This window comes from Methylobacterium sp. C25 (genome assembly GCF_021352225.1).
Lineage (GTDB): Bacteria > Pseudomonadota > Alphaproteobacteria > Rhizobiales > Beijerinckiaceae > Methylobacterium.
Genome location: NZ_JAAUVI010000013.1, coordinates 57,672 through 111,617, shown reverse-complemented (window position 1 = coordinate 111,617; position 53,946 = coordinate 57,672). Strand labels below are relative to the sequence as shown.

The following is a 53,946-nucleotide window of genomic DNA, read 5'->3' as shown; positions in this document are numbered from 1 at the left end:
ACAGTGTGACCATGGACGTCGCACTCATCGTGCCGATCGCCATGGAAGAGAAGCTGCGCTTCGCCATCCGCGAAGGTGGCCGCACCGTCGGTGCAGGCGTCGTCGCAAGCATCCAGGAATAAGATGATCCCGGCTGCGATGCCGGGCCATCATCGAAGATAGTCGACCATCGAGATCGCCGGCACCCACCACCATGGGTGCCGGCTTTTTTGTTGATCATCCATCCGGCAGCGGGGACGTCTCGAATGGCAGGCATGCTGAGCGATGGCCGTGACCGGCCCGATCGGCGACTGGTGCTCGCCATGGGCAGTGCGGTTCTACTGAGCGCCTGCTCGAAGGGCGACGAGTTGAAAACCGGCCGGTTTCGCGACGAGGTCGTCGCGATCGTTCGCGACGAGTATCCAGACTGGCCCGTCATCCTCGATCCGGCAGACCCCGCCACCTTCAAGGTGGATGCGTTTCGGATCTATGTCGGCAATCTCCATACGGTCGTCGACGGCATGGAGCCCGGGCGCCGCAGGGCCGAGATCACAAAATTCCTCGGCGTGGTGGATGCGCAGCGCCGGAAGAAGGCTGCGCCCAACGGCGCACAAGACCACACCTTCGAGCAGGCCCGATCGCGCCTGCGCATCCAGATCGTTCCGACGGACTATCTCGCCAAGGGCCTCGACGTCGTCCACCGCAAGCTCTCGGACGAGCTGGTGATCGTCTATGCACTCGACGAGCCGGATTCCTACGGCACGCTGACGACCAAGGAATTCGATCGCTGGAGCGTTACGGCGTCGACCGTCGAGAGCACGGCGATCAGCAATCTCGAAGAGGCCTCCCGTACGATCGAGCCAAAAGTCCGAACCGGGCGCGGTGGCGGCTTCGTCACCGTCTCGAGCGGGGATTCCTATGACGGCGCGCGCCTCCTGCTTCCGGATTTCCTCGGCCGCATCCGCAAGGATCTCGGACCGAGCCTCGTCATGATGGTTCCGCGCCGCGATTTCCTGATCGGCTGGACACCGGACTACGGCGGCAGGCGCGACCTCTACGCCGAGGCGAAGAGCGAGTTTGGACGTGGCCCATATCCGCGCAGCCGCGAGCTTTTCCTCGCTTCGCCCGAAGGCGTCCGGCCGCTGTCGTCCGAAGAGCGGTCCGCCTACGAGTGAAACCGTGCCACAGTGGCAGGAACCCCGCCGGCTGCCTCTTGCATCCGGATCGCCCTTGCGGCATTGACGTCGCCGCGCCGAGGCGCCGTAGGAGTGTAGCTCAACTGGTCAGAGCGCCGGTCTCCAAAACCGGAGGTTGCGGGTTCGAGTCCCTCCACTCCTGCCAGTTCGGCGCATTTTCACCTCTTTCGTTCATGGTCGACAAGCCGGGGTACTTGCGCTAGAGCGAGCGCACTCCGAGATCGTCGTCTGCGCTATCGCGGTTAGGGCTTGGGCCTCACCCCTCGCTCCGCCGTCTCTCGGAATTTCCGGTTTACGTGGTCATGGCATCGAACGAAGCGACGAAGAAAGCGGACCCCGCACGGGGCGCCGCCCGTGGCCCGGCAGCCCCGACGACGGCGCGTTCCGCGCCGGCGCCGCGTCCGGCCGCCAAGCGCGTCGGACCGCTGGAATTCTTCGGCCAAGTCCGTGACGAGGGCCGCAAGGTCACGTGGCCGACCCGCAAGGAGACCACGGTGACCACCATCATGGTGTTCGTGATGGTGGTCATCGCGAGCATCTTCTTCACGGTCGTCGACCAGGTCCTCCGCTGGGCCGTCGGACTGATCCTCGGGATTGCCGGCTGAGATTTTTCGGGCGCGTCATCCGCGCCGACGATTGTTTGAGGAGTTGAACGCGACCGTGTCGAAGCGCTGGTACATCGTCCACGCCTACTCGAACTTCGAGAACAAGGTCGCCCAGTCCATCAAGGATCAGGCGGCCCAGCGCGGACTCACGGACCTGTTCGACGAGGTCATGGTGCCGACCGAGAAGGTCACCGAGGTGCGCCGCGGCCGCAAAGTCGACGCCGAGCGCAAGTTCTTCCCGGGCTACGTGCTCGTGAAGTGCGACCTGACCGACGAGGTCTACCACCTCATCAAGAACACCCCGAAGGTCACCGGCTTCCTCGGTGCCGACAAGTCGAAGCCCGTTCCGATTCCGGACGCGGAGGCCGAGCGCATCAAGGGCCAGGTGCAGGAGGGCGTCGACCGTCCTAAGCACTCGGTGTCCTTCGAGATCGGCGAGACCGTGCGCGTGGCCGACGGCCCCTTCGCCAGCTTCAACGGCACCGTCGAGGAAATCGACGATGCCCGCTCCCGCCTCAAGGTGGCCGTGTCGATCTTCGGACGCGCTACCCCGGTGGAACTCGAATACGGACAGGTCGAGAAGGCCTGATCGTAGGGCCGGCGCCCCGCGCCAGCCCATCATCCGCGGGAGATCCGCCCGGTTCGCCGCCGGGAGCTTCGGATCGCACCGCGACCTGCAACCGTCCGCTCCGTCGGTGCCCTAGGCAGCCCGGCGGCGGGCTACATTTGGGAGCAGTCCCATGGCGAAGAAGATCACGGGCTACGTGAAGCTTCAGGTCCCGGCCGGCGCCGCCAATCCGTCGCCGCCGATCGGTCCCGCGCTTGGTCAGCGCGGCCTCAACATCATGGAATTCTGCAAGGCCTTCAACGCGAAGACCCAGCAGATGGAGAAGGGCACCCCGATCCCGGTGATCATCACCGCGTATCAGGATCGCTCCTTCACCTTCGAGATGAAGCAGCCCCCGGTCACCTTCTTCCTGAAGAAGGCCGTCGGCCTGAAGCTCGGCAAGAAGCCGGCCTCCGGCTCGAAGACCCCCGGCAAGGGTGCTACCGTCGGCAAGATCACCGAGGCTCAGCTTCGTGAGATCGCCGAGAAGAAGATGCCCGACCTCAACTGCGACTCCGTCGAGTCCGCCGTTGCCATGATCCGTGGCTCTGCCCGGGCCATGGGCCTCGAAGTCGTCGCGTAAGGGAGGGCGATATGGCTGAAGGAAAGCGCATCCGCGCCGCCCGCGAGGGCATCGAGCCGACCAAGCTCTACACGATCGACGAGGCCATCAAGCTCGTGAAGTCGAAGGCGAACGCCAAGTTCGACGAGACGGTCGAGATCTCGATGAATCTCGGCGTCGATCCGCGCCACGCCGACCAGATGGTCCGTGGCGTCTGCAACCTGCCGAACGGCTCCGGCCGTACGGTTCGCGTGGCGGTGTTCGCTCGCGGCGCCAAGGCCGATGACGCCAAGGCCGCCGGTGCCGACATCGTTGGCGCCGAGGACCTCTTGGAGATCGTCCAGGGCGGCAAGATCGAGTTCGATCGCTGCATCGCGACCCCGGACCTGATGCCGCTCGTCGGCCGTCTCGGTAAGGTGCTCGGCCCGCGCGGCCTGATGCCAAACCCGAAGGTCGGCACCGTCACCATGGACGTGAAGGGCGCCGTCGCCGCCGCCAAGGGCGGCGCGGTGGAGTTCCGCGTCGAAAAGGCCGGTATCGTCCATGCCGGTATCGGCAAGGTGTCCTTCGACGCGCAGAAGCTCGTCGAGAACATCAAGGCCTTCGCCGATGCCGTGTCCAAGGCCAAGCCCTCGGGCTCCAAGGGCACCTACATCCAGCGCGTCGCCGTCACCTCGACGATGGGCCCGGGTGTGAAGGTCGAGCCGTCGAGCGTGCTCACCGCCTGATCGTTCGATCACCGAAGCATCGATCACGCCCGGCCTTTCGCGAGGCCGGGCGTTTTCGTTTGAGCACGAAGCGCCCATTTCTCGGCCGAACGGCGACCTTGCGCCGCAAGAGCGCAAAATCCCTTCGGCGAGGGGCAGCCAACACCCAAGGCTGTGCTAAATATGGGTGCATGAAATGCACCCTGACCGTTTCATCGAAGCGACGCATCCTCTGCGTCTTCCCGGCCTACACGCCGTCCTTCGGCACCTTCTCACACGCCTATCCCCTGATGGGCGGGGTAAAGGCGTTCATGCCGCCCCAGGGACTCCTCGTCATCTCGGCCTACATGCCCGAGGCCTGGGAGTATCGTTTCATCGACGAGAACATCAGGGCTGCCACGCCTGAGGAATTCGGCTGGGCGGACGCCGTCTTCGTCTCGGGCATGCACATTCAGGAAGGCCAGATCCACGACATCTGCCGCCGAGCCCACGCCGCCGGCAAGGTGGCCGTGCTGGGCGGCCCCTCGGTCTCCGGCGCTCCGGAAAAGTATCCAGACTTCGATTACCTGCATTGCGGCGAGATCGGCGATGCCACAGACCGCCTGATCGAGATCCTCGACGAAAGCTGCGCGCGCCCGACCGCGCAGGTTGTGCTCGAGACCAAGGATCGCCTTGGCCTGTCGGACTTCCCGGCGCCCGCCTACGATGCGGTGCCGTTGAAGCGCTACCTGATCGGCTCGCTCCAGTTCTCGTCAGGTTGCCCCTACCGCTGCGAGTTCTGCGACATCCCGCAGCTCTATGGACGACAGCCTCGCCTGAAGACGCCGGAGCAGCTTTGCGCCGAGCTCGACGCCATCGTCGCGCAGCCGGGCCACCCGGCCGTGGTCTACTTCGTCGACGACAACTTCATCGGCAACCGCAAGGCGACGCGGGACATGCTGCCGGTGCTCGTCGAGTGGCAGAAGAAGAACAACTACCCGCTCCAGTTCGCCTGCGAGGCGACGCTGAACATGGCCAAGCAGCCCGAGATCCTCGAGCTGATGCGCCAGGCCAACTTCATGACGGTGTTCGTCGGCATCGAGACGCCGGAGGCCGAAGCACTCAAGGGCATCGACAAGACCCACAACGCCGCCGTGCCGATGTACGAGGCGATCGAGACCCTGAACTCCTATGGGCTCGAAGTGACCTCGGGCATCATCCTCGGCCTGGACTCGGACACCGACAAGTCAGAACAGAACCTGATCGACTTCATCGACCGCTCGGCGATCCCGGTGCTGACGATCAACCTGCTCCAGGCGCTGCCCAAGACCCCGCTGTGGGATCGGCTCGAGCGGGAAGGGCGCCTCGTCCACGACGCGAGCCTCGAATCCAACGTGCTGTTCAAACGGCCGCACGACACGGTCGTCGCGAGCTGGCGCCGGGCCATCGCCCACGCCTACGAACCCGACAAGATTTTCGAGCGCTTCAAGCACCAGTGCGAGACCACCTATCCGCACCGGATCAAGACGCCGGCCGCCGGTAAGGTCACCTTTACGAACCTGAGGCGCGGTCTGATCCTCGGTTTCAACATCATCACGCGGGTCGGGTTGTTCTCCGATTACCGCAAGCCGTTCTGGAACGCGGCCGGCTACGCCCTGAAGCGCGGACAGATCGAGGCGGTGTTCAACATGGGCTTCGTTGCCCATCACCTAATCCGCTTCACCCGCGAGGCCCTGCGCGGCGAGCACAACGCCTCGTTCTATGCGGCCAAGGCCGCCGAGACCGAAGCCGCCCGCGAGCGTGGCTTCTGGGCCAATGCTCGGCGTCGCTTCGTGCCAGAACGCGAAGCGGCCTAGCCTGCAGAGTGAGATGAGCGATCCGAGGCTGCACCGACTCTTGTTGGTGCAGCCTTCTCGGCGCGTGCTCAGGCCTTCTCGAACGGATAGAGCCAGCGGCTCACGAACACAGACGAGCCGAACCGTTCGCGCGAGGGAACCACACGCGGCGAATACTTGGCTCGACCCATGTGCAAACCACACTTGGGCTGCTCGATTCCGGGCGACTCGACTGACTGGCTAGCATCTGTCCCATATCGATCCTCGGTACCGCCGCCGGCCGCTCGGCTATTCGTAAGATGCGCTCAGGGCGCGGCTGTTCGTCGGCAAAAAGTGCCGAGTGATTCGGCCCGTTTCCGCAACGAACGGTCGAAACACCCTCGATGGTGCACCCGATTACAGGGCCGCGCATCCGAACACACTCGTCTTGATTGTATCAGCGGCCGCGCGGATCCCCTTCGCAGTGTCTCTCATGCAACGAGTTTGTTGCAACCCAGAGACAGTCAATCATCGAGCTTGAGCAAATCACAGCGGCGATGGACGGGAATATTCTCGGTTAACGTCGATTAACCATACTTTTTTTCAGAAAATCCAGTTCTCGCCCCCCGGTCGAACATCTCTTATCGGGCCGCACATCGGGCTCCGAGTGCAGAGTTTCCTGCGTAGAGCGACGCCGCCCGTCTAGCGTTGGCGCTCCGAACATTCGTCACAACGAGATCACTTCAATCAAGCTTAAGTCGCACAGGTGACTGGGCTCGGGGGATTACTTTGCCATGTCCACGCACGTCATCAACCTGCCGAAGAGCGCAGACGTCGTCCCGGCACGGGGGGCCTTACCCAGCGTGGACGCAGCCGACATCAGTCATGCCTCGATCCGCCACCGCCTCTTCGGTGTGACGATCAAGCTCGGCGACCATTTCGTACAGCAGATCACCAAGCTCGTCCGTATCCGCCACCGCGACCTGACTGATGGCACCGTCGGCCGTACCAACCGTGCAGCGCGCCGCAGGCAACTGCGCCAGGTTCGCCGCGATACCGGTGCCGACACCTCGTTCAAGCTTCCGTCATGGCGTTCGCTGGCCCGCAAGCTAACCGTTCCTGCCGGGACGGCCGGCGTCATGATCGCTGCTGGGCTTTCCGGAGCAACCAACGCGCAGGCCCAAACCATCCCGAAGCTTGCCAACTTCGCTGACATCTGCACCGGCCTGAGCGTCACTCTTCCGTCGCTGACACCCACGACTGGCCTTCTTTCGGGACTTCTTTCTCCCGTCACCGGCGTCATCGACAGCAATATCATCAACGTGCTGAGCGGCCGCAACATTGGCTTGGGGCTCCTCAATGCCAATGGTACCGCCCTGACTACTCCGAGCAGCTGCGGTGTTTCGTCCTCCAGCGGGTTCGCGTTGAACAACAACGTCGGCATCAGCTTCGGCGGCGGTGTCATCACCGGCCTCGGCGGCATCAACAACCTCGCCGCAACGGCGAATGACGTGACCTCCATCGCCATCGGCAACAACGCGTCGACCTCGGTCGGCGCCGCGAACGCCATCGCGATGGGCGTCGCCGCCAAAGCGACCTCGACCGGCGCCGTGGCGCTCGGAGCCAGCGCGCTGGCCACCGGCGGCAAGGCCGTCTCGATCGGCGTCGGCAACACAGCGAATGGCGACGGCGCGGTCGCCATCGGCGATCCGAACACCGCCACCGGCACCGGCGCCCTTGCGATGGGTGCGGACAACACGGCGACCGGAACCGGCGCCGTCGGTCTCGGCAACACCAACACCGCGACCGGCACCGGTGCCGTCGCGATCGGCAACAACTCGAAGGCCACGCTCGACGGTACGATTGCCCTCGGCAACGGCGCCAGCAGCACCTTCGCCAACGCGGTCGCGATCGGAACCGGAACCAAGGCCGTCGGGTCTGCAACGGCTCAGGGCGTGATCGACTTCCGCACCGCGGGAAACCCGAACCAGCAAATCGTCAACGCGGCGGCCGGCACGCTGACCATGACACCGTCTTCGGTGGCCATTGGCGAGAACTCAGTGATCAACACCGGCGGTGGCGTCGCACTCGGCTACAACAACAATGCCGGCAGCACGAACGGCTTCTTCTCCACGGCGATCGGTGCCGACAACTTGGCCAGCGGCGGATATGCCTCGGCCATCGGCGTCAACAACACGGCTTCGGGCGGCAGCGCCGTGGCACTCGGCGTCAACAACACGGCCGGCGGAACCCGCGCGATCGCAATCGGCCGTCAGTCGCTTGCCAATGCCGACTACAGCATCGCCCAGGGCTTCGTTGCCAGCGCCTATGGCGTGGACTCCATCGCAATCGGCAAGAATAGCGTCGCAGGCGTCTCCGGCGGCGCGGTGACCGACGACGTTGCAATCGGCCCGAACGCCTCGGCAACGGCGGGCAACTCGGTCGCGCTCGGGTCGAACTCGACGGCCACCCGCGCTGGCCTCGGCGGCCTCACCAACGAGGTGTTCTCGCAGTCCATCGTCACGTCGACGAACGGCGCGGTCTCGGTCGGCGCGGCAGGCGGCGAGCGTCAGATCACCAACGTCGCGGGCGGTACGCAAGCCACCGACGCGGTCAACCTGCGTCAGCTGAGCTCAGTCGCCAACAATGTGGCCACCACACTCGGCTCGACGTTCGATCCCACGACAGGCGCCTATACGGCTCCGAGCTACACCGTCCGCGGCACCACCTATAACAAGGTCGGCGACGCGATCGCAGCGCTCGATACCAGCATCGGCACCGCTACCGGTGCCTTTGTATCGAACAACGCCGCCGGCAAAGCCGCAGCTTCTGCGACGGGTCTGAATGCCTCTGCGGGCGGCTTCGGCTCCACTGCAACCGGCGCAGCCTCCACCGTGGTCGGCAACTCGGCCGTCGACAACGGCATCGCCAACTCCACCGTCATCGGCAATGGCGCCACCGTTGCTGCTGGATCGACCGGCTCCAACGTCGCGCTCGGCCAGGGTTCTAAGGTTGCGGGCACCGCTCTTGGCACGGCCAACGCCACCATCGGCGGCACGACCTACGCCTTCGCCGGAACGGCTCCGGCCGGCACGGTCTCCGTGGGCTCGGCCGGTGCCGAGCGGACCATCACTAATGTCGCCGCGGGTCGCCTCTCGACCACCTCGACCGACGCGGTGAACGGCTCGCAGCTCAACGCCACCAACCAGCAGGTCACCACCAACGCCACGAACATCGCCACCAACACCACCAACATCACCAACATCACCAACGGCACGGTCGGAACGGTGCAGCGCACCGGCACGGCGGACCAGCTCGCGCTGGTCGCGGTGGGTGGCACCAGCGCGGCCCCGGGCGCTGCCCAGGTCCTCACCAACGTCGCCAACGGAGCGGTCACCGCCGCTTCGAAGGATGCGGTGAACGGCTCCCAGCTCAACACCACCAACGCCAACGTCACGGCCGTGGTCGCCCAGACGACGGCTCTCGGCAATGCCGTCGCTACCGATCTCGGCGGCGGCTCGACCTACACTGCTGGAGGTGGGCTGACCGCGCCGGCCTACAACACCTTCGGCACCACCGCGACCAATGTCGGCGCGGCCATTACCAATCTGCAGACGCTGTCGCCGGTACAGTACTCAAACGCCGCCGGCACACCCGCGCCGCAGACCCGCAGCAACGACATCGTCCTGGTCGGCGCGGCTGCCGGCCCGGTCACGATGCACAACCTGGCGGCCGGCACGGCCAATACCGACGCCGTCAATGTCGGCCAGTTGAACACCGCGATCGGCAACGGTCCGTTCGCCTCGAACCGCCCGGTCGGCGCAGCAAACCCCGTCGCCTCCGGCGCCGGTGCCACGGCTGGCGGCTACGGTTCGTCGGCCACGGCAGCTGCCTCCACGGCCATCGGCAACAACGCCACCGACAACGGCACTGCCAACTCCACCGTCCTCGGCAACGGCGCCAGCGTCGCGGCCGGATCCACCGGCTCCAACGTCGCCCTCGGACAGGGCTCCACCGTTGCCGGTGCTGCCGTCGCGACGCCGAACGCCACCATCGGCGGCACGACCTACGCCTTCGCCGGAACGGTTCCGGCAGGAACGGTCTCCGTGGGCTCGGCCGGTGCCGAGCGGACCATCACCAACGTCGCCGCGGGTCGCCTCTCGACCACCTCGACCGACGCCGTGAACGGCTCGCAGCTCAACGCCACCAACCAGCAGGTCACCACCAACACCAACAACATCACCAACATCACCAACGGCGCGGCCGGAACGGTGCAGCGCACCGGCACGGCAAACCAGCTCGCGCTAGTCGCGGTGGGTGGCACTGGCGCAGCCCCGGGCGCCGCCCAGGTCCTCACCAACGTCGCCAACGGAGCGGTTACCGCCGCTTCGAAGCAGGGGGTCAACGGAAGCCAGCTCTTCGGCACCGCCAACTCGGTCGCCACGGCGCTCGGCGGCACTTCGACGGTGAATCCCGATGGCAGCGTCGCCGCCCCGACCTATAATGTCGCCGGAGGCTCCTTCAACAATGTCGGGTCGGCCCTCACCGCCCTCGACAATGGTATCGCCAACGGCAAGATCGGCGCCTTCGTCGCTGACAACACCGGCGGCAAGGCAGCGGCCGCAGCGTCCGGTCAAAATGCCTCGGCCGGTGGCTTCGGTGCCATCGCCGCGGGCAATGCCTCGACCGTGATCGGCAACTCGGCTGTCGACAACGGCGTCGCCAACTCCACCGTCCTCGGCAGCGGCGCCACCGTCACCGCGGGTCTGACCGGCTCCAACGTGGCGCTGGGTCAGGGATCGGTAGTCACCACCGGCGCCCAGGCCAACTACACCGCCTTCGGCCTGACCCCGGCTCAGAACGCGGTGGGCACCGTCTCGGTCGGATCGGTCGGCAACGAGCGCATCGTCGCCAACGTCGCGGCGGGCAAGGCCGGCACCGACGCCGTCAACGTCGCCCAGCTCACGGGCGCCGCGTCCAACCTCGGCGGATCGGTGGCGTCCACCATCGGCGGCGGCTCCACCTACGACGCCACCACCGGCAAGCTGACGGGCGGCTTCACTGTCGGCACCACGACCTATGCCAATGTGGCGAGCGCCATCAGCGACACGGCAGCGAATGGCGGCGTCATCCAGCGCACCGGAGCTGCCAACCAGGTTGCGATCACTGCGCCGAATGCGACCGGCGCGGCGCCGGGCGCGGCCCAGAACCTCATCAACGTCGCCAATGGGGCGGTCAACGCCGCCTCGACCGACGCGGTGAACGGCTCGCAGCTCTTCGGGACCGCTCAGTCCGTGGCGACCAATCTCGGCGGCGGCTCCAAGGTGAATGCCGACGGGACCGTCTCCGCACCGAGCTACACCGTGGCCGGCAACACTTATGGCAATGTCGGCGACGCACTGGCTGCTGGCAACAAGGCAGCGGTGCAATACACCACGGACGGCCTCGGCAACCCCACTAACGCTATCGACCTGACCAAGGGCGGCACGCTCGCTCCTGTCTCGATGACCGGGCTCGCCAACGCCACCACCGCCACGGGCGCCGTCACCCTCGGCCAGCTGCCGGTGCAGTACACCAACGCAGCGGGCACCCCGACCCCGGCCACACCGTCCAACACCGTCGGCCTCGTCGGCGCCGTGGCCGGAACGCCGGTGACGCTCGGCAATGTCGCCGCGGGCGTGGTGAACGGTGCCTCCACGCAGGCCGTCAACGGCAGCCAGCTCTTCGGAACGGCGCAGTCGGTCTCCACGGCCCTCGGCGGTGGCTCGACGGTCAACGCCGACGGCACCATCGCGGCACCGAGCTATAACCTCGCCAACGGCACCTACAATGATGTCGGAGCGGCCCTCGCGGCCATCGACAACGGCAAGGTCGGCGCCTTCGTCGCCGACAACACCGGCGGCAAGGCTGCCGCCGCAGCGTCCGGTCAGAACGCCTCGGCCGGTGGCTTCGGAGCCGTCGCCGCGGGCAACGGCTCGACGGCCATCGGCAACTCGGCCGTCGACAACGGCGTCGCCAACTCCACCGCCCTCGGCTCCGGCGCCAGCATCACCGCGGGCCTGACCGGCTCCAACGTGGCGCTGGGTCAGGGCTCGGTCGCCTCGACCGGTGCCCAGGCCAACTACGTGGCCTTCGGCCTCGCCCCGCTGCAGAACGCGGTGGGAACGGTCTCGGTCGGCTCGGCGGGCGCGGAGCGCACCCTCTCCAACCTCGCTGCCGGCAAGGCCGACACCGATGCCGTCAACGTCGCCCAGCTCTCCGGCGCCGCATCGAACCTCGGCGGATCGGTGGCGACCACCCTCGGCGGCGGCTCGACCTACGATGCGACCACGGGCAAGGTCACCGGCGGCTTCACCGTCAACGGCACGACCTACACCGATGTCGCCAGCGCGGTCAGCGCAACGGCGGCCAGCGGAGGCATCGTCCAGCGCACGGCCTCGCCGAACCAGGTCGCTCTCATCGCGGCCGGCGGCTCCGGAACCACGCCGGGCGCTGCCCAGAACCTGACGAACCTCGCCGCCGGCGCAGTGGGAGCGGCCTCCACCGATGCGGTGAATGGCTCGCAGCTCTACGGAACGGCACAGTCGGTCTCGACGGCCCTCGGCGGCGGCTCCAAGGTCAATGCGGACGGTTCGATCTCCGCACCGACCTACAAGCTCGCTACGGGCTCCTACAACGATGTCGGATCGGCGCTGACCGCGCTCGACAACGGCATCTCCAGCGGCAAGCTCGGCGCCTTCGTGGCCGACAACACCGGCGGCAAGGCTCAGGCCTCCGCCAGCGGTGCCAACGCCTCGGCAGGTGGCTTCGGGGCGGTTGCCTCGGGTGCCGGCTCCACCTCGATCGGCAACTCCGCGGTCGACAATGGCGTCGCCAACTCGACGGTCGTCGGCAGCGGCGCCAGCATCACGGCGGGCCTGACCGGCTCCAACGTGGCGCTGGGCCAGGGTTCGGTCGCCTCCACCGGCGCACGGGCCAACTACACCGCCTTCGGCCTTGCGGCGCCACAGAACTCGGTGGGAACGGTCTCGGTCGGCGATGTCGGCGCGGAGCGCACCATCTCCAACGTGGCGGCGGGCGTCGCCGGCACGGATGCCGTCAACGTCGCTCAGCTTACCGGTGCGACGCAGAACCTCGGCGGATCGATCGCCACCAGCCTCGGCGGCGGCGCGACCTACAACGCCACCACCGGCGCGATCACCGGTCCGACCTACACGGTCGGAGGCAAGGCCTACAATGACGTCGGCTCTGCCATCGCCGCCGGGAACGCCCTGGGTGTCCAGTACACCCCGGACGCGGCCGGCAATCCCACCAACGCCATCGACCTGACCAAGGGCGGCACGCTCGCCCCGGTGACGGTCAGCGGCGTCGGCGCGGGCACGCTCACAGCGACCTCCACCGACGCGGTGAACGGCAGCCAGCTCTATGCTACCAACCAGGCGGTCGCGAGCATCGTCGGCAGCAAGGGAGGCGCCTTCGTCTCCGACAACACCTCGGGTGCGGCCATCCCGGCCGCCACGGGTGCCGACTCCTCGGTCGGCGGCTTCGGGGCGGTCGCCTCGGGGACCCGCTCCCTGGCCCTCGGCAACGGCGCGACCTCCAGCGGCACCAACTCGGTGGCGCTCGGTGCGGGCTCAACGGATGGCGGCCTCGCCAACGTGGTCTCGGTGGGCTCTGCCGGCAACGAGCGGCGCATCACCAACGTGGCGGCGGGCGTGAACGCGACCGACGCCGCCAATATGGGCCAGCTCACGGCACTGTCCGCCCGCAGCCTGCAATACGACACCACCGCCACCGGTGACACGAACTACCAGTCGGTCACGCTGAACCCGACGGGCTCCGGCCCGGTCACCATCCACAATGTCGCTGCGGGCGTCGCCCTCACCGATGCGGTGAATGTCGGACAGCTCAACGCGGCCTCGGCCAACTCCGTCCAGTACTCGACGAACGCGGACGGCACGCGGTCCAACACGCTGGCCCTGCTCGGCGGCAACGCCGCAGCGCCGGTGACGATCTCGAACGTCGCGGCGGGTGTCGCGGCCAACGATGCGGTGAACGTCGGCCAGCTCCAGAGCGCGCTGAATGCCCAGTACAACAATCTGGCGCAGATCACGGAATACCAGTTCCGCTCCGCCAAGATGGCCGCCTATGCGGGCACCTCGATCGCCCTGGCGACCGCAGGCATCCGCTTCGACGACCGGCCGGGCAAGATCTCGCTGGGCATCGGCGCCAGCGGCTATCACGGCTCGGCGGGCCTCGCGATCGGCCTGGGCGGGACCTCGGAAGACGGCAAGTGGCGCCTGAACGTCTCGGCCGGCTTCTCGCCGAACAACCAGAAGGGTGCGGCCGGCATCATGGGAGGCGCAAGCTACACCTTCAACTGATCCGCCCCCGATCGGGACGGCGTTTCGAGGGGTCCGGCGCGAGCCGGGCCCCTTTCGCATCTCCGTCAGTCGGCGGAGCCGCCCTTTTTGGCAATCAGTTTTCAAACAAGCAGCCTTTCCGGTGACCGCGAGCTCACCGAGTCTCCGTCAGCGCAAATCACTTCTTAACCATAACGCGCGCCGGGGCCTCGCCATGATCGACTACAGGTTTTGCCATCCGCGCTCGTTCGTCATGGGCAGCGTCCTGAGTGCTGTCCTCCCGTTGCTGATGGCCTCGGCCGCGACGGCAAGACCGGAACCGGGTGTGTTCCAGGTGGCGCAGGCGGAGAGCCAAGGCGAGCCGGTGCCCGCGAAACCGCATGCGGTGAGGAAGCCGAAACCCAAGCCGGCTGCGCATGCCGCCAGCAAAGCCGATACGCCTCTCAAATCCACCCCGCCCGCAGCCACTGTCGCACCGGTAGCAGCTGCCGCCGCCGACCAGGCCACCCAGCCGGCCACGCCCCCTGCATCGGCCACCGAGGCCACAGCAGCGGCCACGATCTCCGAACCGGTCCGTCACGCCCGCGAGGCCAAGCTCGGACGCTGCGTGGACACCATCTCGAAGGCCTCGAGCAGCACCATCGACACGGCCCATGCTGCGGTCTCGACCTGGTCCCAGAAGGTGCCGGACGAGCACATGTTCCAGTCGATCGTGGCGTTGAGCTACAGCAACAAGGTCGCGCCGAAAGCCGCAACCGTCCTCGTTGCCGCGCCCGAGGGACCGGGCTGCGAGGCGACGACCGTTCAAGTCTATCCGACCACGCGGTCATGCGACGACGTCGAGGGCGACCTCAAGAAGGCCGGCCGCAAGGTCGGGGATTTCGGCGGCGTCGCGATGACTCAGGAGCAAGGCACATCCCGCCATCTGCTTCTGCCGGCACCTGGTACGGGCTGCGTCGTGGTGGCGGTCGGGCTGGCCCTTAACCAGTGAGCCGGTCGATGCGTCTCCCGATCCTGATCGGCGCGAGCTGCGCCGTCTTGGCCGCCGCATTTCCCGCCACCGCGCAGCCGGGCGCTGCTGCTGGGCGCTTTACCACCGCCGCGGTAGACCGCGAGCTCTTCCGCGAGGGCGAGGTGAAGCGCCGGAACGAGCGCTTCGCCGGATGGTCTCTCGATTGCGACGAAGTCCCCCGCCTCGGACAGCGGTTCTGCAGCTTGCGGGCGCTGGCCAGAGACTCTGCCGGAACTGGCGTCGCTGATTTCGTGCTGTCGACGGACGACCGGGGCAAACCCGCGGCCCTCGTCGGGCTGCCACTCGGCCTCGATCTGTCGCGGCCAGTGACGATCGAGGCGGCGCATCCGCTCGTGGTAGGCCAGCCTTCGGCCAGCCTCGTATCGTCAGCGCGCGAGATCGCGAAAACCGGGAAGAAGGCGCCGGTCGCCGCCAAGGGCGCCGTGACGACAGACATCCTGCGCTTCGTGCTGCATCCGACGCTGTGCGACCCGACGGGATGCCACGTCGTGCTCCCGCTCAAGCCGGCCGACATCGCCGCATTGCGGGCCGGGGCCGGCCTGCGGATGCGGTTCGCCGCGAGCGGCAGAGACGGGCGCGGCTTTGCTGCCCGGAGCGATCTTCCGCCTCGACCAATCGAGGCGGTGATCGCCAGCGACGGGTTCGGGCAGGCGCTCGAGGCCTCGGTCCGGTGAGAGCCCGAGACATCAGGTAGGAGGGACGGCCCCATGATCACGGTCCAGAAGGACGCGCGCGCCGAGACATCGAGCTACGACGAGGTGCCCTATACCTCGCGCGCCTTTCCGGCGACCGATCCGCGCCGGCTCTCAGCCATCGCCCGGCTGTTCGGGCTGAACCCGCCGTCGCCCGCCGAGGCGCGCGTTCTGGAGATCGGCTGCGCGGGCGGCGGCAACCTGCTGCCGCTCGCAGCCCGTTTGCCGGAGGCGCATTTCGTTGGCATCGACGCATCGGGCACGCAGATCGCCCATGCACTCGCACAAGCTGAGACGCTGGGCATCGAGAACGTCCGCTTCGAGCACCGACTGGTTCAGGATCTCGACGAAACCTTCGGCAGCTTCGACTACGTGATCTGCCACGGCGTCTACAGCTGGGTGCCGAGCGAAGTACAAGACGCGATCTTCGACGCGTGCCGCAAGCGGCTGACGCCCGACGGCGTCGCCTTCATCAGTTACAACACCTACCCAGGCTGGAAGACGCGCGAGATCGTGCGCGACGCCATGATGTTCCATACCGGCGGCGTCGAGGACCTGCGGGCCAAGCTCGGTCACGGTCGCGGCATGCTCGACTTCATGCGCGAGATGGCCGCGCCGGGGACCTTGTTCACGGAGATCCTGCAGGGCGAGGCGCCCGGCATCGCCACCGGCGAGGACGCTTACCTGATCCACGAGTTCCTGGAGGCGCACAACACGCCTTGCTACTTCCACGACTTCGCGGGCCGCGCCCGCGGCGCAGGCCTCGCCTACCTCGCGGACTCCACGCTCGCCACGATGTTCGCCGACAACCTGGAGCCCTCCGCCCGCGAGCGTCTCATGATCGCCTGCGGCGGCGATCAGGTCGTGCTGGAGCAGTATCTCGACTTCTGCCGCAACCGGCAGTTCCGCCAGTCGCTCCTCGTCCATGCGGACAAGACCCCGCAAATCGACCGACGCCTCACCGACGAGCGGTTGAAGGGTCTGCAATATCGCAGCTTGTTCCACAGCCGTTCGCCCGATGCCGACGGACGCGGCTTCGTCTACGAAGGGCGGGCTGGCTGGGCGCGCGCCGAGAGCGCCGTGGAGCGCGCCGCCCTCGATGTGATCTTCAACGCGCAGGGCAGGGCGCTCGACTACGGGACCTGGGAAGCTGGCGTGGCGAACGGTCTCGGCGAGACCGCGATGGATCGCATCGCCTTCGCGGGTCTCGTCGGCCTGCTCGTGACACGCGGCCTGCTCGACGTGCTCGGCGAGGGCTGCGAGACCGAACTGGGCGCCAGTCCCCCCGAGCGCCTCCACGCGGACGAGCTCGCGCTACGCATGGTGGCAGCAGGTCAGCTCGAAGTGACCAACGCCTATCATGAGCTCACCCGGCTTTCGCCAGTGGATGCCGTTGTGCTGCCCCGCCTCGACGAGGAGGACAAGCTCGGCGAAGCCGTGTTCGAGGCAGTCGAAGCCGGGCAAATCCAACTCCTGATGAACGGCACGCCGATCACCGATACGGAACTCCTGCGCAGCGAGAGCCGGCGGCACGCCGAGTCGTCGATAGCGCGGTTGCGCGCTCTCGGATTCGTGCAGGGTGGCAGGACCACGATTCCTGGGTCGGATGCGGTCGCAACGGGAGCGTGACGCGTTGCCGGCTGCGCCGTCGCCCGGATGCGGCGTCTGGCCTTGACTCCAGTGCCGCGCGGATGGCTTGAGGCGCCATGTCCAGCCTCGACGCCTTCGCGCGTGGCGCGCTCGCGGAACTCGACGCAGCCTCCCTGCGCCGACGCCTCGTCGCGACCGAGCGCGGACCGGAGGCGGCAGCAGCGCGGGACGGGCGCAACCTCGTCTCGTTTTCCTGCAACGACTATCTCGGGCTGAGCCACGACCCACGCGTGATCGCGGCCGCCAACGAGGCGCAGGCGCAGTGGGGCACAGGAGCGGGCGCCTCGCGGCTCGTGACCGGCAACCATCCGGCGCTCGTGGCGCTGGAGGAGCGTCTCGCCGCCCACAAGGGGAAGGAAGCAGCGCTCGTCTTCGGTAGCGGCTACCTCGCCAATCTCGGCATCGTCTCTGCGCTCGCCGGCATTGGCGACCTGATCCTTGTCGATGCCCTCGGCCATTCCTGCCTGTTCGCTGGCGGGAAGCTCTCGGGCGCCGAGATGCTGCGCTTCCGCCACAACGACCTTGCGCATCTCGAGACCTTGCTGGCCAAGCACCGCGGCAAGGCACGGCGCGCAATGATCCTGACGGAGCGCGTCTTCAGCATGGATGGCGACCGGGCACCGCTCGCCGAGATGCTGGCGATCGCGCAAGCCCATGACGCCTGGCTGCTCGTCGACGACGCCCACGGGCTCGGCGTGGTCGAGGCCGGCGCTCGCGCGCCGCTCGAAATGGGTACGCTGTCGAAGACGCTCGGCGCCTATGGCGGCTATCTCTGCGCCTCCCAGGCCGTGATCGACCTGCTGACGAGCCGAGCCCGCTCCTTCGTCTACACCACCGGCCTGCCACCTGCCTCCGCCGCCGCCGCGCTCGCCGCCCTCAACATCGTCGAAACCGAGCCGGACCGCGCCGCCCGGCCACTGGGGCTCGCGCGGCGGTTCACGGCCCGGCTCGCGTTGCCGCAGGCACAGAGCCCGATCGTGCCGATCGTCGTCGGCGAGGCGGAAACAGCGCTCGATCTCTCGAATGCGCTGGAAGAGCGGGGCTTCCTGGTCGTTGCAATCCGACCGCCGACGGTGCCCGGGAGCACGGCCCGGCTCCGCGTCGCTTTCTCGGCAGCGCATAGCGAGGAACAGGTCGACGCGCTCGCCGGCGCTCTGTCGGAACTTCGGCCGCCTGTTGTAGCATAGACATCCGCTGACGATTGGCATTCGCATTGCGGAGTTGTTGCAGTCAGAACTTTACCGGGCAATCGTCCGCTGGAAGCCTCGCTCTTGCTCGCCTCCGCCCTCGCCACCCGGAAACCCATCGCCGCGATCCTGGCGCAGCAGGATTCCGGAGGGACTTCGACCAGCCTCGCCAGGACACTCTCGGCCTTCAGCTTGGTCTGTATCGGGGTCGGGGCCACGATTGGCGCCGGCATCTTCGTGCTGACGGGAACTGCGGCCGCGCAATTCGCAGGTCCGGGGCTCGCGCTGTCCTTCATCATCGCTGGGCTCGCCAGCGGGCTGGTCGGGCTCTGCTATGCCGAGCTCGCAGCAATGATTCCCGCGCCGGGCTCGACCTACACCTATACCTACGCGACGCTGGGCAGCATGGCTGCCTGGATCATCGGCTGGGACCTCGTCCTCGAATTCGCCATGGCAGCTGCCACGGTCGCGGTGGGATGGTCGGGCTATGCTCAGAGCCTCGCCGCCGATTTCGGATTGAGGCTGCCGGCCGCTCTCGCCGGGGCGCCCGGCAAAGGCGGGATCATCGACCTGCCCGCCGCTGCGATCACCCTCGGTCTCACCCTTCTGCTGATGAGAGGCGCGCGGGATGCGGCTTTGAGCAACGCGATCCTGGTCGCTCTGAAGGTCGCTATCATCCTGGCCTTCGTATTGGTTGGCGCCCTGCACGTGAGGCCGGAACTGTGGTCGCCGCTGGTCCCGCCGAACGAGGGCTCGTTTGGATCTTTCGGTTGGAGCGGGATCCTACGCGGCGCGGGCGTGGTGTTCTTCGCCTATGTCGGCTTCGAGACCGTGTCCTGCGCCGTGGCCGAAACGCGCAATCCGCAGCGCGATGCCCCGATCGGCCTGATCGGAGCCCTGATCGTCAGCACGATTCTCTACGTCGCCGTCGCCATCGTACTGACCGGCCTCGTGCCCTACAGGCTGCTCAACGTGCCCGACCCGATCGCCAAGGCGGTCGATACGGTCGGCCTCGGCGGCTTCTCGCTCGTCATCAAGCTCGGCGCGCTGGTCGGGCTGACGACCTCCTGCCTCACGGCCCTCTACGGCCAGGGAAGGATCTTCTACGCGATGGCCCGCGACCGGCTCCTGCCCGATGCCTTCGCGCGGGTCGATCCGGCCACCCGTGCGCCGCGCCTGGGTCAGGCGACCATCGGCCTCCTCACGGCGCTCGTGGCCGCCTTCGTGCCGATCGATGTCCTGGGCGAACTCGTCAGCATCGGCACGCTGTTCGCTTTCATCCTGGTCTGCAGCGCCGTGCTGATCCTGCGCCACACCGAGCCGGAGCGGACGCGCCCGTTTCGTGTGCCCGGCGGCGCCCTGCTGCCGGTTCTCGGCATCGTCGGCTGCCTAGCCCTGATGGCAGGGCTACCCGCCGACACCTGGATCCGGCTGGCGGTCTGGCTCGGCCTCGGCCTTGCGATATTCTTTGGCTACGGCCGTTACCGCTTACGGACCGTGCGGGGCGAGCAGGCCTAAAGCTCGAGCTTCAGCGTGACCGGGACGTGGTCCGACGGCCGCTCCCAACCGCGGGCATCACGAAAGACCTCGACCTTGCGCACCGTGTCCTTCAGATCCGGCGAGACCCAGACGTGGTCGAGGCGCCGGCCCTTGTTGGCGGCCTGCCAGTCGGGCGAGCGGTAGCTCCACCACGTGTAGATCTTCTGCGGTTCCGGCGTCAGGAAGCGTGCCGTGTCGATCCATTCGGCCTCGCCGCGCAACGTCTCGAGTGTCTCCGTCTCGATCGGCGTGTGGCTGACGACGTCGAGCAATTGCTTGTGAGACCAGACGTCGTGCTCCAGCGGCGCGACGTTGAGATCGCCGACGAGGATGGTCGGGCCGGGCGGCCGCCTGCCGCCCCAGATGCGGAGCTCCTGCAGAAAATCGAGCTTGTGTGCGAATTTCGGGTTGAGCGTCCGATCCGGGATGTCGCCGCCGGCCGGCACGTAGAAATCGTGCAACGCGATGCCGGCGGCGTTGCCGGCCTCGGGGCCCAGCACTGCCGAGATGTGGCGCGCATCCTGCCGCTCACAGAACGGCATCACGTTGCGGGTGATCAGCGGAAATCGCGAGAGGATCGCAACGCCGTTATAGCCCTTCTGGCCGGCGAACTCGACGTTCTCGTAGCCCGAGCCGCGCAATGCCTTCAACGGAAAGGCATCGTCGGGGCACTTCGTCTCCTGCAGGCAGAGCACGTCGGGCTTCGCAGCAGCGAGGAAACGCAGTACCGAGTCGATGCGAAGCCGCACCGAATTGATGTTCCAGGTGGTGATGGTGAAGCGCAACGGATCCGGCCCTGTGGGGTTGGCATCGTCGAAGGGCGTCACCGATAGATCGCTTTCGAGCGTTCGTCGCCGGTGAAATGCCGCCTAAGCTCTGCTCTCCACGACGGTCGGCAACCTCTCCTGCAAGGATACCGTGTGTCAGGCACCCGCTCCGCGCTTTTCAACCTCTATTGGGCTGCATGGACAGGCCTGTTTGCACTGCCCCTGGTCGTTTTGGCTGCGCTCGGCTCGCCCGGTCGGCCGATCCGTGCCTTCACCCGGCTCTGGTCACGGGGCATCCTGTTCGGGCTGCGCCACATCGTCGGCCTGACTTATGTCGAGGAGAGTCGCGAGCGCATCCCAGCCGAGCCATGCCTGATCGTGGCGAACCACCAATCGGCCTGGGAAACGCTGGCCTTCCTGACTCTCGTCCCCGATGTCGCGATCGTCGCGAAGCGCGAGTTGGTGACCATCCCGATTGTGGGCTGGTTCCTCAAGCGCTCGCCGATGATCATCATCGACCGGGCCAACGGCACTCAGGCGCTGCGCATCATGATCGATGAGAGCAGGGCCGCGATCGGGCAGGGGCGCTCGATCTTGATGTTCCCGGAGGGCACGCGCGGAGAAATCGGCGATCCGGTTCAGTTCAAGCGCGGCGTCGAGCTCCTCTACGCGAAGCTCGGCCTGCCGGTGCTGCCAGTCGCGGTGAATTCGGGCCTGTATTGGCCGAATGGCGGCTCACGTCATCGACCCGGAACGGTAGTGGTCAGCTATCTCGCCACGCTCGCGCCGGGACTGAGTGGCGCGGAATTCGTGCGCGGCACGCAAGGCGCGATCGATACGGAACTCGATCGCTGGCGCGAGCCCGTGCTTAAGGCGAGTTGAAACAAGCCTATTCTTGCGCGTTCGCCTGATTGCGCTGCTGCTTCAGTTGCTCGAGAGCAGCTTTGTCCTCGGCGCGGCCGTAATCGATGAAGAACAGGATCGGGTCGACCGCCTTGCCCTTCTGCAGGTTCGACAGCTGCACCGTGGTGAGGTAGCCTTGCGGGTCGGTGATCCGCCACTGTGAGAGCGTCTTCATCTCGGCGTCGAAGTAGAGCTGGATCTTCGAGGTACCTCCGAGCGTCGAGCGGTCCTCCAGTGAAACGCGGATACCACCCGGATCGTTGGCGACTTCCGTCACCTGCAGATCCCGCGCGAGATCGATCTTGTCGCGAATTAGGAATTTCAGCGGCGTCTGCGAGATGAAGTAGAGGTCCTGCGTGTTCAGCTTGCGGTCGCGCACTGCCACCGAGGTGCCGTCGGCGACCACTTCCAGCGGCGAGGGCTGGTCGTATTCGAAGCGCAGGCGGCCCGGCTTGGCAAGCGAGAGCTTGCCGCCGATCTTGCGACCATCCGGGCCGATCTGCAGGAAGCCACCGGTGAGCGTCTGGAAACTGTTGAAATAGGCGTTGGCGCGCTGGACCACAGCCTCGGGCTCGGCGTGCTGCATCGAGCCGCCAGCGCTCGGCGATCCAACGGCGGCAACTTGCGAATCCGCGGCCTTCGCGCCCGGCTTGCCAGGAGCCGGCTTGTCGGTGCTCGCGGCCTTGCCCTGGGCGGATTTCGGCGCAGCCTTCTTGGCGGCGGGAACTTGGGGCGGCTCGGCCTCGGGAGCGGCGGGCGCCTTCTCCTCTTTGTTGCCCAGCAGGCCGTCGATGAAGTTGGACAGCTGCGCCGACGCCGGCTGCGGCTGCAGCGCAAGGGCCAGGAGAAGCAGCGGACCGGCGGCGAGGCGGGAGCGGCAGCCAGTCATCGTCTTGCGGTCTCCGAGACTTGCCGACGGATTCGGCGCGAAAGGTGAGCAGTTCGGAACCCGTATCGGTCCCCCCGAACGTCCCGGGCCGCGAAGCACCGGGACGCCCTTTGTTAGAGCCCGCGCCTGTGGCGAAGTTGCGGCCTCATTCGTCGTCGTCGTAGCCGGAGGACGGCATCGGCATGCCGTCGACCAAGATCTCGCGCTTGCCGGCATGGTTGGCTTGGCCGACGATGCCTTCGATTTCCATCCGCTCCATGATCGAGGCGGCACGATTGTAGCCAATCTGCAGGCGCCGCTGGATGTAGGAGGTCGAGGCCTTCTTGTCGCGAAGCACCACGGCGATGGCCTGCTCGTAGAGATCCGAGCCGTCCCCACCCTGTGCGGCGACGAAGGCGCTCACGTCGAAGACGGGTGCGTCGGCCTCTTCCGCGTCGTCGTCCTTGTCGGCCTTGGAGCGCGAGCCCTTGGCAGGCTTCTCGGGCTCGGAGGTGCCGTCATCAGCGGTGACGGCGTCGAGGTAGGACGGGCGGCCCTGGAGCTTCAGGTGGTCGACGACGCTCTCGACTTCCGAATCCGAGCAGAACGGTCCGTGCACACGGGTGGTGCGGCCACCACCGGCCATGAACAGCATGTCGCCCTGGCCGAGAAGCTGCTCGGCGCCCATCTCGCCGAGGATGGTGCGGCTGTCGATCTTCGAGGTGACCTGGAAGGAGATGCGGGTCGGGAAGTTCGCCTTGATCGTGCCGGTGATCACGTCGACCGACGGACGCTGCGTCGCCATGATAAGGTGGATGCCGGCGGCGCGGGCCATCTGCGCGAGCCGCTGGATCGCGCCCTCGATGTCCTTGCCGGCCACCATCATCAGGTCGGCCATCTCGTCGACCACGATCACGATGTAGGGGAGGGCGGAGAGGTCCATCTCCTCCTCGACGAACACCGCCTCGCCGGTCTCGCGATTGAAGCCGGTCTGGATAGTGCGCGTGATGGTCTCGCCCTTCTCGCGGGCTTCCTTCATGCGGGTGTTGTAGCCATCAATGTTGCGCACACCGACCTTGGACATCTTCTTGTAGCGCTCCTCCATCTCGCGCACGGCCCATTTCAGGGCGATGACCGCCTTCTTGGGGTCGATGACGACGGGGGAGAGCAGGTGCGGGATGCCGTCGTAGACCGACAGCTCCAGCATCTTGGGGTCGACCATGATCAGGCGGCACTCCTCCGGCTTCAGCCGGTAGAGCAGTGAGAGGATCATGGTGTTGATGGCGACGGACTTGCCCGAGCCAGTGGTGCCGGCGACGAGCAGGTGCGGCATGCGGGCGAGGTCGGCGATGATCGGCTCGCCGCCGATGTTCTTGCCGAGGCAGAGCGCCAACTTGTGCTTGGTGTGGACGAAGTCTTCCGAGGCCAGCAGTTCGCGCAGGTACACGGTCTCGCGGACCTGATTCGGCAGCTCGATACCGATCACGTTTCGGCCGGGAACCACGGCGACGCGCGCTGAGACGGCGGACATCGAGCGGGCGATGTCGTCCGAAAGGCCGATGACGCGGCTCGACTTGGTGCCGGGCGCCGGCTCCAGCTCATAGAGCGTCACGACCGGGCCGGGGCGAACGGCGAGGATGTCGCCGCGCACGCCGAAATCTTGGACGGTCTGCTGGAGGTTGAGCGCGTTCTGCTCAAGCTCGTCGGCGTCGACCTCCTCGCTGTCCGACAGCATCGGCTCGGCGAGCAGTTCGAGGGCGGGCAGCTCGTAATCGGCGTTGCCGATGAAGGACATCGGAACGTGACGGTTCGCCGGCACCAGGAGCTGACGCTCCGGCATGATCGCGCGAGACGTCGAGACGGGAGCCGGCTGTTTGGCGGCCGTCTCGGGAGCGGGCTCCGGCTCAGAGAAGTCGTCTTCGATCTCCTCGATCTCGGGCGCGGCGGTCTTGGGCGTGCGCAGCAGGACCGGACGCGCCGGGATCGGCAGCGGTCGGGGCGCCGGAGCAGGCTCGTCCTGCATCGACGGAAGAGGGGAGGGGGGCTGTACGAACGGCCTGGCCTTGAGCGCCGGACGGATCGCAGCGCGGGCGGCCATGGCCGAGAGCGCGGGTGGAGCAACCGGTGCGACGACAGTCGAGCGACCGCCGGGCAGGAGGCTCAGCGAAGGCTTCGCGGGAGCCGGCCGCTCGATCTCTTCAGCGGGTACGTTGGCCGGAAGCGGCATCGGCATGCGCTCGAACCGGACGAGATGGTCGAGCATGTAGGCCGGTGCCGGCGGCAGCGAGCGCAGATGAGAGATATCGAGGGGCACCGAGACGAAGCTCTCGGCAACAGGCGCCGCCGGCACCGGATGCGCGGCTTGCGGCTGCGACTTGGGGGCGTCTGCGTACCAGAGTTCGGTCGAGGACGGCTCCGCGGCGCCGAACCAGCCCTGGAGATCCGACCAGTCCGGGACATCGGACCATTCGGTCTCTGGCATCTCGGCAGCCAATGCGGGCTTTGCGGCCTGGCGCGGCCGGTCGGGGGTACGGAAGAAGCGCACGCCCGGCGGCGGCACGAAGGGGCGGCGCCAGGATGGAACGGCGTCGGCGCCAGCGCGCGCGGCGTCTTCGGCCTGCTCGGCGGCGAGTTCCTCCGCGCGGCGCGCCTCTGCCTCGGCAGCCTCGCGCGCGACTTCGGCCGCGGCGAGGGCGGCGGCCTGAGCCTCGGCTAGGGCCTGAGCCTGCCGCTGCGCCTCGCGCTCGGCCTCGATGGCGCGCAGGCGGCGCTCCTGCAGGACGGGGTCGGGTGTGCGGGTGAAGCGGACGCTCGGATCCCGGGCCTGGACCGGCATGCCTTGCGGGACGATGGCGTTCGGACGGCGCGGGGTGCGCACCAGGACGCCGTCACGCGAGGCGTCCTCATCGATGCGGCTCTCATGGGCCAGATCGAAGTAGTGGTCCTGCGCGGTATCCACGTCCGGCCATACCACCGAGGGGTCGGATGGATCTGCTGCCAGCATGGCCTGCGGCGAGGTGAGCCAGCTCATCGGCGCTTCTGGCGCGGGTCGCGCCACAGGCTGGGCCGAACGCTGCGGCGGACCGTAGAGACGGCGCGCGACATTGGAGCGGATCTTCATCAGGCGCTGGGTGATGGCGCCTATCGAGAGGTCGAGGCGGTCCCCGCCACGGCCGGGACGCGAGGGATCACGATGGGAATGGGGAGGCCGTCCCGTTGCGCGCATGATCTGTGAAATGACTCGATACAAGGTCCGACTCCCGCTGGAGCGGTTCTCCACCAGTTAGGCGAAGCGTCGTTAACGAACGCTTGAATGGAGCCCTTTCCGGCCGTCCCGAACGTTCACTCTGCACGGTCGATCCCGCCCAGCGCGCGCACAAGGGCCGGCTCGAGGACCCGCAATTCCTCAAGATGCGCCACCGTCAGCCGGCGCAGAATCGCCTCGGCCTTCGGCGTCAGCCCCAGTTCGGTTCGGCGGCGATCATCGACGGAGGCTGTCTTGGTCAGAAGACCGCCCTGCTCCATCCGATGCACCAGCTCGGCTGCCGTATTCGGGGCGATCAGGAGCTGCCGCGCCAGCACGCCGACGCTCGGCAGCTCCTCGCCGCGATGGCCGGCAATCGCCAGCAGGGCCTGATGCTGCTGCGGCGGAAGCCCGGCCTTCATAGCGGCACCCTCGCTGAAGACGAGGAAGCGCCTCAGCTGGAACCGGAAATCGGCGATCGCCGCGTATTGCTCGGAGGATAGGCCGGGCTCGCCCCGGCGCACGGATGTCATGACCGCATCCATACCATGCCCCAGAAGGAGGAGTTATTATGTCGTATTACGATATGTAAGCCTCGATGAAATCGGAGAGGTCAATGCTGATCGAGACAGGAAAAGGCGCGCCGTCGGAGACGACAAAGGCCGTGCGACACATGCCACGGCCGCTCGGCGACTTCACCGCTAGCCCGCGTGTCCTGGTTCTCATCGCCATGGCCCTGGTGATCGGTGCCGCCGGCGCCTTTGCGGCCTGGGCACTGGTGAAGCTGATCGCGCTTGTCACCCAGCTCACTTGGTTCGGCCATTTCGACGGAACGCCGGTCTCGCTCGCGAACGCCGCGCGCACCTACTGGATGGTGGCGATCCCCGCGCTCGGCGGGCTGGTGATCGGATTGATGGCCCGCTTCGGCTCGGAAAAGATCCGTGGCCACGGCATCCCCGAGGCAATCGAGGCGATCCTGATCGGCCAGAGCAGGATGTCGCCGAAGGTGGCGATCCTGAAGCCCCTCTCCTCGGCAATCTCGATCGGCACCGGCGGTCCCTTCGGCGCTGAAGGCCCGATCATCATGACGGGCGGTGCCATCGGCTCGCTCTTCGCCCAGTTCTTCCATCTGAGCTCGGCCGAGCGGAAAACGTTGCTCGTCGCAGGCGCCGCCGCGGGCATGACGGCGATCTTCGGGACGCCTCTCGCCGCCGTGCTGCTGGCGATCGAATTGCTGCTCTTCGAATGGCGTCCGCGCAGCTTCCTTCCTGTGGCCGCCGCCGTCCTCACGGCCACGGCCTTGCGGCCGCTGGTCTTCGAGGGCGGCCCACTCTTCGCCTTCTCGGGCGCGCCGGCTCTGCCGTGGTGGGGATTGGTGGCCTGCGCCGGGATCGGTCTGCTCGCCGGACTGCAATCGGCATTGCTGACGAAGTGCCTCTACACGCTCGAGGACTGTTTCGAGCGCTTGCCGATCCACTGGATGTGGTGGCCGGCGCTCGGAGGCATTTGCGTTGGGCTAGGAGGATTGGTCGAGCCACGAGCACTCGGCGTCGGCTACGACGTGATCGGCGATCTGCTGACGGGTCACCTGATCGTCCAGGCCGTCCTCATGATCCTCGTCGTCAAGACAGCGATCTGGCTGCTGGCGCTCTCCTCGGGCACCTCGGGCGGCGTGCTGGCTCCGCTCCTCATTCTCGGCGGCGCGATGGGATGGCTGGTCGGCTGCGTGCTGCCGGGTGATCCGGGCTTCTGGGCGCTGCTCGGCATGGCCGCGATGCTCGGCGGCACCATGCGCGCACCCCTCACCGGTGCGCTGTTCGCGGCCGAGATCACCGGCGACCTTCATACCTTGCCGGCACTTCTCGCCGCGACAGCGACCGCCTACGCGGTGACCGTGCTGCTGCTCAAGCGCTCGATCCTCACGGAAAAGATCGCGCGACGCGGCCAGCACATCACCCGCGAATACGCCATCGATCCATACCAGCTGACGCGCGTGCGCGACGTCATGGTGAGCGACGTCGAGACGCTTTCAACTGACATGACCGTTCCGGAGGCCATCGCCGCGGTCGAGCGTGGCGAGCACCGCACATATCCGGTCGTCGATTCCAAGGGCCGCCCAGTCGCCGTGGTATCCGGCAAAGACGCCCTGCACTGGAAGATGACGCCCGGCGGGCAGACCGAACGCCTCAAGGATCGTTTGGCGGACCGCGCGGCCACGGTGGTCCATCCGGGAGACGTCGTGGCGCATGCGGTCGACCTGATGCTCGGGCATCACCGGGGCTGTATCGCTGTGACAGAGACCGAGACCGGGCGCCTCGTCGGTATCGTGACGCGCCGCGATCTCCTGAAGGTCCGTGCCGAGGTGATCCGCTCCGAGGACGAGCGGCGCGTCTTTTTCACCCGGCGGATTTCGCTGAGGGGCCGCGCGCGGCCGCCGGCTGTCGAAGGCTGAATTTGCGCGTAAACTGGGAGCCCGGAGCGGCATGGAGATGCCGCTCGGTTCTTCGCGGAGCAACGAACGGTCCGGTGGCGCAGGCACACGATCCAGGCGATTTCCGCTCGCTCTACCGGCACGGCTTCGCGCGCGTCGCGGCCTGCACCGTGCACAGCCATCCGGGCGATCCGGCTGCCAACGCGGAAGCCGTGCTGGACCTGGCACGTCGCTGCCACGAGGACGGCGCCGTGCTCGCGGTGTTCCCCGAACTCTGCTTGTCATCCTACGCGATCGACGACCTCCTGCTGCAGGAGACGCTGCTCGACGCGGTCGAGACCGCGGTCGCGCGCCTGATCGAGGCCTCGCGCACGATGCGTCCGGTCCTCGTCGTCGGCGCGCCGCTGCGCTGGCGCCATCGCCTCTACAATTGCGCGCTGGCGATCCAGGGCGGACACCTGCTCGGGGTCGTGCCGAAGAGCTACCTGCCGAACTACCGCGAGTTTTACGAGAAGCGGCATTTCGCTCTCGGCGTCGGGATCGTCGGCGAGACCGTCCGCGTCGCCGGCATCGATGCCCCCTTCGGGACGGACCTCCTCTTCGCCGCCGACGATCTCTCCGGCTTCGTGCTCGGCATCGAGGTCTGCGAGGATCTCTGGGTGCCATCGACGCCCGGGATGGATGCGGCGCTCGCGGGCGCCACCGTCCTCGCCAATCTCTCGGGCAGCCCGATCACCATCGGGCGGGCGGAGTCGCGGGCGCTTCTCAGCCGCGCCGCGTCGATGCGCGGGCTCTGCGCCTATCTCTACGCCGCCGCGGGACAGGGCGAATCCACCACCGACCTCTCCTGGGACGGCCAGACCAGCATCGACGAGAACGGCGTTCGCCTCGCTGAAGGCGCCCGTTTCTCGCCGGACCCGGTGGCGACGGTCGCCGATATCGACCTCGACCTGATCGCGCAGGAGCGGCTCTCGTCGGGCAGCTTCGACGACAACGCGCGCGAACTCGGGCAGCCCTACCGGCAGATCGGTTTTCGGTTCGACCTGCCGACGGGCGATCTCAGCCTGATGCGCAAGATCGAGCGTTTCCCCTTCGTGCAGTCAGATCCGGGCCGCCTCGCGCAGGATTGCTACGAGGCCTACAACATCCAGGTCGCCGGCCTCGTACAGCGGCTGCAGGCGACGAAGACCAGAACGCTCGTCATCGGTGTCTCGGGCGGCCTCGATTCGACGCATGCCCTGATCGTTGCGGCCAAGGCCTTCGACCGGCTCGGCTACCCGCGCACGGGCATCCTGGCCTACACACTGCCCGGCTTCGCGACATCCGACGAGACCAAGGCCAACGCCCACGCGCTGATGGCCTCGCTCGGGGTCACCGCGAACGAGATCGACATCCGACCCTCCGCCAGACGGATGTTGGAAGACATGGGCCACCCCTACGGCCGCGGCGAGCCTGTCTACGACGTCACCTTCGAGAACGTTCAGGCGGGTCTGCGAACCGATTACCTGTTCCGACTCGCCAACCAGCATGGCGGGATCGTGCTCGGCACCGGCGATCTCTCCGAGCTGGCGCTCGGCTGGAGCACCTACGGCGTCGGCGACCAGATGAGCCATTACGGCATCAATGCCGGCGTGCCCAAGACACTGATCCAGCACCTGATCCGCTGGGTGATCGCCTCCGGCCAGTTCGGCGAAACCGAGAACCGCACGTTCGCGGCAGTGCTCGACACCGAGATCTCGCCCGAACTGGTGCCTGCCGCCGCAGGGGAGGGGCCGCAGAGCACGGAAAGCACGATCGGCCCCTACGCGCTGCAGGACTTCAACCTCTTCTACACGCTGCGCCACGGTTTCCGCCCCTCGAAGATCGCCTTCCTGGCCCTGCATGCCTGGGGGGACCGAGCCGCCGGCTCCTGGCCGCAGGACCTGCCGGAGGCCAAGCGCCTCGCCTACGGCCTGCCGGAGATCCGGCGCTGGCTCGGCGTCTTCCTCGACCGGTTCTTCCGGTTCAGCCAGTTCAAGCGATCGGCTCTGCCGAACGGCCCGAAAGTCTCGGCCGGGGGCGCCCTCTCCCCGCGCGGAGATTGGCGCGCACCGTCGGACGCCAGTTCCCGCGCGTGGCTCGACGAGTGGGAGCGCAACATCCCCGCGGAGTAGGGCACCTCTGCAACTTCCTGGCGAAAGCACCCGGACACAAACCTGACCGATTGTGCCGCTATTGCGCTTTGCGCAGGGTGGCGCGGCAGAGGACGATCCGATGCGAAGCTACAACCTATTCCGCTTGAAGAGCGGTGAGGGGCTGTATTGTGCGGTGCCCGAGAGCCATGCGGTTCCACGCTTCGTCAGCGGCAGCCGCTGGAGCTTCGGCGGCAAGATCGAAGAGCATTCGACGGTGACGCCGGGCTTCGATGGAAAGGCCGCCGCCACGTCTGTGCGGTTCAATGGCTTCTACCTTTTTCAAGCCTTCGACCGACCCGCTCACTGACATTGTGCATGAATCGGAACACCCTCGTCTTTCGAGAAGATCAGCGAGCTTTTCTTAAATCCTTCCATGCAAACTCGATTCCGGGGCCGTGACGCGAGGACCGAGATGTCGATGGATCAGCGCCAGAACGTCCGCATGCGGACCTTCCTGAGGGGACGGATCGTCTACAACGGCGGTGCGTCCAGCATGGACTGCTTGGTCCGCGACCTATCGGCGACCGGCGCGCGCCTGGAGCTGAGCGAGACGTCCCCTCTGCCAGAGGTATTCGACCTCTACATCCAGAACAAGGATCAGACATTCCGATCGACCATGCGTTGGCGCCGCGACAGCGGCGTTGGCGTGACCTTCGACGACGCTGCTACGAAATCCGCCCCTGTGCAGGAGAAGCCGGCGGAAGCGCCTGCGGCATCCGATCCTGCGATGAGCATTTTGATCCGCCGTATCGCGGAGCTCGAAGCCGAAAATGCCGCGCTCCGTGCCGCCATCACCAGCCTCGGGCGCTCCCCTACGAGCAGCGCCGCCTGAGGCGACGCCTCACGACTGTCCGAGCGCCGCGCGGATGCGCTCCGCATGCGCCGCCAGCATGTCCTTGTCAGCCATGCCGCCCTCGTGCCGCTTGAGTGGTACGCCTTCGCGGCGCGGCACGATGTGCATATGCAGGTGAAACACCGTCTGCCCACCCGCCGGCTCATTGTATTGGAACACCGTCAGGCCTTCGGCATCGAACGCCGTCTTCACCGCTCGGCCGACGCGCTGCGCCACCTTGACCAGCTTGGCCAACACCTCGGGGTCTGCATCGAGAAACCCTCGTGAGGGTGCCTTCGGAATCACCAGAGTGTGTCCTTCGGCCTGTGGCATCACATCCATGAAGGCGAGCGTGTCGTCGTCCTCGTAGACTTTGTGGGCCGGAATCTCGCCGCGCAGGATCTTTGCGAAGATGTTGTCGGGGTCGTAGGCGATGCTCATCGCGGGCCGCTCCTCGGTCCTGAAAGGATCGGCCGGCAGGTTGCACAGGGTGCACGCCAGCGTCCACAAGCCGATGCCCGTTCGAACGCTGGACACGTCGCGCGAAGCGCTGCCTTTGGATCCTCGAAGCCTCCGGTCATTCTTGCGCCGGCATGGCGCTGCGGGAGCGAGTCATTGGCCGAGAGCACTGGTGCGATCTATACGGCGGCAGGCGCTAATCTCGCGATCGCCCTCGCCAAGTTCATTGGCGCGTACCTCACGGGCTCGTCGGCCATGCTGGCCGAAGGCGCGCACTCCGTCGTCGACACCACCAATCAGTTGCTACTGCTGTTCGGTTTGAAGCGAGCCAAGAAGCCGGCCGATGCCCGACACCCCTTCGGCTACGGTCGGGAAGTCTATTTTTACGCCTTCATCGTCGCGCTGTTCATCTTCCTCGGCGGCGGCCTGTTCGCGATCTACGAAGGCGCCCACAAGATCCAGCACCCCGAGCCACCGGCCGACGCGACGATCTTCGGCCATGCGGTCTCCGGGTTCTGGATCAACGTAGCGATCCTCGGGTTTTCCATCGCCGCGGAGGGCTATTCCTGCTTCGTCGCGCTCCGCTCGTTTCAAGCTGAGAAGGAGGGGCGATCAACGATCTCGGCCATTCGGCGGAGCAAGGATCCGGCTCTGTTCACGATCCTCGTGGAGGACGTCGCCGCTCTGATTGGGCTTGCTATCGCGATGGTCGGAGTCGTGGCGGCGCAAATCCTCGACTGGCCCGCGCTCGATGGGTGGTCCTCGGTGGGAATCGGTCTCGTGCTCGTCGGCATGGCGCTGTTCCTGATGATCGAGACGCACGGCCTGCTGATCGGCGAGGCGGCCGATCCGGACGTGGTCAGCGCGATCCACGAGGCCGTGCGTGGAGAGCCGGCGGTGCGCCATATCAACGAGGTGCTGACCCAGCATCTCGGCCCCTCCGACATCCTCGTGAATGTCAGCCTCGACGTCGACGACGCGCTTCCCGGCGGCGACATCGAACAGCTCGTCGGGCGCCTGGATGGCCGCCTCAAAGCGTTGAACCACGAGGTGAAACGGGTCTTCATCGAGATCCAGGCGAGTGGGCAGGGCACTGAGTCGCGAGTTGCGCAACCGACGACGTAGCGCCCATCCCGTTCACGCAGAGACGGCGCTGCGCCGTTCCACCATTCGCGCCAGATAGGCGGCGCCCAGCGGCAGTAGAGTGTCGTCGAAATCGTAGCCGGCATTGTGCAGGCCGGGTCCGGGCGTCGCTCCAAGCCAAGCATAAGCACCAGGAACCGCATGGAGCATGTCCGCGAAATCCTCGCTGCCCATGTGCGGCTTGGATTCCGCATCGACGCGATCAGCCCCGAACAGCTCGGCAGCGATTTCAGCGACAGCCGCCGCATGGCTCGGACTGTTCTCGAGGACGGAAAAGACGTCGCGGATCTCGATCTCGACCCGAGCGCCGTAGGCCTCGCCGATGCCCGTGGCAATCTCGCGGATGCGCGTCGACACGAGTTCCCGCAGAGCGCCATCGAAGGTGCGCACGGTCCCAGCGAGATGGGCGCCCTCGGGAATCACGTTGTAGGCCGCACCGGCATGGATCTGGGTGATCGAGACCACAGCCGCCTTCAGCGGATCGGCGTTGCGGCTGACGATCGACTGCAGGCTCTGCGCGATAGCCGTCGCCACCAGGATCGGGTCGATGCCTTCCTGCGGCCGGGCCGCATGGGCCCCGCGGCCGGTGATGCGGATGTCGAAGAAATCCGCCGCTGCCATAGCCGGCCCGGGCCGTACCAGGATTTTTCCATGCGGACCGTTGGGGTTGTTGTGGATCGCAAAGATCTCGTCGACCGGGAATTTCTTGAAGAGCCCATCCGCGATCATGGCGCGGGCGCCACCTAGGCCTTCCTCGGCGGGCTGGAACACGAAGACGGCGGTGCCGTTGAAATCCCGGGTTTCGGCGAGGTAGCGCGCTGCACCGAGCAGCATTGTGGTGTGCCCGTCATGCCCGCAGGCGTGCATCTTGCCGGCGATCGTCGAGCGGTAGGGGAGATTCGTCTCCTCCTCGATCGGCAACGCGTCCATGTCGGCGCGCAGGCCGATGCGCCGCTTTCCCGGCCGCCCGTGCAGCACACCGACTACGCCGGTCTTGCCGAGCCCACGATGCACCTCGATGCCGAGCTTTTCGAGGTGGTCGGAGACAATACGAGAGGTGCGGACCTCCTCGAAGCCGAGTTCGGGATGGGCGTGAAGATCACGGCGGATCGCAATCAACTCGTCCGCATAGCTTTCGATGCGCTCGATCAGGCTCATAGACGGTCGGCCTCTCATTCGATGGGGACGTGATCGAGCGTCATCCGGTCCAGTTGCGCGCGACGGCTTCTTCGACCGATCGGCTGATGACCTCGTCGAACACAAGAAAGTCGACGGCAGCTTTGATGCCGCGGAGTCGTTCGGCGAATGCAAGGATCTCGGTCGGGACCGGCGGAGCGGAAGGCGGCGGAGCTGCGATCTCCAGCCGATCGAACACACTCGCCGCGAAAGCCTCGTAGTGATTGCGGTGGCCGACGATTCCGAAGCGGGACAGCACCTCGACAGCGATGATGGAATTGGCCGGGAAAATCCGGTCGTCGGGCAGCCGAGTGGCCAGCACGCGCGTCATCGGATTGAAGAGCAAGCGATAGGCCTCTTCGGGGAGCATCCGAAAGAAGCGTTTGAGACTCTTGACGTCATCGTAGTCGAAATCGGCAGCGAACCTCACGGCCTCGATGAGGTCCCCCAAGCGCCAACTTTGCACGTCGTCCTCGGCCAATGCCGTCCGGGCGCGCAACCAAAGCATCCGCCTTGCCATTTCCACGAACGGATCTTCGACCAGGAGCGCAGATAAAACGTTGCCATAATCATACTCGCCTTCGTAGCGAGGTATCAGTATAGGCCCAGCAAATAGGCGCGATTTTGAATGGGGATTGCCGAGCATATTTGACAATATTTCTTCTGGCAATTTATTTATATTGAAATAGCTCAGCTCAAAGTGCGGGTAAAGATTTTCAGTAAGCGAAGATTCTTGCTTAATACTTGCGTGGATGAATATCAGTTTTCCATCACAAAAATGGGACCCTGACGCTCGCCGATGAACAAGCACGTTTGTGTCGGCATCGTGTATCTCTAGATCTCGGATTGCAGATACGCCCGGCAGATTCTCCTCGTTGATGATGAACCTGCATTGCCCCGTTGCATGCCACCCGTTTGCACGGATCCCATGATCGACTTCCGTTGCGGACAGTTCGAGCACGGGGCGCCCTTCGACCGTCACCCGTACCCGGCTCACCGCGAGCTGGTTGTCAGGAGCAACCCATCCCGTGATGCTATGTCCATCGTCGACATCCAGGGCGAACCTCACAGCAGCAAAAATCTCCGGCTTCGAGTGATGGGAAGGTCGCGGGAGGCGGCCCCAACGGAATTAATGAAAGCCGCCCTCGGGAGGAAGCCGGCGCGAGCCAATCGCCTCATCTCGGCATGGCATGTCGGTGTTGCACCTGGGCCACCAACGGTTCGCGGCGGCATCACTAGGCTGCCCCATCCACGCACCGGAACGGCGACATCGTCTCGTACTCGTCAATCGCCGCACGCACGTGGCTGCGTTCGTGCTTGAGATAGTCGGCCACCGCCCGGCGCAGGTTCGGGTCGGCGACGTCGTGGGCTGAGTGCATCGCCACCGGCCTATAGCCGCGAGCAATCTTATGCTCGCCCTGCGCACCGGCCTCGACCCGTTTGAGCCCGCGCGCCACGGCAAATTCGATAGCCTGATAGTAGCAGATCTCGAAATGCAGGAAGGGATGGTCCTCGATGCAACCCCAGTTGCGTCCATAAAGCGCAACGTCGCCGATGAAATTGATCGCGCCGGCGATCAATCGCCCCTCACGCCGGGCCATCACTAGTAGGATGCGCTCGCCCATACGCTCGCCGATGAGCGAGAAGAACTTCCGGTTCAGGTAGGGCCGACCCCACTTGCGGGCGCCCGTGTCAGTGTAGAACTCGAAGAACGCGTCCCAGTGCGCCTCTGTGATAGCTTCGCCAGTGACGCGTTCGATAGTGATGCCGGAGGCCAGCGACTCGCGGCGCTCGCGCTTGATCGCCTTGCGCTTGCGCGAGGCGAGGTCTGCCAGAAAGCCGTCGAAATCCGCGTAGCCGCGGTTCTCCCAGTGGAATTGCTGGTCGATTCGCTGGAGCAGGCCGAGCGCACCGGCTTGGCTCCACTCGCGTTCGCGCATGAAGGTTACGTGGATCGAAGAGGCGTCAGTTTCGGCCCGCAGCGCCCTCAAGCCCGCGACGATGGCAGAGGCTGCTGCATCCTGCTCCTCCCCCGGCGCGATCAGGAAGCGCGGACCGGTCACCGGCGTGAACGGTACGCTGACTTGCAGCTTCGGATAATACGCCCCGCCGGCCCGCTCGAAGGCATCGGCCCAGCCGTGGTCGAACACGTATTCGCCCTGGCTGTGGGACTTCAGGTAGCAGGGGGCAGCCCCGATCAGCCGGCCGTCGCGCTCGACGGTGACATGCAGCGGCAGCCAGCCAGTCTTCCGCGAAACGCAGCCGGACTCCTCCAATGCAGAGAGGAAGGCGTGCGAGACGAAGGGGTTGTAGGTCTCGTCGCCCGCCGAGAGGGTCTCAGGCGAGGTGGCGCAGCGATCCCAGTCTTCAGCAGAGATCCGCGCCAGACCCGGCACGACACGCACCTGTATCTCGGCCACGGGCGCGTCATGCTGGGTCCGAGGGGAAGTCTCCATTGTGGGCAATGTAGCCGTGCAGGGGTAGGCGGCAAGCAGGGCACACGCACCTCGTCGTCACGGCTCCCGTGCGTATCCTCGTTTCACATGCAGGCCCAAGCAGCCGGCCGTCTCCGACGCGAAATCGCGTCTCGGCGAAATCGGTCCTTCCGTTTCAGACAAACGGCGCGGCAGTTTCAGTCATTGGCTCAATCTCGAAGGACGCAGAACATCGGGCATCATGAATACCGAGCCTTCGCCGATGAAGAGCACAGCGCCGCTCATTGCCGCGGATTCCTCCGCGGCGGAAGGCGACCAGGCGCTCACAGTTCGCCTCAAGGCATCGTTCGAAGAGGCACTGGAGAACTCATGCGAAGGAACGACCTTCAGGCTCCGCGTCCTGCTCGAAATGGTTGTGATCGAACTGGGCAAGCTCGAAAAACGCCAGAGAATAAACAAAAATTAATGTCGGCATCTTCGAGAACTGTTGAAGTTCTCGCGATCGACTTCGCCCACAAAACCGGCTTGGCGGGGTCTGCAGCACGCGCATAATCTTTGCACTCGTGCCTCGAGGGCAATTCATGACCAATCGTTTGACTACGGAATGCGTGCCGGAGCGGCAGCGGCTAGACTACTGGCAAACGACCTGTAGCCAGATGGTCGGCACTTTCGAACTGAGAGACTACGAGCCGAACGATTTCCACGCGGCGATCGACCTGTCTCATATCAGCAGCCTGAAGATCGGGAAATTCCTGAGCGTAAGCCAAACCTTAGAGCGGAAGAAGTCTCACATCAAATCCAGCGACTCCGACGATTACATCGTCCTTCTGGAATCCGACAGTACATTCAACATCGAGCATTGCGGGCGGCAGCGATCCGGCAAAGGCGGGATCGTGCTGCTCGATATCACGCAACCCTACTACACCCACCACGTCGGCAAACTGAACGTCATCGACATTTTCATTCCGCGCAAGAAGCTCGAAGCAGTGCTGGGGGTTGCGCCTCAGGCCGCCGGTTTGCGCATCGACGATACGCAAGCCAGCTTCCACGTGCTCTCGGCCTTCCTCCGCTCGCTAGCCGAACATGGCTCAGAGCTGGAACCGGAGAGCGCACATCGAATGGCTTCGATCGCGGTGGATCTCATCGCCGCGGGCTTCTCGGAGAGACTCGGACTGGAACCTGCCCCGCAGTCCGGCGGAGCAACGACGCTGTACCGGGCTCGCTCCTACATCGACGAGAAACTCGGCGAGCCTGGACTTGGCATGAAACAGATCGCGAACGCGACCAATGTCTCCGTTCGCCGGCTTCACCAGATCGCGCTCGAGGAGGGCATCTCTCTGATCGATTGGATGTGGGAGCGGCGGCTATCGCGCGCGCGCGCGATGCTTGCCGATCCGGCGCACCGGTCGCTCACTATCGGCGCCATCGCCTATACCTGCGGCTTTGTCGACCAAGCGCATTTCTCCCGCCGCTTCAAAGAGCATTTCGGCCAGACGCCGACGGAATGCAGATCGGCAGCGCCGACGGGCCAAATCCCGGAACATGCCGTGCCGTCGGCCGACGCAAGATCGTCCTTTTCGCGCAGCACCTAGATCGAACCAGAGGGGCTTAAACGATGACGATAAGTCCGCTGATCGATCTCGATGATTTGTTGTCGCCGGCGGACCGGACGTCCGCTTGGCGCAGAACGATCAAAGACAATTATTTCGGTCTCGACATCACCTTCAAGCACGGCCGCAAGCCTGCCGGAAGCATCGCGTACGCGCGTTTCGGCGAGATCGATATCTCGGCAATCGAGAGCGTCGCACAGCACCACGCTCGCACCCCTTCCCTCATCGCGGATAACGCCGATCGCCTGTTTGCTATGATTCAATTGCGAGGCCGCGTGACGGTGCAGCAGAACGGCCGAGAGCGGACGCTCCATCCCGGCTCCCTTGCGATCTACGATTCGGCGGTGCCCTACGAAGCTGATTTCACCGACGACGAACATCAGATCTTCTGTATCCAGATCCCGAGACAGCGCGTCGATGCCGTGCTGGGCGCCGGACCGCACTACACGAACGTCGTACTCGACGAGGAGCGCGGCAGTACGGTTATCGCAGCCTATTTTCGGGACTTCGCTCGCAGGTTCGAGAATTTGTCGCTCGACCATCGCGCCCAGATGACCGCCTGCGGTGTTGAGTTCATGATCGACGCGCTCGCCGGCAAGCTCTTCGGGCTTCGGACCTCGCCATGCATTGGCGCGGATCTCACGACGTCATGGACGAGTTGGTCCTCCAAGATCGTGTGATCGAACCTGCGATACCGGACGGGACACACCGTAATGGTCGGACCCGTTTCCGCCCGCAAACCCGCATGCTAAGGGCGGTCAGCCGGCGAATGGCCAAGCCCGTTATTGGGCTATGCCCTTCGTACAAATCGAATTTTGAATACAGGCGGGCGCGCTGACACGATGAAGGACATTCTCGAAAAGCTGGAGGAGCGGCGCGACGCCGCGCGTCTCGGCGGCGGCACCAAGCGCATCGACGCGCAGCACAATCGCGGCAAGCTGACGGCGCGCGAGCGCATCGAACTCCTGCTCGACCATGGGTCGTTCGAAGAGTTCGACATGTTCGTGCAGCACCGCTCCATCGACTTCGGCATGGAGAAGCAGAAAATCCCCGGAGACGGCGTCATCACGGGCTGGGGCACCGTGAACGGTCGCACCGTGTTCCTGTTCTCGAAGGACTTCACGGTGTTCGGCGGCTCGCTGTCGGAGACGCACGCGCAGAAGATCATCAAGGTCCAGGACATGGCCCTGAAGATGCGTGCGCCGATCATCGGCATTTTCGATGCCGGCGGCGCCCGCATCCAGGAGGGCGTTGCGGCACTCGGCGGCTACGGCGAGGTCTTCCGCCGCAACGTGGCAGCCTCGGGCGTGATCCCGCAGATCTCCGTTATCATGGGGCCGTGCGCTGGCGGCGACGTCTACTCGCCGGCCATGACGGACTTCATCTTCATGGTGCGCGACACGAGCTATATGTTCGTCACCGGCCCGGACGTGGTGAAAACCGTCACCAACGAGGTCGTCACCGCCGAAGAGCTCGGCGGCGCCAAGGTCCACACTACGAAATCCTCGATTGCCGACGGCTCCTTCGAGAACGACGTCGAGGCGCTGCTGCAGATCCGCCGCCTGCTCGACTTCCTGCCCGCCAACAACATCGACGGCGTGCCGGAGATCGAGAGCTTCGATGACGTCAACCGTCTCGACAAGGGCCTCGACACCCTGATCCCGGACAACCCGAACAAGCCCTACGACATGGGCGAGTTGATCCGCCGCGTTGCTGACGAAGAGGATTTCTTCGAGATCCAGGCGACCTACGCCCGCAACATTATCACCGGCTTCGGCCGCATCGAGGGCCGCACCGTCGGCTTCGTCGCCAATCAGCCGCTGGTGCTGGCTGGCGTTCTCGATTCCGACGCCTCGCGCAAGGCGGCGCGCTTCGTGCGCTTCTGCAACGCCTTCTCGATTCCGATCGTCACCTTCGTCGACGTGCCGGGCTTCCTGCCGGGGACGGCTCAAGAGTATGGCGGCTTGATCAAGCACGGCGCCAAGCTCCTCTTCGCCTACAGCCAGGCGACGGTGCCGCTCGTTACCATCATCACGCGAAAAGCCTTCGGCGGCGCCTACGACGTCATGGCGTCGAAGCATGTCGGCGCAGATCTCAACTACGCCTGGCCGACGGCACAGATCGCAGTCATGGGCGCCAAGGGCGCGGTGGAGATCATCTATCGGGCCGAGATGGGCGACAAGGACAAGATCGCCGAGCGCACCGCCGAGTACGAAACGCACTTCCTCTCGCCGTTCGTGGCCGCCGAGCGCGGCTATATCGACGAGGTGATCATGCCCCACTCGACCCGCAAGCGCATCGCCAGGGCGCTTGGCATGCTCCGCTCCAAGGAGATGGAGCAGCCCTGGAAGAAGCACGACAACATCCCGCTCTAACAAAAGCACGCGTCATTCTGGGGAGCCGCAGGCGAACCCGGAATGACGCCACGAAGAGTTGTTTCGGCTACTCCTCTCCCGGTCCGCGCTGAGCTGCAACGCAGAGCCTCACGGCCTCGTCGAGTTCGAGGTCGCGTGGGTCGCCGACATTCACGGTCTCTTCCAGGCACTTGATGAAGTAGTCACGGGTCAGGCCGGGTGAGAGCGCGGAGAACGACTTGCCGAGCCGCGTGGCGAGATCGATGCGATCCTCGCTGCTGGCGTGTCGATATGTGCTGAGCTTGTCGGTGACCTTCAATCGCGCCTCAGCGATACCGCAGGCGCCAAAAACAAAAAATAAGATAAGAGTAAGTTTTTTGAGCACAATCAGCCCCGCTCTGCACATCTTGAAGCTTATCATAGCTCTCGAAGTCGCCGCGGATAGCCGTAGTTCAAGCAAATTCGGCAGCTCCGTCGTTACGAGTCTTTCGCACGACTTCGAGATCTGCCGTCGTGCAGGATCGGAGCCGTGTACGCCGAAGGCGCACAGCTCCGTCAGCTGCGATCGGCCTTCTCAATCGCGGCGCACATGGTCAGGGATCCCTTCTCGGATTTCGTGAACGAACAGGTCACGACGACGCCTCCGGTCGGGATGGTGCTGTGCCGCTTCGTCGCTGCTTCCGCTCGGGCTTTGCGGGCGGCGTCGACGAGGGTGTCGGCCGCGACGCCGGTCACCGTCTGACCGGCCTTGCCGAACAGGTTGTCGTAGTCCGCTGGCAGTGTCTCGCCCAAGTATTGAGCGCCAACGGAGGAAGGACCTGTGCCGCCGCACGAGAGTGACAACGTCATGGCGGTCCCCGCCTTGAAGCGCACAAAATCCTCGATCCGCTCGCCGATCTCGGCCTTGGTCGCGGCGGCGACCCTGCCGGCGAGATCACCGCAGGGATCAGCTGCGGCCGGTAATGTGCCGAGAGCGGAGAGCACAGCGAAAAGCGAGACGAGGCGGATCATGGTCATCCGCCCAGTCTAGGGCGTGGGCCAGTGCTGGGCGAGCGCGGCGTCGCGCCGCTCGGGAGTTTCAGCCGAAATCGCCGGACCGGCTGACTTTCAGCTCCGGCTTACCGGTTAGGAGCCTGCGCTTGAGCCGGGCAACGGCCTCGCGCTGCAGATCACTCGGGCTCGAATGCGCGGCAGCGACTTGGGTTAGCATCGTGACGAATTGCTGGCGCTCGGCGTCGGTCAGCGCTTCTCGCAGGAGCGGCAGCAGCTCGTCCGCGACGAGAGAGAAGGGGCGCCGCGCCTGTGTATAGTCCCAGGCACGTTCGAACATCGCAGAGACGTTCTCGACCTGCAGCGGGTCTTCCATCAGCTCCAGGATCTGCTTTTTCTCGGCAGCGGTGACCGGACTTCCGGTGCGCACGAGTTGTATCATCAGGATCGTCGCGGCGAGGCGCACGTCTCGTACACGACCGAGCGGCGTGCCGATGATGTCTTCGAGCACCGATTTGGCGCGGCGCTGCAGGCCCTTGGTGTCCCGGTCGACCTCGCGCAATTGGCGCACCGTGCCGTGGGCGCGAAGGATCCAGAACAGGGCACCGCCGAGCACGGCGGCGGCGAGCAGCAGGGCGGGCATCGATCGGCTCCCCGATTCGCAGCACCGCCGAAGCCGGGCAGTGCGAGGTTGGGTGAACCATTGCTGCAGGCGCGGATCAAGCGCCGTGCCCATCCGCACAGGTTGAGTCAGGCTTGGTGCGCGGTACCGAGTTCAACGAGGACGATCTCCGGCGGCACCCCGAAGCGGACTGCGACATTGCTGACACCGAGGCCGCCGGAAACGATCAGCTGGCGCCGTCCCTCGATGACGTGACCGTAGATGTAACGCGGATCATGGTAGCCGGCGACGAACGGGGAATGGCCGAAGATGCGGATCTGGCCGCCATGGGTGTGCCCGGCCAGCGTCAGGGCGAAACGTTCGGGCACCTTCGGGAAGATCTCCGGTTCGTGCGCCATCAGGATGGCCGGAGCGTCATCAGAGATCTTGGCGAGCGTCCTGGGAATGTCGGCGAGGCTGCGGCGGTCACGCCGGATCCAGAACGGCTGCTGGTCGGCCAGCCCCGCGAGCCAGAACGGACGACCGTCCTTCACGAGGCGGACGGCATCGTTCTCCATCACGGGGATGCCGCGCGCCTCCAACACCCGGCGCGCGACGACTGGTCCCTTCCGGGCATCGAGCGCCGCCTCGTCCTCCCACCAATCGTGGTTGCCGAGGATAGCGTGGACGCCGAGCGGAGCGCGCAGACCCTCGGCGACGCGAGCGAAATCGGAGAGGGCAATTGGTTTCCAAGTTACCCGTCGGCCAGCCGGATAGTCGCCGAGCAACACGACCAGATCGGGTTTGAGCGCGTTCGTCGCGTCGACGATCTCGGCCACGCGGTCGAGGGGCATCCAGGGCTCGCAGACATGGACGTCGGCGATGGCGGCGATCCGCAGGGTCAGGCCCGGCGTCCAGCTGGCCAGCCTGGGCGCGTAACGCGTCACGTCGAGCCGGAAGCGCGGCTCGACGGCGAAGGCGTAAGTTCCCGTGGCACCAGCGGCGAGCGTGCTCGCGCTGAGTCCGGCAAGCACCTGCCGCCGGTTTGGCAGGATCAGCATGGAGCGATCCTGGCGACGGCGCAGCGAGCTGTCAGACGACCGGTTCGTCCTCGTGGACGATCCGCACCGTCCGGCGCGCCGCGAGCCGAAGGCGGGCGGCCTCGGCGGCTTCGCGGCTGACGTGGACGGCGGCGGCGAGCGCGGGGAGTGCTACTGGGCGGAAGCTCTCACGACCCCGGCCATCATCCGACCCGCGCGCGACGGTTCGGGCTGCGTCGTCTTGGTTCCGATGATCGGAATACATTATTCTCGGGTCCTGTTCCTCGTGATCGGGCCGTAGTCCGGCCTTCGCGTGCAGATGTCGTCAGTGATCGCGACGACGTTTTGGCTCCAATGCGGCTCGACCAGGGCATGATCGGAGCCGAAAGCTAGTCTTTTCGCCGACACCCTGAACGTGAGCTTAAAACAGGAGCGCCGTCCATTATTCGAGCATGCCTCCTCTTGAGGCAGCGCGACGGTGTCCGAATTCAGGGTGCGCCAGCCTCGCTACCGGCACGGTGACGCAACCTCAACAGGCACCGTTGCTTTCGGGTCGCCCGTGGCTATAGTCCGCGCGCTTTTCGACAGGCCAAAGCCCACCCATCGCCCGGACGTGCCGCGGCGCGGGTCGTCGCACCATCAGGAGTTTTCGTGCTGATCACCCCCGCCTTCGCGCAAGCCGCCGGTGCGTCCAGCGGCAGCGACATCGCGATCCAGCTGGTGCCCTTCGCGCTGATCTTCGTGATCATGTACTTTCTGATCCTGCGGCCCCAGCAGCGCCGGCTCAAGGACCACCAGTCCTTGATGAAGAACCTGCGCCGCGAGGATACGATCGTCACCAATGGCGGCTTGGTCGGTCGCGTCACCAAGGTTACCGACGACGCGGCCGAGGTCGAGGTCGAGATTGCCCCGAACGTCCGCGTGAAGATCGTGCGCAGCATGATCTCCGAGGTCCGGGTCAAGGGCGCCCCGGTCAAGGCGGCCTGACGGCAGCATGCGGGAGCCGGGCTCTGACCCGGCCAACCTGATAAGAAGAAGAGCTGGAACCGGCGGATGCTGCGCTTTTCGAAGTCCAAGATATTCGGGACGCTTGCCGTCATCCTGATCGGCTTGAGTCTCGCCATCCCGAGCTTCTTCTCGCCCGAGCAGCGCAAGGGCTTCATGGCCTCGCTGCCGAGCTTCATCCCGCATTGGATCATCCCGCAGCGGGCGATCGTGCTCGGCCTCGACCTTCAGGGCGGCTCGCAGCTCCTGCTCGAAGTCGACCAGAACGAGCTGACCGGTTCGATGGTCAAGGGCCTCCGCGATGACGTGCGCCGCGTTCTGCAGCAGGAGCAGGTGCGCGCCGATGGCGGCATCCAGACGCAGAAGCGCAGCGTCCAAGTGCGCATTGCCGACGCAGCAGGCCGGGCCAAGGTCTTGCCGAAGCTGCGTGAACTGTCGCAGCCCATCCAGAGCCTCGCCTCCGCCGGCACGGGCACGCTCGAGGTCAATGAGCAACCCGACGGCCTGATCACGCTGACCTATACCGATCCGGGCATCACCGATCGAACCCGACGCGCGGTAAGCCAGGGCATCGAGGTCATCCGCCGCCGCCTCGACTCCACCGGCACCACCGAGCCCTCGATCCAGCAGCAAGGCGTCGACCGCATCCTCGTTCAGGTTCCGGGCGAGCAGAACCCGGAGCGGCTCGAGAAGCTGCTCGGCTCTACTGCCAAACTCGAATTCCGCATGCTGTCGGACTCGCCTTCCGGTGACGTCGACTTGCTGCCCTCCAAGGACGAGAAGGGCCAGAAGGTCCCCGTCGAGCGCCGCGTCATGGCCGATGGTGGCGATCTGACCGACGCGCAGCCGGCCTTCGATCCGCAGACGCACGAGCCGATGGTGAGCTTCAAGTTCAACTTGCGCGGTGCCCAGCGCTTCGGTCAGGCGACCTCGGAGAATGTCGGCCGCCGTATGGGTATCGTGCTCGACAACGAGGTGGTCTCCGCCCCCGTGATCCGGAGCGCCATCACCGGCGGTTCCGGCCAGATCACCGGCAGTTTCTCGGTCCAGCAGGCCAACGATCTCTCGGTGTTGCTGCGCGCCGGCGCGCTGCCAGCCAAGTTCACCGTGGTCGAGCGGCGCGTCGTCGGCCCGGGTCTCGGCAAGGACTCGATCGAGGCCGGCAAGCACGCCACGCTCTTTGCTGCGATCTTCGTCGTGATCTTCATGTTCGCGACCTACGGCACGTTCGGCTTCTTCGCGAACATCGCGCTTGCGGTGCACGTCGGCCTGATCCTCGGCCTGATGTCTGTGCTGGAGGCGACGATGACACTGCCTGGCATCGCCGGCATCGTGCTCACCATCGGCACGGCCGTCGATTCGAACGTTCTGATCTACGAGCGCATGCGCGAGGAGCAGCGGGCCGGGCGTTCACTGGTCTCGGCGCTTCAGGCCGGCTTCGACCGGGCCTTCGCCACCATCATCGACTCGAACTCCACCATGGCGATCGCCGCGCTGATCTTGTTCTTCATGGGCTCCGGCCCGGTGAAGGGCTTCGCGGTCGTCTTCATCCTCGGCATCCTCACCACTGTGATCACGGCGGTGACCCTGACCCGGATGATGATCGCGCTGTGGTACAAGTACGCAAAACCCAAGACTCTACCCTTCTGAAGACCTTGCTGTTCTGAGCGCCGGCCGCTCCGCGCATCGCCCCGAACGCCGTACCGAGACAGACCATGCGCCTGCTCCGCCTCTGGCCCGATGAATCGCATTTCGACTTCATGCGATTCCGCCGCCTGTCCTTCCCGCTTTCGGCGGCGATGTCGCTCGCCACGGTCGCGCTGTTCCTGACGATCGGGCTAAACTTCGGCATCGACTTCAAGGGTGGCACCCTGGTCGAACTGCAAGCGAAGACCGGTCAGGCCGACGTCGCCACGATCCGCAGCACGGCCAATGGCTTCGGGTTCGGCGAGGCGGAGGTGCAAGAGCTCGGCGGCCAGGGCAACGTCCTTGTGCGGCTGCCCCTCCAGGCCGGTGAGCAGGGCCAGACGGCGGTGATGCAGAAGGCCCACGCGGCCTTCGACAAGGACTACGACTTCCGTCGCACGGAGACCGTTGGCCCGCGCGTTTCGGGCGAGCTGGTCCAGTCCGGCACCGTGGGCGTGGTGCTCTCGGTCGTCGCGGTGCTGCTCTATCTGTGGTTCCGCTTCGAGCGCGAATTGGCGCTCGGTGCGATCGTCGGCACGCTGCACGACATCGTGCTGACCGTCGGCATCTTCATCATCACGCGCATCGAGTTCAACATGACCTCGATCGCGGCGATTCTGACCATCGTCGGCTACTCGCTCAACGAGACGGTCGTGGTGTTCGACCGGACCCGCGAGCTGATGCGCCGCTACAAAACGATCCCGACGGTCGAGTTGCTCAACCTCTCAATCAACTCCACTATGTCGCGCACGGTGATGACCTCGATCTCGTCCTCGCTGGCGTTGCTCTCGCTGGTCCTGTTCGGCGGCGAGGCGATCCACGGCTTCGCGGTGGTGATGCTGGCCGGCGTCGTGATCTGCACCTACTCGGCGATCTTCGTCTCGACGCCTTCGTTGATCTATATCGGACTCATGCTCTCCGGCGCGAAGTCGGCACAACGCGAGAGCGGTCTGCCGCAGCCGGCCGAGTAGGAACCCGAATGGAAGGGCGCCTTCACGACGGCTTCGTCCCCGGCCGCTACGGGATCGACTCCTACGGCAATGGCGGCTTCCGCTTCGCGGACATGTCGCATCGCGGCTCGATCCTGATGCTACCCTCGGGGATAAAGGCCTGGGACGTCACGGAGCCCGGCGCGATCGATCTGAACAGCCTGCGCCCGGTCCTCGGCGAAAGCGACTCTATCGAGTTGCTGCTGGTCGGCACAGGAATCGACATCGCGCCGTTCCCTGAGGCTCTGCGCAGGAGGCTCAAGGAGGCTGGGATCGGCCTCGACGCGATGCAGACGGGCGCGGCTGCCCGCACCTACAACATTCTGCTGGGCGAGAACCGCAAAGTCGCGGCCGCCCTGATCGCGGTGGCATGATGAGGCCCGCGTGACCCCCACGGACAGCAAGGTCGAATCCGCCGGCGAGGGCCTGGACTTCGCCTTCCGCCATTGCGAGGCGCTGGTCCGGGAGGGCGATCCGGACCGATACCTCGCCACGCTCTTCGCGCCAGCCGCATTCCGTCCCCATCTCTTCGCGCTGGCCGCCTTCAGCCTGACGATCGCGCGCGTACGCGACGCCGCCTCCAACCCGATCGCCGGCGAGATCCGCCTGCAATGGTGGCGCGACGCGCTGCAGGGCGAGGCGAGGGGAGACGTGAAGTCCAATCCCGTCGCTGCGGCCCTCGACGACGCCATCGTCGCCCGCCGACTCGGACGCCAGCCCTTCGTCGATCTGATCGATGCCCGCGTCTTCGATCTCTACGACGATCCGATGCCACGCGTGAACGACCTCGAAGGCTATTGCGGCGAAACCGCCTCGGCCCTGATCCGTCTCGGCGGCCTCATCCTCAGCGACGGTGCCGAGCCCGGCGGCGCGGCGGCGGCCGGCCATGCCGGCGTCGCCTATGGCGTCACGGGCCTCCTGCGCACCCTTCCGTGGCATGCCCGGAACGGACAAGTCTATCTACCGGCCGAACTGCTAAGGCAGAATGGCGTCACTCGTGAGGACGTTGTCACCGGCCGTGGCGGCCCAGGCCTCGTGCGTACCTGCGCGGAACTGCGCGCGCTCGCCCGCCGCCATCTTGACGCCTACCGCTTGGCTCGCGACACCATCGCTCCGGCCGCGCGCCCCGCTTTCCTGCCCATCGCCCTCGTCGAGGGCTACCTGTCGGCGATGGATCGAACGAGCGACGACCCGCTCAACACGATGATCGAGCTACCCCGCTGGAGAAAGGTCTGGCGGCTTTGGCGGACGGCACGGCGGGGCTGACGAAGCACGACTTCATCCGCTTCGGCGGAACGTCCGTGCAACACCCTCTGAATACATGATTACGCCTCGTTGAGACCTTTCTCGTGCTCTGCTAGCGATAGGGTTCAGGCCGGCGAATAGACCGGGCCGAGGGAGGATTACCGCGTCATGCAACCCTGGAATCAAGTCTACGATCCCTTTGGGAACGCGTGGCTATCGACCATCGCGGCGTCGATCCCCGTCATTGCCCTGCTGGCGATGATCGCGAGCGGCAAGGTCAAGGCGCACATCGCCGCCGTCATCGCCCTCGTCATCGCGCTTCTCGTCGCCATCGTAGGCTTCGGCATGCCGACGGGTCTCGCCGGACGCGCCGCCATCCTCGGCATGGTCACCGGCTTCTTCCCGATCGGCTGGATCATCCTCAACGTCATCTTCCTCTACCGCCTAACGGTGGAGAAGGGCTGGTTCGCCATTCTTCAGCAATCGGTCGCCGGGATCACGTCCGATCGCCGCATCCAGCTGCTGCTCGTGGCCTTCGCCTTCGGCGCCTTCTTCGAGGGTGCGGGCGGCTTTGGCACCCCAGTCGCGGTGACGGGCGCCATCCTGATCGGCCTCGGTTTCTCGCCGCTCGCGGCATCCGGCCTTTCGCTGATCGCCAACACTGCCCCCGTGGCGTTCGGTGCGCTCGGCGCGCCGATCCAGGGCCTCGCTTCGGTCACCGGCTATGATCCGAACATCCTCGGAGCGATGATCGGCCGCCAGCTGCCGTTCTTCTCGCTGATCGTGCCGTTCTGGCTGATCTGGGTGTTCGCGGGCTTCCGTGGCATGATCAAGGTCTGGCCGCCGATCCTCGTCACCGGCGCTTCCTTCGCGATCGCCCAGTTCGCGATCTCGAACTACATCAACCCGTGGATCGTCGATATCGGTGCCTCGCTCTTCTCGATGGCTGCGCTGGTCTTGTTCCTGAAGTTCTGGAAGCCTGCCGAGGTTTGGACCTCTCCGGCGCTGCGCGGAAACGATCCCTCGATCGGCTACGGCGAGCCGCGTCCTGTCGCCCTCGGCGCCGGCGTCCCCGGCGACATGCCCAAGGTCCACACCGGCGGCCGCACCGCATCGTCGGGCGAGTTGTTCATGGCCTGGGTCCCGTGGATCATCCTCTCGATCATCGTGGCCATTTGGGGCACCGGCTGGTTCAAGGCCATCGTGAACCCGATCTTCACCTGGAAATACGAGGTGCCGGGCCTGCACAACATGATCATGAAGGTGCCCCCGGTAGTGGCCAAGCCCCTCCCCGAAGGTGCGGTCTTCCTGTTCACCTACATGTCCTACACAGGGACCGGCGTGCTCATCGCCGCGATCATCTCGGGCCTGATCATGCGCTTCTCGCCGTGGCGCCTGATCACCGCCTACATCGAGACGATCTGGGTGCTGCGCTACTCGCTCATCACCATCTCGGCGATGCTCGCACTCGGCGTGCTCACCCGCTACGCCGGTGTGGACGCCACATTGGGTCTCGCTTTCGCGGGAACGGGCATCCTCTATCCTTTCTTCGGCACGCTGCTCGGTTGGCTTGGCGTGGCGCTGACGGGCTCGGATACGGCCTCGAACGTGCTGTTCGGCGGCCTGCAGAGGATCACCTCGGAGCAGCTCGGCCTCTCGGGCGTGCTAATGGCCGCGGCGAACTCGTCCGGTGGCGTCATGGGTAAGATGATCGACGCACAGTCAATCGTCGTGGCCTCTACCGCGACTGGGTATTTCGGACAGGAAGGCAAGATCCTGCGCTTCGTGTTCTGGCACTCGATCGCACTGGCCTGCCTCGTCGGCCTGCTCGTGATGCTCCAGGCCTACGTGCCGCCTTTCACGGACATGGTGATCCACCCGGCCGCCACGGCTGCCGCCCCTCACTGATCGATCGGCAACCTTCGTCGAGAGGCCGTCCCGGATGATCCGGGACGGCCTTTTCGTTTACGCAGATACGGACTTGCGCCGTTCTCCTCTTTCCCAAGGGCCTCGGCGCGCCCACCTTGAGGCTATGGGCATTCTCTCCCGCATTCTGCGAGGCACCCGCTGGGAACGCCTCGCCCTTCCGGTGATCGAGACCGAGCGCCTCGCCATCGCGCCGCTACATCCGGACATGGTGGAGGAGGTGCGCGGCCTCACGGACGATCCGGCCATCACCAACAGCGTCGACTTCCTGCCCGAGCATTTCAGCCTCGCCGATGCCCGCGGCTTGATCCGCGCGGCCGCGACCGGCCGCGACGTCTTTCTCGGATTGGTCGAGCGCGAGGATCGGAGCCTCGTCGGCATCGTTGGTGCCCATCTGCGTGCGCTCGAGGCCATCGAGATCGGCTACTGGGTCGGCGGCGCCGCGCGCGGTCGCGGATACGGGGCCGAAGGCGTCGGCGCCGTGGTCAGGGCGCTGGCCGAAGCCTATCCGCGCCGCGCCATCGTTGCCGAGTGCCGGCCCGAGAACGTGGCCTCGTGGCAGTTGCTGCACAAGCTCGGCTTCCGTCCCACCGGCGACGGCGGAAAGCGCCCGGGGCGGCAGCTCATGGTGTGGGACATCCGCGATGCGCCTCAGGGGCGCTCGACGGCATCCAGCATCGCTACTTCACGGGCGGCTGCGCGGCCCGACGGAGCCCTGTAGACGAGAAGCGTCGCCGCGAGGCCGCAGGCGCCGCCCAGGGCCATCCAGAGGCCTGGGGCAGCCTTGTCGCCGAGTTCCTTGATGGCCCAGGTCGAGATGATCGGCGTCATGCCGCCGAACAGCGCCGTCGCCAGCGAATAGGCCAGGGAGAAGCCCGCGGTGCGGACCTCGCTCGGCACGATCTCCGTGAGCGCCACCACCATGGCGCCGTTGTAGCTGCCGTAGAGGAACGAGAACCACAGCAGCACGCCGAGAAGCGCCGAGAAGCTCGCATGGCCCGTGAGCCAGGAGAGCGCCGGATAGGCGGTGAGCAGGGTCAGCGTCGAGAAGACGAGCAGGATGGGCTTGCGGCCGATCCGATCGGAGAGGGCGCCCATCACCGGCAGCCAGAAGAAGTTGGAGACGGCGATGAGGAAGGTGACGATCAGGCTGTCGGTATCGCTCAAGCCGAGCACCATCCGGCCGAAAGTCGGGGTGTAGACCGTGATCGCGTAGAAGCTGATCGTCGTCATCGCGACGAGCAACATGCCGAGCAGCACGATGCGGCGGTTCTGCAACAGTTTGCGCAGACTCTCGCCAAGCTCCGGATGATGCTTGCGCTTGGCGAAAACCTCCGTCTCCTGCAGCGAGGCGCGGATGTAGAACAGGAACGGCACTAGCAGGCAGCTCAGCAGGAACGGGATGCGCCAGCCCCAATGGGCCATCTGCTCGGGCAGCAGCGCGCGATTGAGCCCGAAGCCGATCGCCGCGGCGGCCATCACCGCGACCTGCTGGCTCGCCGATTGCCAGGCGACCGTGAAGCCCTCGCGGCCGGGCTTGGCCAGTTCCGCCAGATAGACCGAGACGCCGCCGAGCTCGGCGCCCGCCGAGAATCCCTGGAGCAGGCGGCCCGCCAGCACCAGGAGCGGGGCCGCGAGGCCGAGGGTGGCGTAGGAGGGCACGAAGGCGATCAGCACCGTGCCCATCGCCATGATCGCCAGCGTGACGATCAGGCCCTTCCGGCGACCGGCCCGGTCGGTGAAGGCGCCGAGCACGATGGCGCCGAGAGGGCGCATCAGGAAGCCCGCGCCGAAGGTGGCGAAGGTGAGCATCAGCGACGCGAAGGCGCTCTCGGCCGGGAAGAACGCAGCCGCGATGTGGTTCGCGTAGAAGCCGAACAGGAAGAAATCGAACATCTCCAGGAAATTCCCGGAGGTGACGCGCAGGATGGCGCCGAGCGTCGATCCCGACGCCTGCCCGTGCGCGGTCTCGCTCACTCGGCGGCCGCGCGCGGTGCGTCGCCGCCCATCCAGGCCGCGAGATCGGCCCGCGCCCGATCGGTGAGCGCGCGCTTCTTCAGCGCGGCCTTCTCCGGTCCGCGCAGCCTGTTGCCGGTCTCGTTGCGCGGGGCGCGCTCGAGCGGCGGAAACAGCCCGAAATTCACGTTCATCGGCTGGAATGAGCGTGGCTTGCCGGCCTCCTCCTCGGCGATGATGTGGCCGCCGGTGATATGCGCGATCAACGCGCCGAGCGCGGTGGTCTGGGGCAGCGGAGCCAGCGGGTGGCCCAACCGCTCGGCGACGGCGAAGCGTCCGGCCATCAGCCCGACCGCAGCGCTCTCGACATAGCCCTCGCAGCCGGTGATCTGGCCGGCGAAGCGCAAGCGCGGCTCGGCCTTCAGGCGCAGCGTGGCATCGAGCAGGCGCGGGCTGTCGAGATAGGTGTTGCGGTGCAGGCCGCCGAGGCGAGCGAACTCGGCATTCTCCAGACCCGGAATCGTGCGGAAGACCCGCACCTGCTCGGCATGCTTCAGCTTCGTCTGGAAGCCGACCATGTTGTAGAGCGTGCCCAGGGCGTTGTCCTGGCGCAGCTGGACGATGGCGCAGGCCTTCACGGTCGGATCATGCGGGTTAGTGAGCCCGACCGGCTTCATCGGCCCGTGGCGCAGGGTCTCCGGGCCGCGTTCGGCCATCACCTCGATCGGCAGGCAGCCGTCGAAATAGGGGGTCGAGGCCTCCCATTCCTTGAAGCTGGTCTTCTCGCCCTCGATCAGTGCCTGGATGAAGGCGTCATACTGCTCCCGGTTCATCGGGCAGTTCAGATAGTCCGCGCCCGTGCCGCCCGGACCGGCCTTGTCGTAGCGCGATTGGAACCAGGCCTTGCCCATGTCGATCGAGTCGCGATGCACGATCGGCGCGATGGCATCGAAGAAGGCGAGCGATTCCGCGCCGGTCAGCCGGGCGATGGCTTCGGCCAGGGCCGGGGAGGTGAGGGGGCCTGTGGCAACGATCACCTGTCCCCATTGGGCCGGAGGAAGGCCGTCGACCTCCTCGCGCACGACGCTGACGTTGGGATGGGCGTCGAGGGCCGCGGTCACCGCAGCGGCAAACCCGTCCCGGTCGACCGCAAGCGCGCCGCCGGCAGGCACTTGATGGGCGTCGGCCGAGCGCATGATCAGCGAGCCGAGGGTCCGCATCTCCTGATGCAGCAAGCCGACGGCATTGCCGTTGGCATCGTCCGACCGGAAGGAATTGGAGCAGACGAGCTCGGCCAGATCCTGCGACTGATGCGCGTCGGTGCGTCGGTGCGGGCGCATCTCGTGCAGGACGACCGAATGGCCGGCCTCGGCGATCTGCCAAGCCGCTTCCGAGCCTGCGAGGCCACCGCCGACAATGTGAATGGGGTCCGTTCCGGTCATGCGCCGGAATAGCGGATCGCCCCCTGGCCGATCAACGGGCGCGATCGCATCCGCGCGAGCTCAGTGCAGCTTGGGTCGCACCAGATAGGTGTTGCGATCCGCAGACGTCACGGAGAGCGCGATCGCCGTCCCGTCGCGGTGGACGCTCAACGGCACACGCGCACCCGCATCGCCGAGCGCCCAGACCTGCCGAAAGAAGCCGGCGAGGTCGGCGACGGGCTCACCCGCGACGGCCGAGAGGATGTCTCCGGCACGCAGATCCGACGCCTGAGCCGGTCCGTCATCGACCAGCCCCATCACCACGACGCCGTCCTCGGTCTCCGTGGCGTAGAGGCCGAGCCAGGGCCGTGGCGGCGCATTGGTGCGCCCCTGAAGGCGCAACTCGTCGAGGATCGGGGGCAGGAGATCGATCGGCACGACCATGTTGATGGCCTGCGTCCGGCCACCGCCGCCCTGCTGGAGTTGCAGCGAGCCGATGCCGAGGAGATCACCGCCCGGGCCGATCAGCGCGGTGCCCCCCCAATGCGGGTGAGCGGGCGCCGTGAACAGGGCCTCTTCCAGCAGGTATTCCCAGTAGCCCGCAAATTCCTGGCGCGCGACGAGCTCCACAGCGACACTGTGCCCCCGCCCACCGGCGCCCGCGACGACCGCCTTGTCGCCGATCTTGAGGCTGTCCGAGCGGCCGATCTTGAGAGCTGGAAGGTCGAGCACGCCGAGTGCCTGGACCAGCCCGAAGCCCGTCGCCGCATCGAATCCG

45 protein-coding genes, 1 tRNA gene and 1 pseudogene (1 of these 47 cut by a window edge) are annotated in these 53,946 nt (G+C 66.1%); 32 read left to right on the top strand and 15 right to left on the bottom strand.

The window, feature by feature from the left end:
- The 14 genes and pseudogenes from tuf to HCU64_RS22115 all read left to right on the top strand — a co-directional run.
- Window positions 1-122: pseudogene (tuf, locus tag HCU64_RS22205) on the top strand (elongation factor Tu); the annotation flags it as partial.
- A gap of 123 nt (window positions 123-245) precedes the next feature.
- A complete protein-coding gene (locus tag HCU64_RS22200; RefSeq protein ID WP_233386457.1) occupies window positions 246-1,154 on the top strand; it encodes a DUF1444 family protein in 909 nt (302 codons plus the stop codon).
- Between the two features lie 89 nt (window positions 1,155-1,243).
- Window positions 1,244-1,320 (top strand) — tRNA-Trp (locus tag HCU64_RS22195).
- A gap of 157 nt (window positions 1,321-1,477) precedes the next feature.
- A complete protein-coding gene (gene secE / locus HCU64_RS22190; protein WP_233386456.1) occupies window positions 1,478-1,780 on the top strand; it encodes a preprotein translocase subunit SecE in 303 nt (100 codons plus the stop codon).
- 55 nt (window positions 1,781-1,835) lie between these two features.
- Window positions 1,836-2,369, top strand: a complete 534-nt coding sequence (gene nusG / locus HCU64_RS22185) for a transcription termination/antitermination protein NusG (RefSeq protein ID WP_147049029.1) — start codon at window positions 1,836-1,838, stop codon at window positions 2,367-2,369.
- Window positions 2,370-2,520: 151 nt separating this feature from the next.
- Window positions 2,521-2,970 carry a 50S ribosomal protein L11 gene (gene rplK / locus HCU64_RS22180; RefSeq protein ID WP_147049028.1) on the top strand — a complete coding sequence of 150 codons (450 nt, stop codon included), beginning with the start codon at window positions 2,521-2,523 and terminating at the stop codon, window positions 2,968-2,970.
- Window positions 2,971-2,981: 11 nt separating this feature from the next.
- Window positions 2,982-3,677 carry a 50S ribosomal protein L1 gene (gene rplA, locus HCU64_RS22175; RefSeq protein ID WP_233386454.1) on the top strand — a complete coding sequence of 232 codons (696 nt, stop codon included), beginning with the start codon at window positions 2,982-2,984 and terminating at the stop codon, window positions 3,675-3,677.
- A 170-nt stretch (window positions 3,678-3,847) separates the two neighbouring features.
- Window positions 3,848-5,491, top strand: coding sequence for a B12-binding domain-containing radical SAM protein (locus HCU64_RS22170; RefSeq protein WP_233386452.1), 1,644 nt, complete (start codon window positions 3,848-3,850; stop codon window positions 5,489-5,491).
- A 752-nt stretch (window positions 5,492-6,243) separates the two neighbouring features.
- Complete coding sequence (locus HCU64_RS25335; protein WP_267922575.1) at window positions 6,244-13,833, top strand: hypothetical protein; 7,590 nt, start codon at window positions 6,244-6,246, stop codon at window positions 13,831-13,833.
- Between the two features lie 193 nt (window positions 13,834-14,026).
- Window positions 14,027-14,803: a hypothetical protein gene (locus HCU64_RS22135; RefSeq protein WP_233386451.1), complete on the top strand. Its 777-nt coding sequence runs from the start codon at window positions 14,027-14,029 to the stop codon at window positions 14,801-14,803.
- 8 nt (window positions 14,804-14,811) lie between these two features.
- A complete protein-coding gene (locus HCU64_RS22130; protein ID WP_233386449.1) occupies window positions 14,812-15,519 on the top strand; it encodes an invasion associated locus B family protein in 708 nt (235 codons plus the stop codon).
- A gap of 33 nt (window positions 15,520-15,552) precedes the next feature.
- Entirely contained in the window at window positions 15,553-17,166 is a 1,614-nt protein-coding gene (locus HCU64_RS22125; protein WP_233386448.1) for a methyltransferase regulatory domain-containing protein, read from the top strand.
- 77 nt (window positions 17,167-17,243) lie between these two features.
- The gene (locus HCU64_RS22120; protein WP_233386446.1) at window positions 17,244-18,374 is read left to right on the top strand and encodes an aminotransferase class I/II-fold pyridoxal phosphate-dependent enzyme; all 1,131 of its coding nucleotides are present in this window, start codon (window positions 17,244-17,246) and stop codon (window positions 18,372-18,374) included.
- Window positions 18,375-18,458: 84 nt separating this feature from the next.
- Window positions 18,459-19,892 (top strand): amino acid permease, encoded by a 1,434-nt coding sequence (locus HCU64_RS22115; protein ID WP_233386445.1) that lies wholly within the window; start codon window positions 18,459-18,461, stop codon window positions 19,890-19,892.
- On the opposite strand, the gene HCU64_RS22110 is transcribed toward HCU64_RS22115, so the two are convergent.
- Complete coding sequence (locus HCU64_RS22110; protein WP_233386462.1) at window positions 19,889-20,698, bottom strand: exodeoxyribonuclease III; 810 nt, start codon at window positions 20,696-20,698, stop codon at window positions 19,889-19,891. The genes HCU64_RS22115 and HCU64_RS22110 overlap by 4 nt on opposite strands.
- Window positions 20,699-20,833: 135 nt before the next feature.
- Here HCU64_RS22110 and HCU64_RS22105 point away from each other — a divergent pair, with 135 nt between their 5' ends.
- Window positions 20,834-21,562 (top strand): lysophospholipid acyltransferase family protein, encoded by a 729-nt coding sequence (locus HCU64_RS22105; protein WP_233386444.1) that lies wholly within the window; start codon window positions 20,834-20,836, stop codon window positions 21,560-21,562.
- 7 nt (window positions 21,563-21,569) lie between these two features.
- Here HCU64_RS22105 and HCU64_RS22100 read toward each other — a convergent pair whose 3' ends face one another.
- The 3 genes from HCU64_RS22100 to HCU64_RS22090 form a co-directional block, all read right to left on the bottom strand.
- Window positions 21,570-22,472, bottom strand: coding sequence for a LolA family protein (locus tag HCU64_RS22100; RefSeq protein WP_233386443.1), 903 nt, complete (start codon window positions 22,470-22,472; stop codon window positions 21,570-21,572).
- Window positions 22,473-22,617: 145 nt separating this feature from the next.
- A complete protein-coding gene (locus HCU64_RS22095; protein WP_442785997.1) occupies window positions 22,618-25,677 on the bottom strand; it encodes a DNA translocase FtsK in 3,060 nt (1,019 codons plus the stop codon).
- A gap of 116 nt (window positions 25,678-25,793) precedes the next feature.
- Window positions 25,794-26,228 (bottom strand): MarR family winged helix-turn-helix transcriptional regulator, encoded by a 435-nt coding sequence (locus HCU64_RS22090; RefSeq protein WP_233386442.1) that lies wholly within the window; start codon window positions 26,226-26,228, stop codon window positions 25,794-25,796.
- A 140-nt stretch (window positions 26,229-26,368) separates the two neighbouring features.
- Here HCU64_RS22090 and HCU64_RS22085 point away from each other — a divergent pair, with 140 nt between their 5' ends.
- The 4 genes from HCU64_RS22085 (at window position 26,369) to HCU64_RS22070 (ending at window position 31,132) form a co-directional block, all read left to right on the top strand.
- On the top strand, window positions 26,369-28,147 hold the full coding sequence (locus HCU64_RS22085; RefSeq protein ID WP_233386441.1) for a chloride channel protein: 1,779 nt from the start codon (window positions 26,369-26,371) through the stop codon (window positions 28,145-28,147).
- 74 nt (window positions 28,148-28,221) lie between these two features.
- Window positions 28,222-30,279, top strand: a complete 2,058-nt coding sequence (locus HCU64_RS22080) for an NAD(+) synthase (RefSeq protein ID WP_233386440.1) — start codon at window positions 28,222-28,224, stop codon at window positions 30,277-30,279.
- Between the two features lie 100 nt (window positions 30,280-30,379).
- Window positions 30,380-30,607 carry a hypothetical protein gene (locus HCU64_RS22075; protein ID WP_233386439.1) on the top strand — a complete coding sequence of 76 codons (228 nt, stop codon included), beginning with the start codon at window positions 30,380-30,382 and terminating at the stop codon, window positions 30,605-30,607.
- A gap of 105 nt (window positions 30,608-30,712) precedes the next feature.
- Entirely contained in the window at window positions 30,713-31,132 is a 420-nt protein-coding gene (locus HCU64_RS22070) for a PilZ domain-containing protein (protein ID WP_233386433.1), read from the top strand.
- 9 nt (window positions 31,133-31,141) lie between these two features.
- Here the strand turns inward: HCU64_RS22070 and HCU64_RS22065 are convergent, their stop codons facing one another.
- Window positions 31,142-31,573, bottom strand: a complete 432-nt coding sequence (locus tag HCU64_RS22065) for an HIT family protein (protein ID WP_233386431.1) — start codon at window positions 31,571-31,573, stop codon at window positions 31,142-31,144.
- Window positions 31,574-31,747: 174 nt separating this feature from the next.
- Between HCU64_RS22065 and HCU64_RS22060 the strand changes: the two genes are divergently transcribed.
- Window positions 31,748-32,716, top strand: a complete 969-nt coding sequence (locus HCU64_RS22060; RefSeq protein WP_233386429.1) for a cation diffusion facilitator family transporter — start codon at window positions 31,748-31,750, stop codon at window positions 32,714-32,716.
- 12 nt (window positions 32,717-32,728) lie between these two features.
- Here HCU64_RS22060 and HCU64_RS22055 read toward each other — a convergent pair whose 3' ends face one another.
- From HCU64_RS22055 to HCU64_RS22045, 3 genes are all read right to left on the bottom strand, one after another.
- Window positions 32,729-33,892 carry a M20 aminoacylase family protein gene (locus tag HCU64_RS22055; protein WP_233386428.1) on the bottom strand — a complete coding sequence of 388 codons (1,164 nt, stop codon included), beginning with the start codon at window positions 33,890-33,892 and terminating at the stop codon, window positions 32,729-32,731.
- 40 nt (window positions 33,893-33,932) lie between these two features.
- Window positions 33,933-34,979, bottom strand: coding sequence for a hypothetical protein (locus tag HCU64_RS22050; RefSeq protein WP_233386427.1), 1,047 nt, complete (start codon window positions 34,977-34,979; stop codon window positions 33,933-33,935).
- Between the two features lie 166 nt (window positions 34,980-35,145).
- Window positions 35,146-36,366: a GNAT family N-acetyltransferase gene (locus HCU64_RS22045; RefSeq protein WP_233386426.1), complete on the bottom strand. Its 1,221-nt coding sequence runs from the start codon at window positions 36,364-36,366 to the stop codon at window positions 35,146-35,148.
- Between the two features lie 241 nt (window positions 36,367-36,607).
- Between HCU64_RS22045 and HCU64_RS22040 the strand changes: the two genes are divergently transcribed.
- The 4 genes from HCU64_RS22040 (at window position 36,608) to HCU64_RS22025 (ending at window position 40,330) form a co-directional block, all read left to right on the top strand.
- Window positions 36,608-36,811 (top strand): hypothetical protein, encoded by a 204-nt coding sequence (locus tag HCU64_RS22040; protein WP_233386425.1) that lies wholly within the window; start codon window positions 36,608-36,610, stop codon window positions 36,809-36,811.
- 115 nt (window positions 36,812-36,926) lie between these two features.
- Window positions 36,927-37,937 carry a helix-turn-helix domain-containing protein gene (locus HCU64_RS22035; protein WP_233386424.1) on the top strand — a complete coding sequence of 337 codons (1,011 nt, stop codon included), beginning with the start codon at window positions 36,927-36,929 and terminating at the stop codon, window positions 37,935-37,937.
- A 59-nt stretch (window positions 37,938-37,996) separates the two neighbouring features.
- Window positions 37,997-38,635 carry a cupin domain-containing protein gene (locus HCU64_RS22030; RefSeq protein WP_233386422.1) on the top strand — a complete coding sequence of 213 codons (639 nt, stop codon included), beginning with the start codon at window positions 37,997-37,999 and terminating at the stop codon, window positions 38,633-38,635.
- 162 nt (window positions 38,636-38,797) lie between these two features.
- Window positions 38,798-40,330: an acyl-CoA carboxylase subunit beta gene (locus tag HCU64_RS22025; protein ID WP_233386420.1), complete on the top strand. Its 1,533-nt coding sequence runs from the start codon at window positions 38,798-38,800 to the stop codon at window positions 40,328-40,330.
- 67 nt (window positions 40,331-40,397) lie between these two features.
- On the opposite strand, the gene HCU64_RS22020 is transcribed toward HCU64_RS22025, so the two are convergent.
- From HCU64_RS22020 to HCU64_RS22005, 4 genes are all read right to left on the bottom strand, one after another.
- The gene (locus HCU64_RS22020; RefSeq protein ID WP_233386419.1) at window positions 40,398-40,628 is read right to left on the bottom strand and encodes a hypothetical protein; all 231 of its coding nucleotides are present in this window, start codon (window positions 40,626-40,628) and stop codon (window positions 40,398-40,400) included.
- Window positions 40,629-40,864: 236 nt separating this feature from the next.
- Window positions 40,865-41,326 carry a hypothetical protein gene (locus HCU64_RS22015; protein WP_233386418.1) on the bottom strand — a complete coding sequence of 154 codons (462 nt, stop codon included), beginning with the start codon at window positions 41,324-41,326 and terminating at the stop codon, window positions 40,865-40,867.
- Between the two features lie 61 nt (window positions 41,327-41,387).
- Window positions 41,388-41,942 carry a tellurite resistance TerB family protein gene (locus HCU64_RS22010; RefSeq protein WP_233386417.1) on the bottom strand — a complete coding sequence of 185 codons (555 nt, stop codon included), beginning with the start codon at window positions 41,940-41,942 and terminating at the stop codon, window positions 41,388-41,390.
- A 107-nt stretch (window positions 41,943-42,049) separates the two neighbouring features.
- The gene (locus HCU64_RS22005) at window positions 42,050-42,961 is read right to left on the bottom strand and encodes a metallophosphoesterase (protein WP_233386416.1); all 912 of its coding nucleotides are present in this window, start codon (window positions 42,959-42,961) and stop codon (window positions 42,050-42,052) included.
- Between HCU64_RS22005 and HCU64_RS22000 the strand changes: the two genes are divergently transcribed.
- The 8 genes from HCU64_RS22000 (at window position 42,960) to HCU64_RS21965 (ending at window position 50,512) form a co-directional block, all read left to right on the top strand.
- Complete coding sequence (locus HCU64_RS22000) at window positions 42,960-43,241, top strand: hypothetical protein (protein ID WP_233386415.1); 282 nt, start codon at window positions 42,960-42,962, stop codon at window positions 43,239-43,241. The two genes, HCU64_RS22005 and HCU64_RS22000, sit on opposite strands and share 2 nt — an antisense overlap.
- Window positions 43,242-43,594: 353 nt before the next feature.
- Complete coding sequence (gene yajC, locus HCU64_RS21995) at window positions 43,595-43,927, top strand: preprotein translocase subunit YajC (RefSeq protein WP_233386460.1); 333 nt, start codon at window positions 43,595-43,597, stop codon at window positions 43,925-43,927.
- Window positions 43,928-43,993: 66 nt separating this feature from the next.
- Window positions 43,994-45,595 (top strand): protein translocase subunit SecD, encoded by a 1,602-nt coding sequence (secD, locus tag HCU64_RS21990; RefSeq protein ID WP_233386414.1) that lies wholly within the window; start codon window positions 43,994-43,996, stop codon window positions 45,593-45,595.
- A 65-nt stretch (window positions 45,596-45,660) separates the two neighbouring features.
- On the top strand, window positions 45,661-46,602 hold the full coding sequence (gene secF / locus HCU64_RS21985; RefSeq protein WP_233386413.1) for a protein translocase subunit SecF: 942 nt from the start codon (window positions 45,661-45,663) through the stop codon (window positions 46,600-46,602).
- Between the two features lie 8 nt (window positions 46,603-46,610).
- Window positions 46,611-46,994: an Mth938-like domain-containing protein gene (locus tag HCU64_RS21980; protein ID WP_233386412.1), complete on the top strand. Its 384-nt coding sequence runs from the start codon at window positions 46,611-46,613 to the stop codon at window positions 46,992-46,994.
- Between the two features lie 10 nt (window positions 46,995-47,004).
- Complete coding sequence (locus tag HCU64_RS21975) at window positions 47,005-47,886, top strand: phytoene/squalene synthase family protein (protein WP_233386411.1); 882 nt, start codon at window positions 47,005-47,007, stop codon at window positions 47,884-47,886.
- Between the two features lie 147 nt (window positions 47,887-48,033).
- Complete coding sequence (locus tag HCU64_RS21970; RefSeq protein WP_233386410.1) at window positions 48,034-49,773, top strand: L-lactate permease; 1,740 nt, start codon at window positions 48,034-48,036, stop codon at window positions 49,771-49,773.
- A gap of 124 nt (window positions 49,774-49,897) precedes the next feature.
- A complete protein-coding gene (locus HCU64_RS21965) occupies window positions 49,898-50,512 on the top strand; it encodes a GNAT family N-acetyltransferase (protein WP_233386409.1) in 615 nt (204 codons plus the stop codon).
- Here HCU64_RS21965 and HCU64_RS21960 read toward each other — a convergent pair.
- The 3 genes in view from HCU64_RS21960 to HCU64_RS21950 are tightly spaced (at most 60 nt apart) and all read right to left on the bottom strand, a layout consistent with a single transcriptional unit that may run on beyond the window.
- On the bottom strand, window positions 50,443-51,768 hold the full coding sequence (locus HCU64_RS21960; RefSeq protein WP_233386408.1) for an MFS transporter: 1,326 nt from the start codon (window positions 51,766-51,768) through the stop codon (window positions 50,443-50,445). The two genes, HCU64_RS21965 and HCU64_RS21960, sit on opposite strands and share 70 nt — an antisense overlap.
- A complete protein-coding gene (gene trmFO / locus HCU64_RS21955; RefSeq protein ID WP_233386407.1) occupies window positions 51,765-53,189 on the bottom strand; it encodes a methylenetetrahydrofolate--tRNA-(uracil(54)-C(5))-methyltransferase (FADH(2)-oxidizing) TrmFO in 1,425 nt (474 codons plus the stop codon). Before trmFO ends, HCU64_RS21960 begins: the two co-directional genes overlap by 4 nt.
- A gap of 60 nt (window positions 53,190-53,249) precedes the next feature.
- Window positions 53,250-53,946: the 3' portion of a S1C family serine protease gene (locus tag HCU64_RS21950; protein ID WP_233386406.1), read on the bottom strand. 278 nt of this gene lie beyond the right edge of the window; only the last 697 of its 975 coding nucleotides appear in the window; the start codon falls outside the window, past its right edge — the gene reads right to left on this strand; its stop codon occupies window positions 53,250-53,252.

Bases quoted from the DNA above. Each gene is read 5' to 3' on its own strand.
- HCU64_RS22200 (WP_233386457.1), top strand. From the start codon at position 246: ATGGCAGGCATGCTGAGCGATGGCCGTGACCGGCCCGATCGGCGACTG.
- secE (WP_233386456.1), top strand. From the start codon at position 1,478: ATGGCATCGAACGAAGCGACGAAGAAAGCGGACCCCGCACGGGGCGCC.
- rplK (WP_147049028.1), top strand. From the start codon at position 2,521: ATGGCGAAGAAGATCACGGGCTACGTGAAGCTTCAGGTCCCGGCCGGC.
- rplA (WP_233386454.1), top strand. From the start codon at position 2,982: ATGGCTGAAGGAAAGCGCATCCGCGCCGCCCGCGAGGGCATCGAGCCG.
- HCU64_RS22170 (WP_233386452.1), top strand. From the start codon at position 3,848: ATGAAATGCACCCTGACCGTTTCATCGAAGCGACGCATCCTCTGCGTC.
- HCU64_RS25335 (WP_267922575.1), top strand. From the start codon at position 6,244: ATGTCCACGCACGTCATCAACCTGCCGAAGAGCGCAGACGTCGTCCCG.
- HCU64_RS22135 (WP_233386451.1), top strand. From the start codon at position 14,027: ATGATCGACTACAGGTTTTGCCATCCGCGCTCGTTCGTCATGGGCAGC.
- HCU64_RS22130 (WP_233386449.1), top strand. From the start codon at position 14,812: ATGCGTCTCCCGATCCTGATCGGCGCGAGCTGCGCCGTCTTGGCCGCC.
- HCU64_RS22125 (WP_233386448.1), top strand. From the start codon at position 15,553: ATGATCACGGTCCAGAAGGACGCGCGCGCCGAGACATCGAGCTACGAC.
- HCU64_RS22120 (WP_233386446.1), top strand. From the start codon at position 17,244: ATGTCCAGCCTCGACGCCTTCGCGCGTGGCGCGCTCGCGGAACTCGAC.
- HCU64_RS22100 (WP_233386443.1), bottom strand. From the start codon at position 22,472: ATGACTGGCTGCCGCTCCCGCCTCGCCGCCGGTCCGCTGCTTCTCCTG.
- HCU64_RS22095 (WP_442785997.1), bottom strand. From the start codon at position 25,677: ATGCGCGCAACGGGACGGCCTCCCCATTCCCATCGTGATCCCTCGCGT.
- HCU64_RS22090 (WP_233386442.1), bottom strand. From the start codon at position 26,228: ATGACATCCGTGCGCCGGGGCGAGCCCGGCCTATCCTCCGAGCAATAC.
- HCU64_RS22085 (WP_233386441.1), top strand. From the start codon at position 26,369: ATGCCACGGCCGCTCGGCGACTTCACCGCTAGCCCGCGTGTCCTGGTT.
- HCU64_RS22075 (WP_233386439.1), top strand. From the start codon at position 30,380: ATGCGAAGCTACAACCTATTCCGCTTGAAGAGCGGTGAGGGGCTGTAT.
- HCU64_RS22070 (WP_233386433.1), top strand. From the start codon at position 30,713: ATGTCGATGGATCAGCGCCAGAACGTCCGCATGCGGACCTTCCTGAGG.
- HCU64_RS22065 (WP_233386431.1), bottom strand. From the start codon at position 31,573: ATGAGCATCGCCTACGACCCCGACAACATCTTCGCAAAGATCCTGCGC.
- HCU64_RS22055 (WP_233386428.1), bottom strand. From the start codon at position 33,892: ATGAGCCTGATCGAGCGCATCGAAAGCTATGCGGACGAGTTGATTGCG.
- HCU64_RS22045 (WP_233386426.1), bottom strand. From the start codon at position 36,366: ATGGAGACTTCCCCTCGGACCCAGCATGACGCGCCCGTGGCCGAGATA.
- HCU64_RS22040 (WP_233386425.1), top strand. From the start codon at position 36,608: ATGAAGAGCACAGCGCCGCTCATTGCCGCGGATTCCTCCGCGGCGGAA.
- HCU64_RS22035 (WP_233386424.1), top strand. From the start codon at position 36,927: ATGACCAATCGTTTGACTACGGAATGCGTGCCGGAGCGGCAGCGGCTA.
- HCU64_RS22025 (WP_233386420.1), top strand. From the start codon at position 38,798: ATGAAGGACATTCTCGAAAAGCTGGAGGAGCGGCGCGACGCCGCGCGT.
- HCU64_RS22015 (WP_233386418.1), bottom strand. From the start codon at position 41,326: ATGACCATGATCCGCCTCGTCTCGCTTTTCGCTGTGCTCTCCGCTCTC.
- HCU64_RS22010 (WP_233386417.1), bottom strand. From the start codon at position 41,942: ATGCCCGCCCTGCTGCTCGCCGCCGCCGTGCTCGGCGGTGCCCTGTTC.
- HCU64_RS22000 (WP_233386415.1), top strand. From the start codon at position 42,960: ATGGAGCGATCCTGGCGACGGCGCAGCGAGCTGTCAGACGACCGGTTC.
- HCU64_RS22005 (WP_233386416.1), bottom strand. From the start codon at position 42,961: ATGCTGATCCTGCCAAACCGGCGGCAGGTGCTTGCCGGACTCAGCGCG.
- secD (WP_233386414.1), top strand. From the start codon at position 43,994: ATGCTGCGCTTTTCGAAGTCCAAGATATTCGGGACGCTTGCCGTCATC.
- secF (WP_233386413.1), top strand. From the start codon at position 45,661: ATGCGCCTGCTCCGCCTCTGGCCCGATGAATCGCATTTCGACTTCATG.
- HCU64_RS21980 (WP_233386412.1), top strand. From the start codon at position 46,611: ATGGAAGGGCGCCTTCACGACGGCTTCGTCCCCGGCCGCTACGGGATC.
- HCU64_RS21970 (WP_233386410.1), top strand. From the start codon at position 48,034: ATGCAACCCTGGAATCAAGTCTACGATCCCTTTGGGAACGCGTGGCTA.
- HCU64_RS21965 (WP_233386409.1), top strand. From the start codon at position 49,898: ATGGGCATTCTCTCCCGCATTCTGCGAGGCACCCGCTGGGAACGCCTC.
- trmFO (WP_233386407.1), bottom strand. From the start codon at position 53,189: ATGACCGGAACGGACCCCATTCACATTGTCGGCGGTGGCCTCGCAGGC.